Here is a 57671-nt window from a genome sequence, read left to right on the forward strand (position 1 = left end):
GTGCGGCGGCCGCGAGATGGCAGCGGGCGTTGCCGAAGCAATGACGGACATTCTGGCTTCACAGGGCCTTACCCCTGCAATGCTGAAATCGGAGGGACGATATGCCGAAGACGTTTACTGATCTCAAGCGCCACGCGCTCAATGGCGAGACCATGGGCACACGCTGGTCGGCGCTGTTTCACAAGCCAGCCGAATTCGACGTGGCCCCGGTTGCGGCCGCCATGGCGGCGGCAGTCACCGAGGTGGATCAGCAGATGTCGACATGGAAGCCCGACAGCGACCTGATGCGGTTGAACGCCGCGCCGCCTTGTGTCTGGGTCCATTGTCCCGAACATCTGATGATTGTGCTGGAGATGGCGGTGTCGATCGGCCGGGCATCTGGCGGCGCCTTTGATATTGGCGTGGGTGACGCGGTCTCGGCCTGGGGTTTTGGCGCAGCCACTGTGGATCCGGCTCGTATTCAGTCCGCGCTGTCTCAGTCCAGACGCCGGACGCATGATGTGCTCGAACTCGACATGTCCGGACGGCGTGTGCGCAAAAGCGCGCCGGTGTCGCTGGACCTGTCAGCCATTGCAAAGGGTTACGGCGTGGACCGCCTGACCGATGTCGCACGGCGCTTTCACATTTCCGACGCACTGCTCTCGATCGATGGTGAGTTGCGCGGGATCGGCCTGCAGCCCGATGGCTCGCCTTGGGCAGTTGCGATCGAGGACCCGGATTACGCGGCGCGCAAACCATTGACCATTCTGACCTTGCACGATGCCGCTGTCGCCACCTCGGGCGACTACCGGCACTGGATCGACGTCGGTCCAAAACGGTTGTCGCACACCATGGACCCGGGACGAGGCGGGCCGCTGGCGCAATCGCCCGCTTCAGTCACTGTCATTGCTGAGACCTGCATGGCAGCCGATGCCTGGGCAACGGCACTGATGGTGAAAGGCAGTTCGGAAGGCGCAAAATTGGCCCGCCAGACGGGCTTGAACGCCCTGTTTGTCGAGCGCGATGCTGACGGTCTGCGCCAAACCACCATCGGAGCACTGTTCGAGCCCGGGTCCGCGGGCGCAGCCAAGGTCTCGTACGCGCTGCCTATGGATTGAGATTTAGGCGCTGATGTCCAGTCGGACCTTACCCGACCATCCGGTGGTCGGGGAGCGGCGCCGCAGTCCATCCCGGTGCGAGGGTAACTGCGTCATTGCTACAATGAGAAATTAAATGGCCCGGTCCCAGTCATACTGGCTCGGTTTGCCAACAGGTGATCGAGTGGGCCAGGCAGCAATGCTGACGAATATGCCCAACATCATAAACAAGAAAGTCATCAGCCAGTGCTCCTAAGCTCAATCCCGGCGCATCTGCCGATCGATGATCGGCGAGTAGCCACGTGGTCTGCTTCGTCTGTTCCGGGTAAATAGTGCGCCCGTATGGTTAACAGCGCCTTAATGCGTGACTTGGCTGATATAGCGCCCAACCCTGACGGTCGTGATCACCGGTCTCCACCAGGCCCGCAGGGAGGGACACGTCTGTCGTCACCAGCGTATCTCCGCCGAAGACGACCGCCATTTCGGTTATGAGATAGCTGACCGAGCGCGGGCCGATCTTGCGGGGTTCCGGGTCGATGCTGATGGCGCTGCCAAGGGTCATCGGCAGAAGGTCATGGGCTCGTTCATGATCGTGCCGGCAAACCCGGGAAACACTGCTTGCATCCCGGGTCTAGTCGATCAGGCGTGCTTGGCCCTCGAAAACAGTCCTTTGAGCAGCACGACCACGTCATCAATCAGCGTGAACACCACAGGAATAACGAGCAGGCTGAGGAAAGTGGAGGTGATGAGGCCGCCGATCACCACGATCCCCATCGGCTGGCGAAAGCTTGGGTCGCCAGCGACAAGGCTGAACGCTGCCGGCGTCATGCCGCCAATCATGGCAACCGTCGTCATGATGATAGGTCGGGCACGTTTGTGACATGCGTCGACAAGAGCCTCGAAGCGCTCCATGCCATTCCTGCGCGCTTCAATCGCGTACTCGACAAGAAGGATCGAGTTCTTTGACACAATCCCCATCAACAGTAGCAAGCCAATGACCGCTGGCATCGAAAGGCTTGTGCCGCTCACGACCAGTGGCAACAAAGCACCGCCAAGGGCCAGGGGCAGGGCCATCAGGATGGTGACCGGCTGCAGGAATTCGTGGAACAGCAGAACCAGCACAGCATAGATGCAGAACACGCCGATCACCATGGCCAGGACAAAGCTGCCGAACAGCTCACTCTGTCGCTTGATTTCACCCTGTTCGACAAATTTCACACCTTGCGGCAGGTTCTGGTAGGCGGCGAGTTGCGAAGCCTCCTGGTTGACGTCGGAGAGCGATCTGCCATTGAGTTCGATCGTCAGTGAGACATTGCGCGACCGATCCAGCCGGTCGATTTCGCTGGGACTGGAGCCGAGCGCGATGTCGGCGATGGCGCCGAGCGACACATTGCCGTCCGTGCCCTGGACCGGGATCAGGGAAATCGCATCCAGCGACTGGCGGCTGCTCGTATCGAGCATCACCCGGATAGGGACCTGGCGCTCGGGCAGATTGAGTTGAGACAATGCAGCGTCATAGGCGCCCGCCGTCGCCACTCGTATGCTGTCAGCGATAGCCTGGGAGGTCACTCCGAGCGAAGCTGCCAAAGCCAGATCCGGCTTTACAATGATTTCGGGCGACTGCATCGAAGCGGACGACGTCACGTTTCCGATGCCCGACAGGGTGCGCAGATCCGCCTCCAGGCTTGCCGCAGCCTGCTCAAGCACATCGGAGTCGTCACCTGCCAGCGTCAGCTGGAGCTGTGTGCCATTGCCGCCAGAGCCAACCTCCACGCGAACGCCGGGAAGCTGTTGCAATTTCGAGCGCAGATCGGATTCAATTTGTGCCTGCTTGATGTCACGATCGTCAATCGGTGTGAGATTGACCACGATCGTGGCGGAAGTGACGCTTTCGGTCGCCGAGCCGCCGCCTGCGCCGCCGGTGGACGCTGAACCGGTCGCCTGAAACACCGAGGTGACATGATCAACGCCGGCAATGAGGCTGGAGGCCTGACGCGCGGCATCGTCGGTCAGCTCGATCGTCGAGCCTGGGGGCGTCGTGATGGAAACCTGGGTCTGGCTGTTGTCGGACGCCGGGAAGAATCCGGTCGAAAGGTTGCTCAACAGCAGAACTGAGAAGACCAGAAATGCGGCGGTCCCGAGCACGGGTATCCATCTATGCCTGAGCGCGCCTTTGACAAGCCAGAGATAGGTTCGCATCACGCGGCCATCCTCGATGTGCTTCCTGTCGTTTGGCTTGAGGATGTAGGCCGCCATCATCGGCGTCACCAGACGGGCAACGAGCAGTGAGGCAACGACGGCAACAGAGGCCGTGACGCCAAATTGTTTGAAGATGATCCCTGGAATTCCGCCCATGAAGGCGGTGGGCAGGAACACGGCAACAAGCGTAAAGGTTGTTGCCACCACTGCCAGTCCAATTTCATCTGCCGCTTCCATTGCGGCCTCGTACGGGCTTTTGCCCATTTTGAGGTGTCGTTCGATATTCTCGATCTCGACAATGGCATCGTCGACCAGAATCCCGACGACCAGGGACAGCGCCAGAAGCGTGATCGTATTCAGCGTGTAGCCGAGGAAATACATCGCAAGACAAGTGGGCGCAATTGACAGTGGCAAGGCGATGCCAGCCAGAAGAGTGGCCCGCCAGTCGCGCAGAAACAGCCAGACGACCACAATCGCAATCAGGGCGCCCTCGTAGACCATGTCCATCGAAGCTTCATAATTGAGCTCCGTCGGAACGATTGTGTTGTAGCCTTCCTCGATATTGACGCGGGGGTTTGCAGCAGCAAAAGCCTTCATCTCCTCACGGACGCTCTCGGTTACGGCAATGTCGGAGAAACCCTTGTTGCGTTTGATCTGCGCCGCAATCACCGGCTTGCCGTTGAGATAGGCCAGCGAGGAGAAGTCACTGTGGGTATCTGTGATGGTCGCGATTTCGTCGAGCCGGACCCAGCTCCCCTTCGGCAAGGGAATAGGCGTGCCGCGAAGTTCGTCGACGTTCTTGACCGCAGCCAGGGTACGAATGGACTGACTGTCTCCACCGATACGTCCCTTGCCGCCGGACAGATCGGACTGCACTGCTTCCAGCTGGTTGTTGACGTCAGTCGCCGAGAGACCAAGCCCATCAAGCACATTCGCATTGAGCTCAACCCGGATTTCCCTGCCGACGCCGCCGAGCCGGCCGACTTCGCCGACACCGGTGACCGACATCAAGGCTCTCGACATATCGTTGTCGATAAACCAGGACAGCTCCGCATCGTCCATTGTGTCCGAACTGACGACGTAGGTGACCAGCGGCGAACCGTTCAATGATTGCTTGGAGACTGTCGGGGTATTCATTTCCTGCGGCAGGTCGCCTTTTGCCGTGTCGACGGCGCTCTTGACCTCGTCGAGCGCAACCTGGCTGTCCTTGGATACATCGAAAGACACAGAGATGCTCACGGATCCGTCGGTGATCGTGGTGACCACGGAATCGAGCTTGGTCAGACCGGTGAGTTCATCTTCGATCTTGCGAGCGACTTCGGTTTCGAGCTGCGATGCTGCTGCACCCTCGAGCGAGGCCGAGATCGTGATCGTTGGCAGGTCCATGTCGGGAAAATTCTGAACATCCAGGCGGTTGAACGCCCAGATTCCGCTGGCCGTCAGCATGAAGAACAGCAGGATCGGGGGAACGGGATTGCGGATCGACCAGGACGAGATATTCACTTTACCTGCTCCGTCACCGCGGCGTCGATGGTTGCGGCAACACGCACGACGGAGCCGTCCGCGAGGAATGTGCCGCCCGAGATGACCACATCGTCACTCTTCTCGATACCGGAGAGAATTTCGACGCGGTCGTCCTGCCGCCTGCCGGTTTCGACCCGTTTCCGGGTGACTGTTGGCGTATCCCCCTGGTTGACGGTGAATACATAGGAAAAACCATCTCTGAGAACGACCGCTGTCGAGGCCACCGCAAGCGCTTCGGTTTGATCGAATTCGAAATATCCGCTCACCAGGATGCCGACCTTCGGTTGCGGAACGTCTTCATCAGGATGCAGGGCCACGTAAACCTTCACACGACCATTGTCGGTGGACGTCGTCGGCGAAATCAGCCGGACTTCGCCGCGAACATCCCCGAATGGCGTGGGGATAACTGCGATTGTACCGGTTCGGACATCGGCGAGCCGCTTGACCGGCAACTCGGCCTGCCATTCGATCCGGTTCTGACGGATGAGCTTGAACAATTCCTCGCCGGCAGTCACGACGTCTCCAAGCGAAGCCATGCGCTCGGAAATAACTCCGTCATCAACTGCGTAGATCTTGGTCCTGTCCAAAGTGAGTTGCGCAGATGCCAATGCCGCCTGGGCCGAGGAAAGGTCGGCTTTCGCCTTGCGTTCGGTAATCAGATATTCCGTCGTCTGTTGCTGTGACAACGCTCCCGATCCGGTCAAGCCTCGGGCGCGATCGGCATTGGCGGTTGCCTGTTCGAGCGTCGCTTCTGCCGCCTCGACTGCAGCTTGCTGCTGCTGAAGCGTCGCATTCGCGGTCTCCGGGGAGAATTGAACAAGCAGATCCCCTTTCTTCACGGTCGCGCCGACATCCGCTGTGACGTCTATGATTCTCATGCCGCCGGCTGCCGCCGCGATGACCGCCTCATGCCACGCGGCGAGCCGGCCGCTGGTCGGAATGGTAACCGGCCACATCACTGTTTCCGGTTTGGCAACACTGACGGTGAGGGAGGCTGCGGGGGAAACGCTCTCTGCGCTCTCCTGGCTGAAGGCAGCAGGGGCAAGAATAAGCGATCCCACGGCAAGCGTCGCCGCAAGTGGCATGAAAGCAAGTGTGCGCATCAGTCCTTTCCGTTGATTGAGGCCACAACGGACGGGTTTGTCACCGACCACCCGCCACCCAGTGACTTGTAGAGCGCGATCCAGTACTGGACGGCGTCGCGTCTGATTTCTATGAGCGTGATGGCAGCAGATTGCGCTGACCGACGGGCCTCTTCGCGGTCAAGGATGCTGACCCCGCCGGATTTCCAGTTTTCATCGACCGAGTTGAAATAGCTTTGATAATTGTCGGCCGCGGTCTTGGCGTCGGTGATCCGCCGTAGCGCGGTGTTGACGCGGATGAGCGCGGTCTCGACTTCGCCGACAGCATTCAAAACGCCGGATTTGTAACCGGCCACAGCGAGATCATAATCGGCGACGGCGCTTCTGACTGCCGCTCTTCGTGATCCGCCATCCAGGACCGGTATCGAGAGTGCGGGCCCGAACGACCAGGGGGCTGATGTGCCGGAGACGGAAGAGGCGCTGATCGAAATCGATCCGCTCAGGCTGAGACTGGGGTACAGATCCGCTTTTGCTGCACCAACATCTGCGATGCTCGCGGCGACTTCGGCTTCCAGGGCATTGATATCAGGTCTCTGCCTCAAGACTTCAGCGGGCACTGACGCAATGCGCAGTGCGGACGGTTGCGGAATGCGGCCTTTTCCCTGCTTGAGAAGCGATCTGACAACAGGCTCATCGCCGCCGGTCAATTGCACCAGCGATTTGATGATGATCTCGCAATTCGCGCGCTGAGCGGTGAGGTTGGACGAGGATGTTGCCGCACTTGCTCGGGCCAGCGCCAGATCAGATGTTGAAATCAATCCGGACTGGGCCGATTTTTCGGTGACATTGATTGTCTCCCGCTGCGACGCGAGCTCGTCACGGTAAAGCCGCTCGAGCTGACGGCAAGCGCGATACTGGACGTCATAGTCACCGACTTCGGCGGCGACTGAAATTCTTGCCTCATGCCACGACCAGACCTGCCCCTGCGCACGCGATGCCGCGGCTTCTGCCTGTCTCTTGTTCTTGCCGAACAAGTCGATCTCCCATCTGGAATCCAGCCCGCCACTTCGCGACGTCAGGGCCGCGACTTCGTTGGCCGAGCCTCCCATGGTGCCCGAGCGCGTGACTGACGCTGAACCATCTAGTGATGGAGACAGGCCGGCCCTCGACGAATCAAGCGTAGCTCGGGCCTTGTCTATATTTGCGACTGCCTTCTGGATTTGGGCGTTTTCGGTTTCCGCCAATTGGATCAGTTCATCAAGCGATGGATCCTTGAAGCTGGCCCACCATGACAAGAGTTCCGATGAGCGACCGCCATGCGGCAATGTAGCGTGCCAACAGGCCGCAACAACAGGCGTCGAGGTCTTGAGTTCGCCCAGGCTCATGCAGCCGCCGAGGCCGACTGCAAGAAAGACCATTGAAATTGAGGGAAGAAATTTGCCGGAAATGTAAAAGTGCTTTCAGTAGCTCCGGCAAGCCCTACGGTGCGCGCATCGACCCCTATGGATGCATAAAATGACCAATGTGCTTTTGATCGATGACGACATCGAACTCACGAGTTTGCTCAGTGAATATTTGAGCAAGGAAGGGTTTTCCGTAGAGGTGACCGCGGATGGCAGGATCGGCGTTGCCGAAGCCATGTCCGCCTCAACCGATCTCATTGTGCTTGATATCATGATGCCACGGATGAATGGCATTGAGGTGTTGCAGAAGATCCGCGAGGTCAGCGAAGTGCCCGTGCTGATGCTGACAGCCTATGGGGACGACATCGACCGCATTGCAGGGCTTAACCTTGGGGCTGATGATTATGTTTCCAAGCCCTGTTCGCCCGGTGAGTTGACGGCCCGCATCCGTGCCATTCTTCGCCGTTCTGGTAGAGCCGGGAGGGATGGTCCGCCGGAAGAATTGAGGAGCGGCGAGCTGATTCTCCATCCGTCCAGCCGGCGAGCCGAGTGGCGCGGTGCGCAACTGGAGCTGACCGGTACCGAGTTCAGCCTTCTCGAGGTGCTCGTCCAGTCAGCCGGTCAACTGGTCTCCAAGGAAGAGATCTCGCTGCGCGCTTTTGGCCGGGCGCTCACTGCATTTGACCGGCGGATAGATGTGCATATCAGCAGTATTCGCCAGAAGATTGGAGCGCGAGGCGACGGAAAACCCTGGATCCAGGCTGTGCGGGGGCGGGGTTACCAGCTTCTGGAAGGTTAGCAATGAATCGGTTGTTCAGAAAGTTCTTCGTGGTCGTTTGGTTGGCCATGACCGGTTCCATAGCACTTCTCTTTGCGCTCAGCGCGCTGTTCGGATCGCCTTTCGATGAGGAGGTTCTCAATCGGGAGTATCGCTTTGCGCTGGAGACTTCGGCGCAGGTCGTTCAGACAGATGGTCTTGAAGCAGCGACAAATCTGCTTGCGGCCATGGAACGAACCGGACGAGCCATTCCGATCAGCATAACCGCAATCGGGCCGGCTATTGATTGTTCAAACACAAACGAGAATGACCTCGTCAGAACAGCCGTCAGAGATGGCACTTGCTATCAGCTGATGATTGCCGGGTCGGCACAGAGCGTGGCTTCCAAGACCTGGCCGAGAATGGTGCCATGGCTCGCAGCCCTTCTCGCCGCCGCCGCCGCCGCTTACTGGCTGGCCCGCTATTTCATCACTCCCGTCGAGCAGCTCCGCTTCGGATTGAGATCGCTCGCCAAGGGCCAGCTCAATGTCCGGATAGCCCATACAATCGGCAGCAAGCGAGACGAGATTACGTCGCTGGCCCACGATCTGGATATCACTGCCGCGCGACTCGAAGACTTTCGGGTCGCACAGCAACAGTTGTTTCACGATGTCTCCCACGAGCTACGGTCTCCACTGTCGAGGCTTCAGGCAGCCATTGGCGTCTTGCAGCAAAACCCAATGCGCCTGTCGGCGATGATTGAGCGCATGGGACGAGAGGTTGCGCGTCTTGACGAACTGGTTGGGGAAATCCTGACGCTTGCAAGGCTCTCGGAGCGGGACAATCCAGGCTTCGACCTGCAGACGCTGGATGTGGTCGATCTGATCCGCGAAATCATTGAGGACGCGGGCTTCGAAGGGCAGGCTCGCGGCATTGAGGTTCGCTATAAGGGCGTGGATTCATTTGTGGCTTCGGTCAATGGAGAGCTGATTTACCGGGCGCTCGAAAACGTCATACGCAACGCGATCACGCATACGAAAACTGGTACATCTGTATTGGTGACATCAGAGGTCAAGAACAAGCAACTCGTGCTGGCTATAGAGGACGAGGGCCATGGGGTACCGGAAGCTGAACTGGAAGGCATTTTCCAGCCCTTCTCCCAAAGTTCGACTGGCAATGGCCGCACAGGGTTCGGTCTGGGCCTTGCCATTACGCGGCGGGCGGCTGAATGGCATGGTGGTGGGGCGACCGCTCAGAACAAGGCGTCCGGTGGTCTTCGTGTTCAAATTACCATTCCTGCAGGCAGCGCCAGCAAATAAGTCGAAGGAGATCAGCCCATTTGAAGGCAATATGGTGCCAACCGCCGTACTCATATGTCTTGCGGGATCAATGCGCCTTCTTGCCGACCGAACTGATACCGATGGCTGCCAGGATGATCAGGCCCGTTGTCAGGTCGCGATAGAAAGGATCCGCATTCAGGATGTTGAAGCCGTTGTTGATCAAGGCCAGCAGCATCACGCCCGCCACGCTGCGCCACACTGCCCCCACACCGCCATAGATGCTTGTCCCGCCGAGGATAACAGCCGCGATCGCCTGCAGTTCAAAGCCGCTGCCGGCAGAGGCCTGGCCCATAGATATGCGGGATGTGGCAAGGGCCGAGGCCAGCCCCGCCGCCATGCCCGCCAGGGCGAATGTCATGATCTTGATCCTGTCGGCGCGGATACCCGACAGGATCGCGGCATCCTGATTGCCGCCAACTGCCAGCACCTTGCGGCCAAAACTCGTGCGCGTCAGCACAAAACTCAAGATGAGCGCGAAGGCTATCATGACCCAGACCGACAGGAACACGCCTCCGACCTTGCCGCGGCCCAGCCATGTGAATTCGTCCATGCGCACCGGAATCAATCGACCGTCCGAGATAACAACCGCAATACCCTTGAAAATCAGGCTCGTGGCGATCGTGGCAAGGAACGAATGGACATTGAGCGCGGTGATCACGACCCCGTTCATGAGGCCAAGGGTCAATCCGACAACCGGTGCAAGCAGCAAGCCAAGATAGGGATCAACGTTCAAGGCGACCCACGCCGAACACACGGCACCAACTGCGAAGGTCGAGCCGACCGACAGGTCAAATCCGCCCGCAATGATCACCAGGGTCATGGCTGAGGCCATGATCGCCAGCGGCGCGTTCTGATTGAGGATGTTCAACAGGTTCGCACCGGTCAGAAAACTGTCCGACAGCAGGGTCATGGTTGCCATCAGCACGGCTATCAGGATGAGCACCGCATAGCTCTGACAAAATCTGAGAATATGGATCGGTGTCATACCAGTGCGTCCTCGTTAGCGTCGGATTGGTATTGGAAAAGCAGGCTCAACACATCCGCTTCGGTGGTGGAGCTCGTGTCGATCGATGTCATGATGCGGCCGCGATCAACCAGATAGGTACGGTGCGCAAGGCCAAGCACTTCATCGATTTCGCTCGAGATGACGAGCACGCCGACACCGCGTGCCGCGAGTGCCGCAATGGCCTCATGGATCAGCTGACGCGCGCCGACATCCACCCCTCGGCTGGGTTCATCGAGAAGCACGACCTTGGGGTTGTCCAGCAGCCATTTTCCGATCAGTACCTTTTGCTGGTTGCCGCCGGAAAATGAGGAAATGTCTCCGCCAACCAATGCCGGACGGACCTGGAAGTCCTCAATCAGCTGTCGGGTCTTGCTGCGTTCTGAGCTGGCGTTCAGCACGCCGAGCGAAGCGAAGCGCCGCAAGTGAGGCAAGGTCGTGTTCGCACTGACCGGCAGTGTCATCACCAGGCCTTGCTTGCGGCGGTCTTCAGGAACGAGAACGATGCCCTTTCGGGTCGATGCTGCGGGAGACCGGTCGGTATATGCCTCGCCATCCAGTGTGATCGTTCCCGTCGAGGCATCTGCGCCAACTATGGCGCGCGCGATTTCGGTGCGCCCGGACCCGACCAGTCCTGTCAGGCCGACAATTTCGCCAGCACCGATGGTCAGATCAACGCCATTGACGCCTGTGCTGGTGCGCAAGCCGCGAACCTCGAGCAGAGGCAAGGGGTTTGGCGAAAGCTGCTTTGGCGGAAAAGGCGTCTCTGTCTTTTCACCCCCGAGCATAGCCGATACGAGCGTCGACTTGGTTTGCTCGCCGGCATCGACCGTCTGAACCAGATTGCCGTCTCGCAAAACTGTGATGCGGTCAGCAACATCGAGAATGTCATCGAGGAAATGCGAGACATAGATCACCGTGCGGCCTGCATCTCGCAGCGCCCGCATCGTGTTGTGCAACTGCGTGATCTGGTCCTTGGCAAGCGACGAGGTTGGCTCGTCCATGACGATGACCCTTGCGTCACGCGCCAGCGCACGCAGGATCTCGATCTTCTGCCTGTCGGCAATTGACAGTTCACCCGCCGTGTCGTCGGGCCTGAGACGAAACCCGGTGGATTTCATCAGAACCTGCAGTCGCTTGGCTTCCGTATTGCGCAGAATGCCGAAGCGTTTCTCTTCAAGTCCGAGAAAGACGTTTTTTGCCACAGTCAGCGCGGGCACCAGCTGCAATTCCTGATGCATGATGGCGATGCCCTGGGCCAGAGCCTCCGGCGGCCCCCACCGTTGCACCGGCTTGCCAAAAACCGTCAGCTGACCGGCGCTTGCGCTGTAATAGCCGCCCAACACCTTGCCAAGCGTGGATTTTCCGGCCCCGTTTTCACCGACAAGGCCATGAATTTCGCCGCAGTGAATGTCGAGATCAATGTCGCGCAGGACCGAGGTTCCGGAAAACGAAACCCCGATCCCGCGTGCAGAAATCGCAACCTCTGCTGTCATGTCACGCACGGGCCTGCGAGGCGGCTTCATCGACCTCCAGGGCGTCCGTCAAGACGACGCCATAGACATCCTGTGCAGCCTTGCGGCTGACAAGGCCTCGCGTGACGTCACGGCGCACATCTTCAAAGCTGCGTGCCTTGGGGTCGCCATTGCCGCCACCGCCACCTGTCATTGTTTCAATGACAGTTCCGGCCTTCACCTCACGCGCGCGCATCTTCAGTCGTTGCTCGGTCGATCCATCGGGGAGGGTAATCTCGATCCACGGGCCAGCGCCGTCGAGCCCGCCATTGAGGCCCCAGGCAGGGGTCTTGGAACGTTCAAACCACAAGGCGCTGTAGCAGTCCTCAAGCGCCTTGTAGCGACGAATGACACCGCAGCCGCCGCGGTATTTGCCTGCGCCGCCGCTGTCCGGGCGGATGGAAAATTCTTCCAGACGGACCGGGAACTTGGTTTCATAAACCTCGGCAGGGATGTTGCGAAAGCCACCGTTCACAAGATTGATCAGGGCGCTTTCACCGTCGCTGTCGATCCGGCCGCCCCAGCCACCCGCTGTGGGCTCAAGTGCAATCCACTGACCGCGCTTCTGATCAACCGAGAAGAAGCCGGCAACCATGCTGTCGCCGTAGTGGGCCGCCGTCGACCGTTCAGGCAGGGCTTCCGACATGCACGAGATGAACAGATCGGCAAGAAGACCAAGTCCGGTGAAATACCACTCGCAAGCCGCGGGTTCGGAGGCATTGTACATGCACAGGTCCGGGATCTTGACCGTCATCGTCTCGAACGATCCACCGGTGATGGCCCGAGCCGGGTTGATCATCGTCTTGTAGGCAAGCCGCAGGAGCGATTCCGTCTGCTTTGCGCCGCAATTGATCGATCCAGGCACCGGACCGGACGAACCGGTCAGATCCACGATCAGCGCATCGCCTTCAATCGTCAGCGTCAGAACCACCTTGACCGGATCAGTGCCGACGCCGTCATCGTCGAGATAGCCGCTGCGCGACCATGTTCCATCCGGGATCGCGGCAATCGCCTCGCGATCCATGCGGCGGGATTGTTCAAAGATGTTCTGGCAGGCGTCGCGATAGACCTCCACGCCGATGCGGTCGAGCAACTGGCCCAGACGTCGCTCACCGGTGCGAATGGCGGCGACCTGCGCCCCGAGATCGCCGATGGTCGCGTCTTCCAACCGGGTGTTCAGCCGCAGATGATCATACCATTCGCGCTGCTGCTTGCCGCGGCTGATGACACGTGTCGGCCCCAGTCGCAAACCTTCCTGATAGATGTTGGTAGAGCCCATCACGGAGCCTGGATCCATCGCGCCGATATCGCCCCAATGGGCGCGCGATGCGCCAAAGCCCACCAGTTCTCCCTTGTGGAAGATCGGGCCAATGGCGGTCACGTCATGCAGGTGTGTGCCCTGCATGTAGCTGTCATTCATGATGAAGACGTCACCTTCATGGATATCGTCGCCATAGTAGTCCTTGACGTACTGGACGCAGACATCAATCGCACCGATGAACAGCGGAACGCCTGTCGACTGACCCAGCATGTTGCCATGCTCGTCCATCAACGCCACAGCGCTGTCCTTGCCTTCGTAAATGACGGAGGAATGGGCAGACCGCCAAAGCGAGGCGTTCATGTCCTGTGCGCAGGAAATCACAAAGTTTCTGACGACTTCAGTGGTAATCGGGTCTGCCTTGCTCATGCGACCGCTCCTTTGCCCGTATCAGATTTGCTCAATGCCATATGGCCGCCTTGGATGACCACTGCCTGCCAACCGGGGGGCAGGAGGGTCGTGGTGGTGCCCTCTTCGATGATGGCAGGGCCGGACACGGCCTGACCATCCGCCAGTGCATTCCGGTCGACGATCCGCGTGGGCTGCGCCGTGCCGCTGAAATAGACGTCGCGGGTGCGCTCGGGTTTGGCTGCCATCGGCAATGGCGGCGCATTTTCAGGGCGCGGGATATGTCCTACCGCTGCGAGGCGGATATTTGCCATCTCCACCCGGCCTTCAGGGCTGCAATGGCCGTATTGACGCTCGTATGCGGCGTCGAAACTGTTGCGGACCGCTGCCATGTCAATTGGACCATCCGGTATCGGGATCGTCAGCACATATTCCTGGCCGTGATAGCGGAAATCGACGCCGCGTTCGAAGCTGATATTGGCTGCGGCAACATTCTCGCCGAGCATGTAATCCTTGCCCTTCGCGGCAAGGTTCTCAAAGGCGCTTTCAAGGTTTGACTGGTCGATCAGGTCCCAGAATCCATACATGGTCTCCTTGAAATCATGGCGCATATCGGTCTGCAGCATGCCCCAGGCTGAAAACGCCCCGGGGTGGACCGGGATGATGACTTCGCGAATCTGAAGTTCTTCGGCCATAGCCGCCGCCTGAGCAGGTCCAGCTCCGCCAAAGGCCACAAGCGTGAAGTCGCGCGGATCGATCCCGCGCTGAATGGTGATCGTGCGAATGGCATCGGCCATTTTCGCATTGACGATGTCCACAATCCCCTGTGCCATTGCCTCGGCGCTCATGTCGAATTTTGCGCCCATTTTTGCCAGCGCAGCAGTCGCTGCGTCGCGGTCGAGCACCATGTCGCCGCCGCCGAAATTCGCACTGTCCAACCGGCCAAGAACAAGGTTCGCGTCAGAAACCGTTGGCTGCGTGCCGCCTCGCCCGTAGCACACCGGCCCCGGCGTAGACCCTGCAGATTGTGGACCCACACGCACGGCACCTGCCTCTTCCCAGGCCAGCGAGCCGCCACCTGCACCGATGACGTGGATATCAACCACCGACATCTGCACCGGCAAGCCTTCGAGCATGGTTTCATTGGAAGTCGACGGCAGGCCGTCAATGATCAGGCTGGCGTCGAAAGACGTGCCCCCCATATCGACACAGATCAGGTTCTGCCGACCGGTGACCTGCGCCAGCGCCTTGCCGCCAATGGCTCCGCCGACGGGCCCCGAAAGCAGGGTCTGCAAGGCATTGTTGCTGGCCGTGGTCGCACTCATCACGCCACCGTTGGACTCCATCACATGCAGCCCGTGACCGTCAGGCAGCCGGGTCTTGAGATCGCCGACCAGGGTCGCCAGATACTTGCGCACGACCGGCGCCAGATAGCTGTCCATGACTGTGGTCGAGGTCCTGTCGAACTCGCGCCATTCAGGCGACACCTGATGCGACAAGGCAATCGCCATTCCCGGCAGCCGCTCTTCGAGATAGGCCTTTGCCGCCAGTTCGTGCGCCGGATTGACATAGGAGAACAGGAAGCAGACGGCGACGGCCTCATAGGCCTCTGCCTTGGCTGCCTCAACGAACGCATCGAGATCATCCGTCGAGAGCGCATCGACTTCGGACCCGTCAGCGGCGAGACGCCCGGTGGCAACATAGGTGTGTTCGAGCGTCGCAAGCGGTTCGGGCTTGTTCCAGCGGATCGAGAAAATCTCGCCCCGATCATTGCCCTGTATCGTGTAGATGTCGCGGAAGTTCCGTGTCGTGAGCAACGCCACTTTCGCGCCGCGGCGGGTCAGAAGTGCATTCAGGCCAACTGTCGTGCCATGCACGAAAAAGTCGATCTCGGCATCTGCCGGAATGGCTGTGTTGATGCCTTCAAGCACAGCCAATGCGGGGTTTTCTGGCGTGGACAAGACTTTTGTGGCTCCACAGGCCCCGGTTGCGCTGTCCTGAAACACGATATCGGTGAATGTTCCCCCGATATCTGCCGAGACACGATAATTCCCTGCCATAACGACATCTCCTGTTAAATGATTGTCGGGGTGCCAATCGCACCCCGACCCCTTTTTGGTGTTACTGCTGCCACTCGGCGACGAAGTCGGGATTTGCATCCAGAACCGATTTGTCGATCAGCGCCTGAACCGGGCCTGCCTCATCCATGTTGATGGCGTTTGTGACCGGCTTGCCTTCAATCGCGTTTGCGATCTGCTCCATTGCCAGCGCACCCATTGTCTTGGGGAAGTAAGCCAGCGTCGCGTCCCAGCGGCCTTTGCGAATGGCATCGATCGCAACGTCTGCAGCGCCGCCGCCCATGATGTACATCTCAGGCACATTGTATCCTGCAGCATCCAGAGCGATCTCGGCGCCCGCCATCTGCTGGTCAGCATTGGAGAGAACCGCGTGCACGCCGGAATTGGCCTGAAGGATGTCCGTCATCACGTTCAAACCTGTCTCGGGCGAGTAGAAGCCTTCACCGACAGAGACGACCTTGATGTTGGCGTGCTCTGCCAGGACCTTCTGATAGGTCTCGAGACGCAGGTTGTCGAAGGGGAATATTTTCGCGCCAATCAGGATGACCACATTGCAGGGATCCTTGTCCGCGCAGAAGTCCACAACAGCCTGGGCTTGCAGCGTCGCACCCGGCACCGGGGGGGAGGCAACGGTGGCTGTCAGTCCCTCGATCTGCGGCTCAAGCGTGTTCATTTCGGGCCCGACCGGAAAGAGAACGGTTGCAATCGGCTTGCCAGCCGCAATGACCTGTTCCACAGCGCCGGCAATGCCTACATTGTCGTTTGGCGCGATGATGAAGCCATCGAAATTGCCGCTCGCCAGCACATCCTCGACCTGGGAGAACTGGACGGCTGCATCAAACTTGCCGTCAAAAACCTCTGTTTCATAACCTCTTTTGGCGGCCATTTCCTGGACGCCTTCATAAGTCGCCTGGTTGAAGCCATTTTGCGAGGCCGCCGCAAAATATGCAATTTTTCCTCCGGCGCTTGCCGACACGGTCAGAACGACAGTCGCCACGGTGGCTGCGGCAAGTGTTTTGAGCATTTTCGCCATTTCAGTTCTCCTGTTTGTGAATCTTGTTCGATCGAACCCATATTTTTATTGGACAACTCTGTCAGCATAATACAAACTTAATACAGAACGCATGTCAATTCGGGGGAGAGCATAATCGATGAAAAAAGCTGGCTCTGGCACCAACCGGAAAATGCAGCGGGGCGGTCTGGCGATCCACGAACGCATGCGCGATGACATCTTGTGGCTGCGTATCGAGCCAAACTCTGCAATTGATGAAGTGTCATTGGCTGCGCAATACGGCGTCTCTCGGACACCGGTGCGCGAGGCGGTCGCGAGGCTGGCGTCAGAAGGGCTCGTGCACCATCTGCCAAACCGCACATCCATTGTGGCTCCGCTTGTCATGCGGAAACTCAAGGCCCTTTTCGATATGTACTATTTGCTGTCGCGGGCTGTGGTCCGGGAGGCGGCAGCGAAAATATCCGAACAGCCGGCATCTGAGCTGAAGGGCGAGACAGCCGAGTTGATGAAGGCCTTGCGGGTCAGTGCCGACGAGCCTTCGCAGAAGATGGAACTGGCCTTGCGCCAGAAGATATCGACCATCTCGGACAATTTTTTCCGCGACAACGCCTATCGCGTCATCCTGGATGCAGGGATCCGCACGAAATATCTCTATCTCTTCCCAAATTGCGCACAGGCCGACCGAGACATTCTGGCCCGCAACTGGCAGGTGCTGGTTGAGGCCATCTGCGCCGGGGATGTCGAGGCCTCTGACCATGCAGTCACAGCCCAGATCCAGTTCGAAGCACAGGTCATCGAGAGAATTTTCATAGCCAAGGAAGGATATTCCATGCCCATTACGCCGCCACTCGCAGAGGCCGTATGATGTCTGATAATTACGAAACCGCACGACAGCGTTTGGCAAACATTGCCAGGGAAAACGCTCTGGCAGCCATCGCTTTCGTGCCTGGTCCAAATTTCCGCTACGTCTCCGGGCTGTCATTTCATTTGATGGAGCGCCCCACGCTCCTGTTCGTGACATCCGACAACCGGGTGGTCGGCGTCATGCCAGAGCTTGAGCGCCAGAAATGGACCGAGACCTTTCCAACCGCGGAAACATTCTACTGGTTGGATCATGAAGGCTATGCCGGCGCATTCGCAGCCGCCTCGCGTGCAATGCCGGACGGCAGGATCGGCGTCGAGGGCATGCTGATGCGCGCCTTCGAGCTTCGGGCGCTCGAAGCGGCGTTCGGAGCCGACCGGATTGCAGACGCAGAGAAGGAGCTGCGCAGCCTGAGGCTGGTCAAATCCGAGATGGAAATCGCCGCTTTGCGCAAGGCCGTGGCAATTTCGCAGATCGCCCTGCACGAAACTCTGGATCAGCTCAAATCCGGAATGACCGAAAGGCAGATCGTGGCGCTGCTCAAGAGCAGAATGCTTGCCAATGGCGCTGCCGGTTTCGCCTTCGAGCCTGTCGTATTGATCGGGGAAAATGCTGCCAACCCGCATGGCGAGCCGGGTGATCGGGCCCTTTATGCCGGTGCACCGCTGCTGATCGACTTTGGTGCCATGTGGGGCGGGCTCAACGCCGATATTACCCGGACCTTCTTTTTCGAGCATGTGAGCGATCACCACGCAGATATCTACAACACGGTGCTTGATGCCAACACCCGCGGTCGGTCTGTCGCCGGCCCCAGCCTGACAGCACATGATCTCGACACAGAGGTCACCGGCGTTCTGAAGGCGTCTGCGCATGCCCGCCTCATCGTCCACAAGACCGGTCACGGACTTGGATTGCTGGTCCACGAAGCACCGCAAGTGATGATCGGAAACCCGGAGCCGCTGGTCGAGGGAATTGTCCTCACGATCGAACCCGGCCTGTATGGCCCCGGAGACATTGGCGTACGCATCGAAGACGATGTCTTGATCACCGCAGCAGGGAATACGTCCTTGACCGATTTTCCCCGTGAATTGACAGTACTGAAAGGAACCCGGTCATGAGCAATATCGCTAAAGCATTTGCCGACAAGGATCAGCCGCTCGCGACGTTCAAAGCGGTCGAAAGGCACGTGCAGGAGACCATAGGCGCCAAATTGTTCACCATGTCGGTGTTCAACCCGTCAGACGGGTCGGCCAGCCGCATCTACACAAACATGCCTGATGCCTATCCGGTGTATGGCGAGAAGCCGATGGTCCCCAACACTTGGACCGCGAAGGTTCTGGATCGTCACGAAATATTCGTGGCCAACTCGATTGAAGAGATTGCTGAAGTGTTCCCGGATCATGAATTGATCCTGTCACTGGGATATGAGAGCTGCGTCAACATTCCCGTCGTTATCGGTGGCAACGTGATCGGGACATTGAATTGCCTGGACGTGGCAGGCCACTACACGCCACAGCGCGTGGCGGACGCTGAATTGCTCAAGCCACACGGAGCGATTGCGCTGCTTCTGCATGCGTTTCAAACCAGTTGAACTCAACCCTGCCAATCAGTTTGGCTTGAGCGACCCTGATGTTTGCCCGCAGGGTCTGGTCGACAGAAGCGTTTTCCAGAACGATACATCGGGCTCCGCCCCCGAGCGAGCGCCGCCAATGCTGAGGTGGCGCATTGCGAACATTGGTGACGCCTTTGTCGATTTTCGTGTCTCCTAGGAACCTAGGGGCCAGAAAGGTGGGGGCCAGAAACTCAAGCGATTGGCCATGCCCGAGCAGGCCATTGCAAGCTTACGCGCGCTACCCGTGTTCATACTGACAGTTGGGACCTGATCGTCGCAATCCAGCTCGTCTGGCGTGCACCTGCCTGCCTGGTTCACCAATGCTCTGGTGAACTCGATGATCGCCTGCCGGCCTGCGGTGATATCGTAGAGGTTACACATCGGCGAACGCTGCCCCTTGTACTTACAAGATTTCATTGGCACAGTTTCGTCAGGGAGCCAGCAAATGCGAATTTTTGCGAAAGCAATACTCTTGGCGTCTATGATCGCCGCAACCGGACAGAGTGCGCAAGCACAGAGCACTATCATCGCTGAACCGGTTGATTGGAGTGCCCAATTCGCGGGCCTGGATGGAGTTGCGATCACGTGCATCCGAACCATCGAGCGCAACTATGCTGAAAGAGCGTGCCAGCAATTGATGGATCATGCGGCTTCGGCGCTCAAAAAATCGGGCATCCCACACGTTGTCGCAGGCTCTTATTACAGTCGCGACCCAGCGCCGGAACCCACCAGCCTGCTCGCCAACCCGCTCAATCTGACGATCCACGTGCGCGCCACTGATCCAAATCCACTCGGTATAGATATTCGGATGAATGCGAGTGTTTCTTATACCGCTGCCGTCGAGAAACATGGAAACACAGCGCCTCGGCGCGGTGAACTCCTGATGTGGCAACATGGAACCACCGGCGCAGGCGCAGCCCAGAAGTTGGAGCCTGCCATTATTCAGGCATCAAAAAAGCGGATGGACGTGCTTCTGGGCCATATAGATGAAGGCTGGCAGCGATAGCCTATTGTTGGTGATGGCTCGGTGGAGAACGCCGCTGACCGTGCATCGGTCATCGAGCAGATAGTTCAGTACGGCCTATCGGATGGTAACCTACGCTGCTAGGTTCGTAACGAGTTTGCCTCGTATCCGCAGAAGCTGCGCACGGAGTGCAATTCCTTTCTGGACGTATTCGACAGCCTGTTTTCTGAATTGTTCGATACCAACAACTTGTTTTGTGCCTCGGCTACCGGGAACAGTTGGGCGCTCAAACTCCACGGATAGTTCGGACAATTTTCTCCACGTTCAGTGGAACCCTCCTGCGCTGGAAGGCCGTTTGCAGACGAGAGCGCCGTGCGTCCAATTGAATGCAACGGGCATTAGGCATCGGCAGAATTGATCGAAGCGTTGTCACCGATGTGAATCGCAAGTCGGCGACAAATGGAAAGGAACCATGATGGCGGAAGACTACAAGAAAAACAGCATCACCCTGCCAAGCGCAGTCGCGATGGGCACCGGGGTGATGATTGGCGCTGGCATCTTCGCCCTGACCGGACAGATTGCTGAGCTTGCAGGCCCTCTGTTTCCGCTCTCGTTCGTCGTGGGCGCGATTGTGACTGCATTCAGCGCCTACACCTACATCAAGATGTCGAACGCCTTTCCGTCCGCCGGCGGCATAGCAATGATCCTGAAGAAAGCCTACGGGCCGACAACGGTCGCATCAGGTGCTGCTCTGCTGATGGCGCTGTCGATGGTCATCAACGAAAGCCTGGTCGCGCGCACCTTCGGAACCTATACGCTGCAGGCTTTCGGCGGCGATCCCAACAGTATTCTCGTTCCGGTTATCGGCGTCGGACTGATCATCTTTGCCTATCTCGTCAACGTGTCCGGAAATCGTTCGATTGGACTTCTGTCCATCGTCATGGCGGTCCTCAAGGTTGGCGGCATCGCCCTGTTCGGCGCGGCGGGCCTGTGGGCCAGTGGCATTACGTTTGAGGCTACGGGCGGAGAAGCTGGCGCGGGAGGTTTCGTGGCCTCCGTCGCCTTGTCGATCCTTGCCTTCAAGGGCTTCACGACAATTACCAACAGCGGTGCGGAGATCACCGACCCTCATCACAATGTGGGCCGTGCCATTGTCTTGTCCATTGCAATATGCGTGGCTGTCTACCTGCTCGTCGCATTCGCTGTAGGCTCAAGTCTGTCGCTGGAACGCATTGTGGCAGCGAAGGACTATGCCCTTGCTGAGGCTGCAAAGCCTGCGCTTGGGCCAATCGGGTTTTATCTGACGGTCGCGCTGGCGCTTGTGGCCACAGCGTCAGGGCTGATTGCGAGCGTTTTCGCGGTGTCGCGGATGCTGGCAATGCTGACCAGGATGAAGATGATCCCGCACAGCCATTTCGGCATGCCAGGCACGATCAAGGACCACACGCTGGTCTACACCGTCGTGATCGCCGGTATCCTGACTGTCTTCTTTGACCTCAGTCGCATCGCCTCACTTGGTGCTTTCTTCTATCTTGTGATGGACATCATCATTCACTGGGGCGTCTTTAGAAACCTCCGCGATGAAATCGGCGCCCGGGGCTGGGTGCTCTTGACGGCAATCGTGCTCGACAGCGTGGTGCTCGCCACCTTCGCCACGATCAAGTGGCAGTCCGACCCGTCAATCGTCGTTGTAGGCTTGATCGGCATGACATTGGTTTTCGTTTTCGAGCGGATTTTTCTCGCCCGCAATCCGGTCAGTGAGGGCGCTGACGACAACGATTGACCAAGGCTCAATCTTCCTTGGTGATCGATGGCCTTAGGCCATGACATCACTAAAGAGGGTATATCGAAATTGGCAAGTTCGGGCGGGATGGGGGCTTTCGTTTCGTTGGGAACGGACGACTGAAATTGGGTCGCTTGCAGTCGGTCGGCTTCCGGCGTTCAGAATATTGATAGCGGACATTGGACGTGATCGCGCCGATACCCCAATGCGCTGCGGCAAGGCACTCTGCAGGCTTTTGGAGCGAGCGTTCATGGCTATCTGCGGAAATTGGCTTAACCGATGTTACGCTGCGGTGAGGATCGTCAATCCCGACTTTCATGCGATCTTCCGCTTTGATATCAGGTCGCTTGCGGCTACCGTCTTTCCCAACCGCTGGCCCAGCTACTGGCAAAGTCATGCGCGTTTGTGATCCAGGCTGATTTCCATGTCCCGTCTCAATATCGAACAGCTGCGCACGTTTCTCGAGGTTGTTCGCCTGGGCGGGGTGCGCAGGGCTGCACAAAGCCTGAGTATCACCCAACCCGCCGTGAGTGCCAGGATCAAGGCGCTGGAGGACTCGCTGTCGGTAGAGCTGTTTTACCGTAACGGAGGCGGCCTGACCCTGACCAAACGGGGAGAAATGCTGATCCGCTATGCCGAACAGTTCGAACACCTGTCCGAACAGGTGACAGCCAATATCATTGCCCCCGATGCGATCGAGCAGCAATTGCGACTTGGTGTGGCCGAAACCGTGGCTCAATCCTGGTTGCCTGATTTTGTCTCTGCGCTGCACCGCCGGTTTCCCAAGGTCGAGATCGAGATTGATGTTGATATCTCGACCAATCTGCGCGAACGGCTGCTTGATCGTGAGATCGACCTTGCCATCCTCATGGGCCCGGTGTCCGAGGCGACAATTACCAACATCATGCTGCCGGTGTTTGATCTCGCCTGGTATGTGGCAGCAGACGCCATCAGCACGGACGGCGATGACAGCACCCTGATCGCCACCCGCCCGGTCATCACATTCGCCCGCAACACCCGTCCTCACCGAGAGCTCAAGCGCGCCCTGTTCGAAAGGGTGGGGCCGCGGGCGCAGATTTTTTCCTCTTCGTCTCTGCTCGCCTGTTTCAGGCTGGTTGAGGCCGGACTGGGGGTTGCAGCACTGCCCGAAGTTCTTGGTCATCACCTGGTAGAGCGGGGCGTAATTCGCACCTTTGATCCCGGCTGGTTGCCTGCGCCGCTGCAGTTCACCGCCTCCTACCTTGGCGATCCGAAAAGCCATGTCGTGGAAATTGCCGGACAGCTGGCATTGGCCACTGCACGCGAGCAGAGCGATAAAAATATCTGATCACTCAAGCCAAGAATTTTCGATTTGATTTGATTGCCTTTGCCTGCGACGTTTTCCCGATAACGCCCTTGTCGGAAGATGCAGATCCTGATGTCAAAACCGCGCATTACCATTGCTGTCGATATCGGTGGTACCTTCACCGATCTTGAGTTCCGGGATACCGACACAGGTGCGGCGCACAGCCTCAAATCACCGACGACCCCGGACAATCCCGCGCGCGGACTGACCGATGCCATCGCCTTGGCAGGCGAGCGGTTTGGTTTCACCACCGCCGATATCGCGCTGATCCTGCATGGCACCACGATTGCCACCAACGCCGTTCTGACCCGCGATCTGCCCGCTGGCGCCCTGATCACGACCGAAGGCTTCGAGGATGTGCTTGAAATCGGGCGTCATGCACGATCCGATATCTATGCCCTGCGCGGACCCGACCGAAGCATTCTGGTGCCTCGCCGTCACCGCTTCGGCGCCCCCGGTCGCATTGGCGCATCAGGGGAGGTTGTGCGCGAGATCGACGTCTCGGCGCTGGATGCGATGATCGAGCGTGTCGTGGCCTCGGGCGCCAAGGCCACTGCCATCTGTTTGCTCAATGCCTACGCCAACCCGACCCAGGAAATCGCAATCCGCGACCGCTTGCTGGCCCGCTGTCCCGAGATGGCCGTGTCATGCAGCCACGAAGTCTCTCCCGAAATTCGCGAGTTCGAGCGCACGGCAACCACTGTTCTCAACGCCCTGCTTGTTCCCGTCATCGCCCGCTACGTGAGTGCCTTGCGGACGCGGTTGATGGATGCGCAGATTACGGCTCCGGTCTATCTTATCCAATCCAATGGCGGTGCAATCAGCCTTGATGCGGCTGTGCAAGCCCCCGTCAAGCTGCTGCTCTCGGGTCCTTCGGGCGGCGTTCTGGCAGCACAGAAGCTGGCCAATGCGCTCGATACATTGGACGTCGTCGGCGTCGACATGGGCGGAACCAGCTATGACGTCGCGGTTGTGGCCGGCGGCGAACGCACGGTTGTCACGCAAGGCGAGATCGACGGCCTGCCGGTCCGCGTGCCGATGGTGGAAATGAACACCATCGGGGCGGGTGGCGGCTCCATAGCCTTTGTCGACCCCTCGGGGCGGCTTCAGGTGGGTCCGCGCAGCGCCGGCGCTGTGCCGGGACCGGTGTGCTACAACCGCGGCGGCACAGAACCAACCGTGACAGATGTGAACCTGATCCTGGGGCGGCTTGATCCGGCCACATTCCTGGGTGGGCGCTTTGCCCTTGATCTCGATGGCGCGCGGGCCGCGTTGCGCGACAGGATCGAGGAGCCGCTTTCGCTCACGCCTGATCATGCAGCATCGGGTATTCTTGCCGTGGTTAACGCGAAGCTTGCCGCCTCGATCAAGTTCTCGCTTTTTGCCAAGGGACTTGATCCGAGGGATTTCGCGCTGATGAGCTTTGGCGGGGCGGGCGGCCTGCACGCCATAGAAGTGGCTGAAGAGCTCGGCATGACCCAGGTGATCTTTCCCCGCGATCCTTCGACCTTTTCCGCCCACGGCATCCTGTTTTCCGACATCCAGCATGACCTTTCACGCACCGAGATTCTGCCGTTGGCGGCTGAAAGCCTGCCCGCATTGAACGCAATGGCTGACGATCTGCGCACCCGCGGCAGCGCGTTGCTTGATCAGGACAAGATGCCTGAAGACAAGCGTATCCTCACCCTTACCGCCGATCTGCGTTATCGCGGACAGGCCTTCGAGTTGATGACCGCCGTGCCTGATGGCGCTTTGACGGCGGAAACCCTCGCCGTCTTGCGGACCCGTTTCGAGGAGCAGCATCGGCAGCGTTTCTCCTTCGATGACCCCAAGGAAGCGGTCGAACTTGTCACCCTGCGACTGACCGCGATCGGCGTGCTGGGCGAAGCGGATCTGCCCCCCGTCCCCTACGTGCCCAGTGAATCCGCAAGTGTCACGCACCGCCCGGTCCATGTTGATGGCGCCTGGTTTGACACACCGGTGCACCGTCAGCTTTCGCTTGCAGCAGGCAGCATCGTGACCGGCCCCGCAATCATTGAGCAGGAATACACCACTTTGCTGATCCCCGGCCGTTGGTTGCTGACCATGACTGCGACCGGCGACATGACCGCAAGGAAACAGCCATGATGCGTCCTGATCCCGTTCTTCTCGAAATCGTGTCTGCGGCTCTCGTGTCGGTGGCCGAGGAGATGTCGGTGACGGTCTGGCGCACCTCTCGCTCGACCACCGTGCGCGAGTTGCTCGATTACTCGACTGCCGTCTTCGATGCCAAAGGGCGCAATGTGGCTCAGGCGGCGCGCATGCCCGTGCACCTGAACTCTATGGAGCTCTGCCTTCACCACATCGCTGCCCACCATATTCCGCTGGACGAATGGCGCGACGGCGAAGTGATCGTGACCAACGATCCCTATTGCGGCGGCCAGCACCTGCCCGATTTCATCGCCTTCAAGCCGGTGTTCAAGGACGGTCAGCGCATCGCCATCACCTGCGTGCTGATCCACCATGTCGATGTCGGAGGCGGTGCCGCCGGCGGCTACAACGCCAAGGCGGTCGAGGTGTTTCAGGAAGGCTTGCGCCTGCCACCGGTGCGGATCGTGCGCGATGGCAAGATGCAGGAGGACCTGTTCGCCACCATCCTGCAAAACGTCCGCGAACCGGAAACATTCCGAGGCGATTTTCTGAGCCAGATCGCTGCACTCGACGTGGGTGCGCGGGCCATGCTCCGGCTGGCAGACCGCTATGGTGTCGACGCTTTGGACGAGATTGGTGCAGCCCTTCTTGACCACGCCGAGCATGAGATGCGCAACGCGCTCGAAGCCTTGCCAGATGGCACTTACATCGCCGAGGATTTCGTCGATGGCGATGGGATCGAAGAGGGCGCCAAGCGGATTTCAGTTGCTCTGACGATCAAGGGCAGCGACATCGCGCTCGATTTCACTGGAACTGCGGCGCAGGCCAAGGGCCCGATCAACGCGACCATGGCAACGACCACTTCGGCGGTCTATTACGCCGTGATCGCGGCCTGCGGTGTAACGGCAACGGTCAACGCCGGTTGCTACCGCCCGATCACGGTGACGGCGCCCGAGGGCTCGCTGGTCAACGCCAATTTCCCGGCACCCGTTTCGATGCGGATGTTGCCGGGGCACAAGATTGCCACCGCCGTGCTGCGCGCCTTTGCCCAAGTGCTTCCGGACCGGATTCCGGCAAGCTATTACGGCACCACATTCAACCATGCGGTCAACATTCGCCGCGCCGACGGCCGTCGTCAGGTCTATTTTGACTCTGAACTTGGCGGCTGGGGAGCGCATCCTGAACGCGACGGGCCAAATGGTTTGGCAGCCGGCTTTCACAACGGTCAGAACACGCCGATCGAAATGATCGAGGCGCTGTTTCCACTTCGTTTCACCAGCTACGGCCTTGTACCGGGTTCGGGTGGGGCAGGCCGCATGCGCGGCGGTCTCGGCATCGTCCGTGAATGGGAATTTCTGGCCGAGAGCGGGTTGTTGAACTCGGCCTTCGATGCCTTTGACTCCCTGCCTTACGGGCTCGACGGCGGCCAGCCCGGACGCGGCGGCACCCTGAGCGTCGTGCGCGATGGCGTGACCACCGCTTTGGCTGCCAAGACCATTGGTCATGCCCTGCGCCCGGGTGATATCGTCCGAATGGAAACTCCGGGCGGCGGCGGGCATGGCGACCCGGGGCTCAGGGATGCAGCGGCGGTCGCCGAGGACAAGGCAGACGGCTATGTCTAACTCTGGCGACCGGAATGTCAGACTTGGAAACGACGCCTCGAGCTGCAGCGCAGCACCCTTTTGCCTCACCGAAACATCCGGGCCGAATGAGAAGAGCCATCGCCGGCATTGTAAATCCGGTGCAACATCTGCGAAGGTCTCGAAAGGTGAGCTCCGGGGTGACCGGCTTTGTATCTTTGGGGACGGAAAATGATCGAACCGCTGCCACAACGTGTTTCGCGATGGCTGGCATGGGTGGCGGGAGCTGTGATCTTGTTTGGCTGTGCGGTGCCGATCACCATTGATGTGCTTGCGCGATATTTCCTCAACCGCGGCCTGGTCGAAAGCTTCGAGATTTCGGGATATGGGCTCGCCGCCTGCATAGGGCTCGGCCTCGCCTATACTGTCACCACCAAGGCGCATATCCGGGTGGACTTCGTGGTGGCCAAGCTGCCGTTTCCGGTGCGCGCCGCCTGCGATTTGCTGGCCGCAGGCGCACTGGCCGTTGTGGCGATGGCGCTGGCCTGGTTTGCGTGGGGTACGGTTTCTCAGTCCTGGGCAATGGGCGCGCGGTCGATGTCTCTGCTGCAAATTCCAGTTGTGATCCCTCAGGGGCTTTGGTGGATCGGGCTGTTCTGGTTTGCCTGCATGGCTGTGCTTGCCCCCGTTCAAGCCGTGCTGCGGTTGATCAAGGGCGATCGCGCCGGTTTCGAAGCGGCGATCGGGTCGGCTGATCTGAATGCTGAGATTGACGAAGCGGTGCATGCCGCGGGGGACCGGCCATGATCCTCGCTGCGTTTCTCTTACTGCTGGTCATGCTGGTGCTCAGCCTGCCCGTAGCGGCAGTTCTGGCGCTTACTGGCTATATTTTGTCTGAAAACTACGCGTTTTTTCCCATGACAGGAGCGGCCGGCGAACTGGCCTGGAATTCGTCCGAGGATTTCATCCTGATCGCAGCCCCGATGTTCATCATGATGGGTGAATTGATGCACCGCTCTGGCGTATCGGGGCGCTTGTTCAACGCGCTGACCCCATGGTTTGCTAGGCTTCCCGGCCGGCTCATGCACACCAACATAGCTGCAAGTGCAGTCTTTGCGGCCACTTCAGGATCGTCGATCGCCACTGCCGCAACGATCGGCACCGTGGCGATCCCGAACATGGACAAGGGCGGCTACAATCGTCCGCTGTTTCTGGGCTCCATCGCCGCCGGCGGCACGCTGGGCATTCTCATTCCGCCGTCGATCAACATGATCATCTACGCAGTACTGACCGACACTTCGGTCGCCGATCTGTACGCTGCCGGATTTATCCCCGGGTTCCTGCTGGCCACGCTGTTTTCCGGCATTGTTCTGGCGCTGGTGCTGTGGCGGCCACATTGGGGTGGGCCCAAGGTGGTTGAAGGATCGCTGTGGCCTCAGCGGATCAGGGGCCTGCCGCACCTTCTGCCGCCTTTGGGCCTGTTCACTATCGTCGTGGGCAGCATCTATGCCGGCCTCGCCACCCCGACGGAAGCTGCGGCTCTGGGCCTGATCGCCACGGTGATCCTCGTAGCGCTGAACGGCAAGCTTACGCTTCCGGTGTTGCTCACCGCCTTTGAAGGTACGGTCAGAACCACATGCATGATCATGCTGATTGTGATCGCGGCATTTTTCCTGAACTTTGTCATGGTCTCCATTGGCCTGGTCGGCGCGATCACCGACGCGGTGTTGTCACTGGGCTGGCCGCCCTTGGGCATGTTGCTGGCGATTGTCGTTTTCTACCTATTGCTCGGCTGCTTCATGGAAACGCTTTCGATGATGATCGCCACCACCCCGATCATCGTGCCCGTAGTTGTTGGCTTGGGTTACTCGCCGGTCTGGTGGGGGGTTGTTTTCGTGATCCTGATCGAAGCCGCGCTGATTACCCCGCCGGTCGGCATGAACCTCTATGTCGTGCAGGCCGTGCGCAAGGGCGGCGGCGCGTTTACCGACCTCTTCAAGGGTGCAGCACCTTTCCTCGTCGCCATGCTGATCATGATCAGCCTGTTGATTGCCTTCCCGCAGCTGGCCCTCTGGCTGCCCACAATCGTCAATCCGAAAACCGGCGGATAAAACCGTTTCAACCCGAAGGAGACTACGATGAAACTTCTTGTAACAACAACGCTCGCGACACTTCTGGCCCTGCCAGCGATAGCTCAGGACATGCCTGCAACAGAGTTCAACGTGGTTGGATCCATCGGCAGCCTGTCGATGTACACCGACAAGGAACTGCCATTCTGGTCTGAAACAGTACCTGCCGAAACCGGCGGCAAGATCACCGCGAATGTGAAACCCTTCACCGAACTTGGCTTCAAGGGTGGCGAAATTTTCCGGCTGGTCAGCAACGGCACCTTGCAGATCGCAACCACAGTTCTGGCCTACAACTCCGGCGAAGTGCCGCGAAACGAGGCGACAGACCTGGTCGGCGTGCTTTCAAGCGTCGAGCAGCTGGCCGAAGTGGCCGATGCCTGGCGGCCGTCCTATGCCGAATTCCTGGAGAAAGAACACAACATCAAGCTTCTTGGCTTTGGTACCTATCAGGCTCAGGTGATCTATTGCCGCGATGAGTTCAAATCGCTCGCCGATCTGGCAGGCCGAAAGGTGCGCGCATCCGGGGCTTCGCAGCAGGCGTTTGTCAGCCATCTGGGCGGCTCGCCCCTGTCCATCGCATTTGCCGAAGTGCAGCCTTCGCTGGCCAGCGGCGTGGTCGATTGCGCCATCACCGGCGCTCTGTCAGGCTACAAGGCCAAATGGTATGAAAGCGCCAAGTTCATTTCTCCGATGCCCGTCAACTTTGGCCTTGCGGCGCAGCTTGCCAATCTCGACTGGTGGAATGGTCTTGATGCTTCGGTGCAGACCTATCTGACATCGGGACTTCGCGGGCTTGAAACCTCGATTTTTGAGCTGGCGGCAACGGAAACCGAAACAGGTCTCGCCTGTAACACAACCGGTCCCTGCGATCAGGGCGAGCCGGGCGGAATGACCCTGGTTCCGTTCACCGAAGCCGACGATGCCCTGCGCGCCGAGGCTGTGACGGCTGCAATCCTGCCCGCATTTGCCGAACGCTGTGGCGCCGAATGTGTCTCTGCATGGAATGCAACCATCGGCGAAAAGCTGGGCATTGCCATCCAGTAAGATATCTGGGGCGGCGGATCTTCTTGCCGCCCCACTCCAAGTTTCGCAAGCCTCCTCGCAAGCGCACCCGGGCGGGCCTTGGTCTAAAACGCGCTAAACTTCGACAATTCCGGCAAGATCAGCAGTTTGAGCCTGAAGAAAAGCCTTCGTTCCATCAGCGAAATAGGCCTGCGCGATGCCTGGCCCGAGGCTCTCGAGGTGGAAGAAATGGCGCTCGCCGTTCCTGAACTTCTCGTAGCGCGTCCAATAAGCATCTCCCTCAAATCCGTAAACGCCGACGTCAGCATCGCCAGCTGAAAACTGGAAAGCACAGCGGCCACCCGGCTCGTAGTCGACGACCGCGACAAGGCTGCGCGTCTCCGGCTCAAACACGAAAATCTTTTGCCCTTCCAAAAACCGTCTGACATCGTCGGCCTGCATCATTATCCACCTCAATTCGGTACGTCATATTCCTGTTTCAGGATCCGGCGAGACGATCTCCAAGTCAACGAAACCGCGCAGTGAAAATGATGCTCTGTTGCCTGACAGTCAAACCTGTTCTGCAGGTTCGTGTCCGCGCGCACTCTTGATGCCCTGTTTGGCCCCTCGAAAAATCGCGTCACACTGACAGCAAAAGTCGGCTTTTTGCCCATATCCACAAGCCCGGCCCGCAAGACAGACATCTCAAACTTTCAAAACCTCAACCCTTGCTGCTGCGGGGCGGCGGTGTCTGGTTTCCGGGAAATGTAAAGCTGTCCTCAATGACCGATTTGAGGGCGCGGAGCAGCCAGGTTCATTCTCGTGAGAGGATTAAGGAAAATGTCCGACGAGCATTAGACTGTCCAAAAGCGAGCTCGATCATTGCAATCTCAAGCTTAGCCAAGTGCCCGGGGTTGGAACTTCAGGCCGCTGCCTTCCGCCGCCGCCAGAAATCTGAAGACAAAACAAAGCAATTGTTGCTTTGGATCATGCTGCAATTAGACTGAACATGCAGGTTGTCGTATCATGGCCTGTGAGGGGCCGTGTGTGGAAAATGACCGATCAGACCAAAACACTCCATAGCGATTTTATTGCCTCCGAGTTGGAGCGTGAGATAATTGCCCACATGTGGCCGGCAGGCTCAAAGCTGGATGAGAATGCGCTGGCCCAGAGGTTCGGCGTCTCGCGAACCCCCGTCCGCGAAGCCCTGCATGTGGTGGTTTCCCGGTCTCTTGCCAAGCGCGAGCCCTATCGCGGTGTGGTGGTTGCCGATGTCAGCCGAGACCGCATTGACCAGATGTTCGAGGCGATGAGCGAGATCGAGGCAATATGCGGCCGGTTTGCCGCAGCCCGCATGACCATGACCGAGCGAACCGAGCTTGAGGCCGTCCACAACAGAATGCAGAACGTGGCGCAGCAGCGCGATTTTCCCAGCTACGACCGGATCAACACCGAATTCCATTCGCTCATCTTCGCCGGTACCCACAATGAAGACCTGGTGGAAACAGCCAATGCCATGCGTCTCAAGCTCGCGCCATTTCGCAGCTCACAGCTTCAACAGGCCGAGCGGGTAGCAAAGTCCAATGAGGAACATACCCAGATTGTCATGGCCATCCTGGACCGCAACAGCAAGGATGCGGAAAGGGCCCTTCGGCGCCACCTGCAAAGCGCCGCCAAGGCCGTGCTGCAGGCTCGTTCAGCCAAACGTTGAGTAGAGCATTCGCAATGCGGTGATACCCAGGAATACGGCGAAAGCCCTTTTCACCCATTTTGGATCGAGACTGTGGGCGAGTTTCGCACCGACGGGTGCGAAGAAGGTGGTGAAGGGAAAGATGATCGCCACCGCGATAAGATTGACGTAGCCCAACGACAAGGGTGGACGATCCGGCACACTCCATCCTGAAAAAATGAATCCGATGACAGCAGGTATCGCGATCATGAAACCGAAGGCCGCTGCCGTTCCCACCGCACGATGGATCGGATAGGAAAACGCAGAAAGTGTGGGAACCGACAATGTCCCGCCGCCAATCCCCATAAGTGACGATAACAGGCCTATCACATAGGCAATCGCGGACTGGACTGCATTGCTCTCGGGTAGCTCTGATGCGACCACAAGCGTCTTCGGGATCGCCATATTCAGTGCGACCGCCAGCGCGACGAACCCGAAAATGGCTTTTAGTCCTGCCGGATCAATGTATTTGGCAAGCAGGCCGCCAGACAGTGCTCCCAGAGCGATGGCAGGCGACCAGCGCTTGAGAAGGGCCACATCCACCGCGCCGCGCTTGTGGTGCGCACGCACCGAGGACATGGAGGTGGCAATGATCGTTGCCAGTGATGTGGCGACCGCCATGTGCATTGACAGCTCCGGCTGAAATTCGATCAGCGTGAACAGCCAGAACAGGATCGGCACGATGACGATTCCACCGCCCACACCAAGCAGCCCGGCAATCAATCCGGCGAAAATCGAGGCCAGACCGAGACTGACCGCAAGGCCGATCATCTCGGAAGTCGAGAGTGCAGTGTCCAAGATATGTGTCCCTTCGCTATTCTGCGTCAGTAGGAAAGTGCTGCGCCATCAGATCGCGGATCACTCGCCGCTTCCATAAGACCTGAGGTATGAAGAACGACAGCGCCCGCATGGCCAGCAAGATCGGAGAACTCCGGGATCATTTCGACCTCGTGACCTGCCGCCTTGAGCGCTTCAACAAGCCTTGGGTCAAAGCGGGCTTCAAGCTTGAGAGATGTGGTCGCGTCCCCCCAGGTCTTCCCCAGAAGCCAGCGCGGCAGGGTAATCGCCTGCTGCAGATCGCCGCCGAAGCTTGCATAGCGCGTGAAAACAGCCGCCTGTGTCTGAGGTTGGCCTTCGCCGCCCATGGTGCCGTAGGCAAACACGCGACCGTCGGTGAGTTCCGCCAGCGCCGGGTTCAAGGTGTGAAATGGACGCTTGCCCGGAGCAAGCTGGTTGGGGCCTTCGCCAAGACTGAATCCCGCGCCGCGGTTCTGGAAAAAAACACCTGTGTCCAGACAGGTCAGCCCCGAACCGAATTCCCAGAAAACGCTCTGGATAAAGCTTACGACGGTGCCTTCGCTGTCGATGGCGCCCATCCAGATAGTGTCGCCCTCCTTGGACTCATGGGGCCAGAAGAGGGCGGTCTTCCTGTCGATCCTGCTTGCCAGCTGATCGAGCACTTCCGGCTGCAGCCAGTCACTCGCGGGCTTGCGCATGGTATCGGGATCACCAAGTTCCGCATTGCGGATGATGAAGGCCTGCTTGGTCGCTTCAATCAGCCCGTGGATATGCTCAAAACCTTCTGCCTGGCTCACTCCCAGCCGGTCGAACAGCGCAAGTATCATCAGAGATGACAAGCCTTGCGTGGGCGGTGTCATGTTATAGAGCTCGCCATCGGAGACGGAAACAGCAAGCGGCTCAACCCGGTCTGCCTTGAAGTCCTGAAAATCCTCGAACCGCAGCGGGCTTCCTTGTGCTTCCAGAAAGGCTGCATGTGTTTTCGCGATGTCACCGGTGTAGAAGCTATCGATTCCATCGCGGCCGATGGTTTCCAGCGTCTCACCCAAGGCAAGCTGACGCATCCGGTGCCCCTGTTCCGGAGGTCTTCCGTCAACAAGAAACGTCTCTTCAAAACCCGGAACGCCACTGAGTGTCGAGAGCTTGTCACGCGTGCAGGCAGCCTGGTTGCCGGTGACCGCTATCCCGTCCCTCGCATAGTTGAACGCCGGTGACACCAGTTTCGACAGCGGCATGCGGCGCGCCTGATCGACCTGGTCCAGCGCCATTTCCCAGCCTCGCAACGTGCCTGGTACTGTGAGCGCGGCAAGTCCGCCCCGGGCGGGGATGGTGTCGGCGTGACCTCTTTCCCGGTACCATTCCGGGGTGGCCAGTCGCGCCGCGCGTCCGCAGGCTGATATACCGATCGGGGCCTGGCCCTTCTTCTTGATCAACCAGAAACCGTCACCGCCGATGCCGTTCATATGCGGATAGACCACGGCAATGGTCGCGGCTGCCGCAACCATTGCCTCGATTGCGGTTCCGCCTGCTTCAAGGACGTCGCGGCCCGCCAGCGCTGCCACCCGATGCGGCGCTGTGAAGGCGCCTTTGTAACCCAATGCACTGTAAAGCATCACCAACCTATTGTTTCAGGCAGCCAGAGAGCGAGCTGCGGAAAAGTGTAGACCAGACCCAACCCGATCAGCTGAAGGCCGATAAAGGGAATGACCCCGCGATAGATGTCAATTGTTCTCACTTCTGGTGGCGCTACCCCCTTGAGGAAGAACAGTGCCCAGCCGAAAGGCGGGGTCAGAAACGAGGTCTGGAGATTGACGGCCACCAGGATGGCAATCCACGCCATGTCCGCGCCAGCCTGCATGAAGATCGGCAGGAAGAGCGGCAGCGCGATGTAGGAGATCTCGATCCATTCGAGGAAAAAGCCCAGGACGAAAATCAACAGCATCAGGAACAGGATCTGTCCGTCAAGCCCGCCGGGAACCATCGAAAAGGCGTCCTGCACAAGCCGTTCGCCGCCAAGTCCTCGGAACGCCAAACCGAAGGGCTGGGAGAAGATCAGGATCAAGAACACCATCGCGCTGGTGACAAAGCTGGACCGCACCACCTCGCGCATCATGGAAAAATTCAGCCGGCCGGAAAACAGCGCAAGCAGGATGGCCCCGAATGCACCCATCGAAGCAGCCTCCGTCGGGGCTGCCACACCGCCAATAATTGATCCCAGAACGAGGAAGATCAGGGCAATCGGCGGCAGAACCACACGCAGCAGCTTGCCTGCCAGTTCCCTGCGGGAGGTGAGATCCCGTTCGGCCTGCGGAATGGCGGGAACACTGGCCGGATAGAGGATGCCGAGCAGAAGAACATAGCCCACAAACAGCAGGGACAGGATGAGGCCGGGAATGAGGGCTGCGGCAAACAGGGTGCCCACCGATTCACCCATGATATCAGCCAGCAGGATGAGCACCAGGCTGGGTGGAATGATCTGGCCCAGCGTTCCCGAAGCGCAGATAACGCCGCTTGCCACACCCTTGTCATAGCCGCGGTTGACGATCGGGCCGAGCGCGATCAGGCCAAGCGTCACCACCGTTGCGCCAACCACGCCGGAGGCCGCCCCCATCAACACCCCGACAAGGATGATCGCCAGCGCCATGCCGCCCCGCAGGCCGCCCATGGCAAGTCCAATGACCTCAAGCAGGTCTTCGGCAATTTTTGATTTTTCGAGCATGATGCCCATGAAGATGAACAGCGGCAAAGCCAGCAGCGTGTAATTGGTCACCACCCCGAACACGCGCGCGGGCAGCAGTGCAAACAGCGAGGTGCCAAAGCCGAGATAGCCAAAAAAGAATCCGGTGACGCCAAGGCATATAGCCACCGGAATCCCTCCCAGCAGCATGAGAAAGAATGCGCCGATCATGCAAAGCGATAAAATTTCCGTATAGGGCATTGGATCAATCCGATCCGGCTGCTTCGGGCTTGCCAACAAGATGTACCAGGTGGGCACAAAGCATCGACAGCGCCTGGAGAGCGAGCAGGAAAAATGCAATCGGCAGGGCCGATTTGAGGAGATAGCGATAGGCCAGACCACCGGGATCGGGTGAGCCTTCGTTGATCGAGTAGCTCTGTTCCAGATATCCGATGGACAGCCATGCAAGGGCTAGTGCGCACAGCATCAGCAGGGCTGATGAGATTGTATCTACAATCCTTTTCGTCTTCACGGAGAACCGGTCGTAAAACACATCGACCCTCACTTCACCGCCGGCATTCAACCCGTAGGACATGCCGAACAATGCGCCCAGCGCCATGAGGTGCCATTCCGCCTCCTGCATGGCCACGCTGCCCAGTCCGAAAAGGTAGCGACCAAGCACATTTCCAGCCACCACCAAGACCAAGGCAAGTCCGAGCCAGGCGGTCACCTGGCCCACCGTGCGGACGACGCTTGCAGCGCCGTCCGCAATCATTTCAAGCCTGTGAGCCATGTGGATGTCAGGCCTTCAGGTTCGCAAAGGGACGCTCCGAGACGGCTGCCCAGCTGTCATGCTCCGCCTTGAATGCCATGAAGGCGTCATGGACCTTCTTGGTAGCAGGATCGGCATTGGCGATTTCTTCAAGCGTCGCGGCTGTAGCCGTACGAAGCGCTTCGACAACGCTCTCGGGCAGCACATTTGCTTGGACGCCGAAATTTTCAACCAGATCCTTCAGCGCCGCAGCATTGTTGGCTTCGCACCATGTGTGGCTTTCCAGGTTGCAGGCCATGGCCGCTGTCTGGACGATGGCCTTGAGGTCTGCGGGCAGCGAATCCCAGGCTGTCTGGTTCATCAGCAGTTCGGTGACGTTGCACGGCTCGTGCCAGCCAGTGGTGTAGTAGTACTTGGCTGCATTCTGCAGGCCAAGGCGACGATCCTGGTAGGGGCCGACAAACTCGGCGGCATCGATCACGCCACGCTCCAGTGCGGGGAAGATTTCGCCACCCGGCAACAGCTTCACGTCTACGCCAAGCGACGCATAGACCTTGCCGGCGAGACCTGGAATTCGCATCTTCAGGCCATTGAAGTCTTCAACGCTTTCGATCGGCTTGCGGAACCAGCCGGTCATCTGCACACCGGTGTTGCCAAGCGGCAGCGCCTTGAGGCCGAGCGGCTGATAAAGCTCGTCCCAGAGCTCCATGCCACCGCCATGGTAAAGCCACGCGTTCTGTCCCTGAAAGTTCATGCCAAAGGGAACGGTGGTGAAATATTGTGCGGCAGGCAGGCGGCCTGCCCAGAAATAGGAGTTGGCCGAGTTCATCTCCACCGTTCCGTTGCGCACGGCATCAAAGCCTTCAAGCGCAGGGATCAATTCGCCAGCAGCAAAATGCTGGATCTTGAGGCGGCCGTCGCTCATGGCCTCGACTTTCTTGCAGAAGTCTGTGGGGCTGCCTGGACCTTCAACATAGAACGGCGACCCCGGGCCATAGGCATTGGTCATCTTCCAATTGAAGGTGGTCTGAGCCTTGGCTATGGACGGCGCTGCCAGGGGGGCGGATACGGCGGCTGCGGCTACCGTGAGAAAATTGCGACGTTTCACGAGCTGTCTCCATGGTTTGTGTCGAGGACCAATGTCTCCCGAAAAATTCTGCGATTTGGCGGGCAATTTGTGCGCTGCCGAAATGAGCTAAGCAATCACTGTGCCAAAATCACAAGCCATTGAAAAATATTGATGATATCAAAAATCCAAACCCGTTTTGTATACAATATAGAGCTATAATGCGCAAAAAATATGCAATAGAACTAACAGAAGGCACATGTGAGCATCCCCGGTTTCCTGCGCGATTTGACTGCGAACTGTCTCAATGGCTTCAGAGCTAGCGCGTTGACCGCGGGCCTTAAGAGCAATCGGTTTCATAAATGTCGCTGTTGAAATCTGCAGCCAATGTCAGCCCGCCGTCCTGTCTGACTTGGATTGATCCACAAGACGAATGGTTCCAACTCCTGAAACATTTGACCCTGGTACCATTGTTGGCAGTCTCAGCTTTCGGAAAAGGGAGAGCCGCCCTTAATAGCCGCTATGCGTGCCCTTTATGGATATTCAGGCCCGAATTGCCTTTTCCTCAAACAGGGGCAGGAAAGCTGGCGCTTTTGGTGGATGCGAAAGAGTGCGCGCAGCTTTTTGAAGCGGACAGTTCGCGACTGAACTGGATAATTGTCCCGCCGACGATCGGAGTCCCACACTCGCAACATGATAGCCGCTTTGCCTGCGGGCGGGCGTCGGCATCCAGACTCCGTCAGGATGTCGATGCACGCCTAGAGGGGCTTAAATGCGCCACCAGCCTGACAACAATGTAGATATGAGTGAGCAGCAGGATGGGCGCGTAGATGACCAGGAGGAACCACATCGCGCCGATATCGGCCTCAAACACACCGGCATTAGAGGCGGTCGGCCCAACGGTAAGCAGGTCCCCGATTCCTGCGACTGAGAACAGGATCACCAGCGGCACCGCAAGCCTGGAACCCAGGGAAATGGCAATGACCGCGATCAGGGCGCAGATACCGGAGGCGTAATCGCCCCAGGCCATGATTGCCAGCGCGTCTCGGGAAACCGTTGCATCGACCTGTCCGTTCACTACCAGAGACAGCCCAAGATAACGGAAGGCATGCAGCACGAGCAGCGGCAGCGTTGCCGCCTCAAAGGTCTGCGCCCGGAACCACGGCTGCAGATAGATCCGGAAGATCACAAGATAGAGGGCGATTGCCGTGGTGAACTGGATCGCAAGATAGGCAAGGTTGTTCATGGCTTCATCCCCTCTGGTCAACTCGCAGAGATAGCCGGCCAGGGGCAGGATGCTTGCTCTTCATGCGAAAGCGATGCTGTCGTTGAGCGGCAGCGTTCTGATGCGTTGGCCGGTCAGGCGCGCTTCTCGATCTGGTCTTGGTCGCAACCCCATGGCATTCAGGGACAGAGCTTGAAGGACCCCGCATATGGAAAGTTCCGAAACCTATTCCCTGTTCATGGCGACCGACGTGGCTTGCCGGATCCTCGGTATCGATCCGCAGGTGATGCTCGAGACGGCAGGTCTTGCCGAGCTCGCGCGCGGTCGGACCGAATTGCGGGTGACTGCGGATCAGTATTTCGATGCCTGGAATACAATGGGAGTGCTCTCGCCGCGCGCCGATTACGTGCCTTACCTCGGGGTCGCGATTTCCCGCGGACCAGTGATCCCGGTCTTTTTCACACTGTCGTGTGCGCCTGATCTGGAAACCGGGCTGATGCGTCTGGCGCAGTTCAAGTCGTTGCTGGGTCCGGCCCGGATGCGCGTTTTCAGGGATGGCCCGCTCCTGCGCGTGGAGTATGACAGTGTCGACAATCGGTGTCCCATGCCACCAAGCCTTGGCGCACTGCAGCTCATCTGCATGGTAGAGAACATACGCGGAGCCGCCGTACATCTCGTCTGCCCGGTTTCGGCAGGATTTGATGGCTCAGAGGCAGACAGGCGGCAGATTGCCGGGCATCTGGGGATCATGCCCGAACATTCAGATGTCGCCTTCGTCGCCTTTTCGCCAGAGGATGCGAAACGCAGGTTCATTTCCGAAAATCCAACCCTTTGGGCTGATATCGAGGCGGACCTGAAGCTTCAACTGGCAGCCCAGAATGATCGCCTGCCAATAGCCGCTCGGGTTCGAGGCGCGTTGGTCGATCTGATGCCAGCGGGGCGCACAGGCGCAGAAGACGTGGCCGCCGCCCTTGGGCTTAGCCGCAGCACGCTGCAGCGACGATTGCGCGATGAAGAAACAAGTTATCAAGCGGTACTGGATGGGACCCGGCGGGACATGGCGATCCGATATCTTACCAAGACCACCCTGCGCGCCGAAGGGATCGCGAATGTCTTGGCTTACCGCGATGCCAACAGCTTTTCGCGAAGCTTTCGCAGGTGGACAGGCCTTGCGCCACTAGCATTCCGGCAAGAGGCGGCGAGCCGATCGACAGTGTCGAGCTCATCTGAATAAGACCACCCTCAGGATGGCCTATTTGGTATCCACAGGATCTGCCCGGTTCTTAGCGTAAGCGGAGGCGGCGCGCCTGCTAAAGCCGAACGTCTGCCTAGCCCGCTTCATTTCCGCAAGCTGCCTGACAGACTACCGTCCCCAAACGAGCCGGCCAGGCATGCGCCCCCAATCCGGCCGTTCATGTGTCCAGATAGGCTTCCCTAAACCGGACGTTTGCGGCATTTCGCTGAGGCGCACAAGCTGCATTTCGTTGCGCTCCCAAGCGCTGGAAAGGGGGGCAGCCCTTTGCCGTTATCCTCACAGCACGCCGTTTCCAACATGCTTACGCGTCGGATTGTTGAACACCTCGATTTATTGGCACGCGCCCCTCCTGGCTTCTTTGCCTGTCCTATAGATAGGTACTGCGTCTTATCCGTTCTCGCGTGACGAGGTTGAAAAACTCTCTGCGACAACATTGTTTCAGGGTCAGGCCGCACATAGGGTTCGGCAAGTGAAGCAGTTGAACTCGCCGCGGCGCCGAGAGCGATTGGAAGACGCTAAGCGATCCTTGTGGCCAGATGAAGTGAAAACAAGGCACGCACTGCGTGATACTGCTGGCGAGTTTAGTTACGAATTCCTGCCGGTACGTGGAATGAAATTGCGGTTATCGCCTCTACAATGAGGAACGGCTCACCGTGCGCAAACGTGGTGGCAGGAAGCGTGCCATTGGAACCAAAGCGCCGATGGGAATCCCACAAAGGCCAAATCAGTGTTGGAGTCTGGACTTCGCATCAGACAGCCTGTCGTGTGGTCGTTGGATCCGTATCCTGAGCGTGATTGAGGACTTCAATCGGGAATGCCTGGAAGCTGTTGTCGATACATCCCTGTCGCACGCGAACTGGACCAAATCTCTGGGATACGGGGCTATCCCTGCATGGTGGTTAGCGACTACGGCACCGAGCTGAGGTGGAACGCGATCCTGAAATGGCAGGAGGACAGCAAAGTCGAGTGGCACTACCTCGCGCCAGGCAAGCCGATGCAAAACGGGTTCGTTGAATCCTTCAATGGCCTAAACGTTGCCCGGTTCCTCGGCCAGGTTCAGCAATCCAGTTTGTGTTTGATAATCTTGTCGGTAGTATTCAACATTCTGGTGTCTCCGTTCTGATGGTTGGTGAGCACCACCATCAGAACGGACAACCATCATCTCTTGCAAAAGGTGCGCCGTCCTCATTCCAGCCCGCTGGAATGAGGACGGTTTCAGATCACATTGGGACTAATTCACGTAGATTGAGCCGGAGATTGCATTCTTCCAAGGCCCAAAATGTCTCAAATCTTCGACGTTGGACCATACCTTGCGCGAAATCAAACTAACGACCGCTGTGCCACTCTCAAGAGTTTTGCTCCGATACGGCCGTTTGAGATGTTAGCTCGCCATCAATGCGAACATTCAGCTCACCATTCGCGGAACGATCTACGCGAATATCCCGGCGCCTTCCTTCAACTTCAATATGCGCGGTGAAACCGTTCCAGTGGGCGGGAATAGCCGGTCGGACCAAGAGTTCTCCGCTGCGCACTTCAATCCCCAATATTGCCTCCACCGCCGTGCGGTAAAGCCAGCCAGCGGAACCGGTATACCAGGTCCACCCGCCGCGCCCGGTCTTGTCGCCTTCGCCATAGACATCCGCGGCAACAACGTAGGGCTCAACACGATACCTGTCAGCGGCGGTCTCGGTGAGCGCATGATTGACTGGATTGAGCATCGAGAATGCGCGCCAAGCGTCGTCGTTTCGGCCCATTTTCGCCAATGCATAGGCAACCCAGGTCGCCGCATGTGTGTACTGTCCGCCGTTTTCACGAACGCCGGGCGGATAGCCCTTGATGTATCCGGGATCCTTCGGCGTGTTTTCGAACGGCGGGGTAAACAAGCGGATGAGCCCGTCATCATCGTCCATCAGATTGTCGGTAACACTGTCCATCGCCAAGGCCGAACGCGCCGCGTCACCATTCCCGGACAGTACACTCCAAGATTGCGCAATCGAATCGATCCGACATTCTTCTGATTGGGACGACCCGAGCGGTGAGCCGTCATCGTAATAGCCGCGGCGATACCATTGGCCATCCCAGCCGGCCCCTTCCAGAGCCGCCTTCAGTTTCTCCGCGTGATCACGCCATTTCGCTGCGTGAGCCGCTTCGTTCCGTCTCTCGGCGATCGGGATGAACTGATCCAGTGCATGCAGCAGGAACCAGGCGAGCCATACGCTTTCGCCACGGCCTTCCTCCCCGACACGGTTCATGCCGTCGTTCCAGTCACCGCCAAGGATAAGAGGCAACCCGTGCGAACCGGTACGGTCAATGGCCAGCATCAGGGCTCTGGCACAATGGTCGTAAACACTGACCTTTTCACGGGAATGCGAGGGCTGGAAAAACGCATCATGCTCGTCTTCGGCAAGGGTTTTCCCCTTGAGGAAGGCCACTTTCTCTTCGAGAATTGTTATGTCACCGGTAACTGTCACATACTGCGTAACAGCATAGGCCAGCCATACAACATCATCTGAAATCATGGTGCGTACCCCGGCCCCCGTATCTGGAAGCCACCAATGCTGGACATCGCCTTCCTTGAACTGCCGTGATGCAGCCTTGAGGATTTGACGGCGCGCAAGTCCGGAATCGTGTAGCAAAAGTGCCAGCGTGTCTTGCAACTGGTCACGGAAGCCAAAAGCTCCTGACGCCTGGTAGAATGCGCTGCGGGCGTTAATGCGACAGGCAAGATTTTGGTATGGAAGCCAGGTGTTGACCATTTTGTTGAACGCATCATCCGGAGTTTCGACCTGAAGGGTTCCGAGAAATTGCCCCCATTCGGCTGCCGTTTGCTGTTGAAAATAATGGAACCCGCGATCACGCAATCGTTTCAGTATTGGCGCCACATCGCTGGATTTATCTGCATCACCCAACATGAAGACGACACTGCGTGTTTCACCCGGCGGTATCTCGATCTCGCAAGCAATCACACCGCAAGGGTCGCCACGGGTTTCGGTGCCATTGGCCGGGGCAGCCCCGCTCATCACGATGCCCGGACGCTTTATCGTCCCGCCAATTCCAAAGAAATCCCCGCGCGACGCTGTGAAGGCGACAACCGACGTGTCGGCGGCAAGGAACGCAGTGCGTTCTGGGAACGCCAATGAGTACGGGTTGGTCGCTGTCATCGCCTGGCTGACAGGATCGAAGCTGCATTTGACAAAGGGGACTGTCTTGGAGCGATCATTGCCCAGCACCAATTCGACATAGGCATAAACCCGAAGGCGGCGGGAGGTTTTCCCGAAATTGGAAATTTCAATACGGGATAGCTTTGCCGGCTCTTCGCCCGCGATGATCGTCGTGAGTTTTGACGTCAGCCCGTCACATGTCATCGACATCGCAGTGCGGCCAGGGCCAAAGCGGGTTTCATATCGGGCGGCCGCGTCCACGGCCAAAGCCGCAAGCGGCGCATACAGCCTTCCATTGTCCACGTCGCGAATATAGAAGGCCTCGCCTGGACGGTTGGTGACCGGATCGTTGGTCCACGGCGTGAGTTGATAGTCACGGGAGTTGCGGCTCCAGGAGAAGGCGGCTCCTTCCGCCGAAACGTGGAAACCGAATTTTTCGTTGGAGATCACGTTGATCCACGGTTGCGGCGTTGAACGCCCCGCAGCGAGACGGATCACATAATCATTGCTGGCAGAATCGAAACCGCCATAACCATTCCAGAACAGCAGATCATCGCCGGTGACATCTTCGCCTTGATCGGGACTGCGTGACACTTTTCCGGGAAGCTGCACCATCTGGGATTTGCCGCGAAGCGGCTCCTCTTCCGTATCAGCAGCCTCCGCAATCACTTTTTCGATGCGTTCCAGCTGTTCCGACAGTTTGCCGTTTCGGGTGTGCAATACCACGCGGGCTGTGGAGAGAAGCGCCGAGTATAATTTTGGTGTCACCAGGTCCTGGCGGACCGAGAAAATATGCTGGCCCGGTCCAGATGCAAGTCCGCGCCTGGCGGCGTTCACGCAATAGGCGTCAATGGCATGCTGCACGTCCTGTGCGTAGGAGGATGCGCGTTCGTTAACGATCACCAGATCGGAAATCAGGCCGCGAGACCGAAAATACTCCTGCATGCGGAAGGCTTTGCGCACAATCGGCAAGTCAGCCTCATTGTCGAGCCGCAACAAAAAGATGGGAAAATCCCCGGAGATGCCCATGGGCCACAAGGCGGATTGCTGATGCTCACCATCGGCTGCCGCGATGCCTTCCGATGCCAGCGACAGATCTGGATACACCAGATAACCGGCAAATTTCTGGAACAGAGCCGCCTCTTGTGGCGTGATATCTGTGTGGCGCATCTGCACCTGGGACCGTGTCCAGGCGAGATGAAGCTCCTGGGAAAAGCTTTCGGCATGATGGAAATGGGTAACCGCTGCTTCAATGTCCTGGCGGCGCGGTGCCGCGATCGTCCAGAATATCACCTCCACTTCCTTGCCCGGGGGAATGCGTACGACGCGACGCAGTGCCATGCAGGGATCCAGGGTGTAGCCATCGCTTCCGCTCAGCTTGCTGCCCGGTTCGAAGGCCGCGGCGTCAGCCAGGCTGTGCCCACGCCCGATAAACCGTCTGCGATCCGTTTCCGCCTGCGTGGCGCGGCCACCTTTTACGTCAGAAACGAGATGCGCAACGCACATGTCCGGGTCGGTTGGCGAGCGCCTGTTCCGCTCGGCGTAAATGACATCGCCATTCGGGCCGATATGGGTCCGGACAAACATTTTGGAAAACGCGGGATGTGCTGTGTCGGAGGCATCCGCAGCCAACACAGGTTCGCAATAGGACGTCAGTTCGATGGTGCGTTCACGCTCCCCCTTGTTGGTGAGGACAACCCGACGGCCCTCCGCATCAAAATTCGATGCTACAAGGCACTCAAGTCGAGAGCTTAGCGTTCCACGGGTCTTGAAGAATTCTGCCTTTTCGTCCGAGAAAATTGTTCTCGCAGTATCCTCCGGCGAGGAAATCGGCCCTGGTGTAGCCGACCACCAATCACCATCATCAAGATCGCGCAAGAAGATGAAGTTACCCCAGTCATCGAAAGTCGGGTCAGGGCGCCATCGGGTGACAGAGAGACCGTTCCAACGCGCATATCCCGAGCCGCTGGCCGTCAGCATGACGGAATAGTGGCCGTTGGAAAGAAGAAGAATTTCGCGACGGTTGCGTTCAGGGTCGTTGATTTCGCGGAATTCGCGGTTCTGCAATTGCGACAGCCCGTCGGTCGTTTCCGTGGATGGTTCCGCACGCCGCAGCGGCACAAGTTCACGCGGCGGCTTCTCCTGCAGCAGCAATTCAGCAGCTTCGATCACAGGATCGGCGTGAAAACGATCCCGCATGCGTCCATCATGAACAGCGTTGGCAATCGCCACGATGCTCATGCCTTGATGGTGAGCCATATAGTTGCGGACGACGGCGCAACTTTTGCCTTCTGGCAGACGCGATGGCGTAAAATCGATCGCATCGTAAAAGCCATACGAACCAAGTGCGTCATATTTCTTCAAATGGTCAAAATTCGCCAATGCCTGCGCGGGCACATACTGGCTTGCCAATGCCGTTGCGTACGGAGCGATGACGAGATCGTTGACCAGATTGCGCTTGAGGCCGAGCGAGGGGACGCCGAAATTTCGATACTGGTAATTCAGTTCCAGATCACGCGCATTGAATGCGGATTCTGAAATTCCCCACGGAACATCATGCGCCTGACCGTAGCTCACGTGACGCGCAATCGCCAGGCGATTGGTCTGGCTCAAAAGCCCGCCGCGTCGCTCATGCATGACCAGTGGTGGCATCAGATACTCGAACATCGAGCCTGACCACGAGGCCAGTGCGCCCTGCCAGTTCACATCTACGATGGGGCGGCCGAGACGAAACCAGTGGGTACTCGGAAGATCGCCCTTGGCGATTGCGAACAGACTGGTCAAGCGAGCTTCGGACGCGAGAAGGTCGTAACAGGAGGAATCGAGTTCGCCGTCCTCGGGCCTAAAGCCGATCGACAGGAAGCCCCGCATCTCGTCAAGAAGGAAAGAGAAGTCCATGTCGAAGGCTATTTTCCGGGCCCTTTCCGACGTGACCTGCAAATGCCGTTGCAGCGGCTTAAGCTGGCTGCGATCGAAAGTCGCATCGGCAAAGTGAGCCTCGCAAGCATCATGCAGGCTGCGCGCCCATGCGATGACATTGGCGCTTTCAACGGACTTGACCTCACTGTCCAGATCGACTGCCAAGGCCGTCAGCTCAGTCGCGATAAGCGACAGGTTAATGGCTCGGACCGGAGCGATCGCCGGTTCCTGCATGTGCCGCTCAAAGGTCTGCAAGAATCCCGACAGGCGTTCCTCGAGCCTGCGTCGCAAGGGCCTTGTCGTTCGCCGGTCATCGGCGACTTCGCCCAACGCTTGCTCAAGGATGTAGGCGGCGTCGCCTATACCCCTTATGTCGCCAAGCAGATGCACTGCTGGCGCTTCCGACCAGGATCTCAGAGCCGAACTGACGGCGATCAAATGTCCCGCCAGGTTGCCGCTGTCCACACTCGAGACATAGCTGGGGGGCAGTACCTCCAGAGTGCGCGTGTTGTACCAGTTGAACAGATGGCCGCGGTGCCGGGGAAGTTTTTCAATTGTGTCGAGCGTCTTGTCGATGCGGCCAATTGTTTCGGACAGGGTGATCCAGCCAAAATCTCTCGCTGCCACGGTCGACAGGAGGTACATGCCGATATTTGTTGGCGACGTACGCTCAGCCACCACCGGTTCCGGATCTTCCTGGAAATTGTCGGGCGGCAGATAATGGCTGTCTTCCGTCACAAAACGCTCGAAATACCGCCATGTGCGTCGAGCAATAAGACGCAGCTGTACTTCGACCTTGATGTCGATATGGAGCGAATCCTCGGTCAGCGCTGGCTTGCTGACAAACCAGGCTATCGCCGGAGCGGCTATCCACAGGGCACAGAAACCAGCGGCTATAACCGCCGTCTGCGGCTCGAATGTCAGAGCCAGAACCAGGCCCGAGAGTCCGATGACCGGAGATGGCCACATATAGGCATAATAGGAAACCGCACTCTTGCGCGCTGTCGCATCAACCTGCTCGGCTGTCCTCCATTCGAGCAGATGCCGGCGGCTGACAAAAACCCGGTATAATGACCGGACGATGGCATCGCCCATAATCCACGCCGTATGAGCGATGAAAACAATACGCAGCGCGCTCTGCGCCGTCGCGTTGACAATTTCGGACATCAATATTCGGAAATGGCCGCCAATTGAGACCTTTTCACCGTTGGGAAAGAGGGCGGCAAACAGAGACAATGTTGGTGCAATAAACAGGCTGATAATAAGGATTATCTGCCACATCACCGCAGTTTCCAGTGAAAGCACCGACCAGGACAGGATGCCACCGGTTATCCAGGCAATAGGCGTCAATGACCGCCGCAAGTTGTCGAGCATCCTGTACCGTCCGAGGCCATTCAGGCCGCTCGTACGTGAAAAAATCATAGGCAAGAGCTGCCAGTCGCCACGCACCCATCTGTGTTGACGAGACGCGTCGACATCATAGCGGACCGGAAAATCCTCGATGAATTCTATGTCGGTCGCAAGCGCTGCGCGCGAAATGGCCCCTTCGAGCAGATCATGGCTCAGAACCGAGTTTTCCGGCACCTTGCCGTTCATGCTCGCTTCAAACGCATCTATGTCGTAGAGGCCTTTTCCTGTGAAAGTGCCTTCACCGCACATATCCTGATACATGTCCGAGACAGAGAACACATAAGGGTCAAGTCCACGGTTGACCGAGAAAGTTCGCTGGAACGCGGACGCTTCAGAGCCTGTGGTCAGCGAGGCCGTCACCCGTGGCTGCAGGATTGAATATCCAGCGGTGACCTTTCCCTTTTCCGCATCCCACCTTGGCGCATTGAGGGGATGAGCGAGTTTTCCGACCAATGCCCGGACCCGATCGCGGGGCAGGCGAGTGTCGGAGTCCAGCGTCAGGATATATTTCACACCTTGCGGCACACCGTGGCCGGGTTTAAGGAACGTTGTGTCCTTGTCGCCGCGCAGCAACAGGTTCAGTTCGTGCAGCTTTCCACGCTTGCGCTCCCACCCCATCCACCTGCCTTCAGCTTCGTTCCAGAGACGACTGCGGTGAAACAGGAAAAAGCGGCGGCTTCCGGTGCCGATATATTTCTCGGACAGCAGATCCGTCTGTTGCTCGGCATAGGCCAGGATCTCGTCGTCGCGGTCGGACCGCTCTCGTTCGCTGTCAGTCCAATCGGAGGCCAGAGCAAAAAACAGTTCCTTGTCTGTATTGGCCAGGTAATGCACTTCCAAATTGCGCAGCAGTTCGTCGACGCTATCAAGGTCATTGATCAGGCATGGAATGACCACCAGCGTGCGTGCATCGGTCGGTACTCCGGCTTCGAACGCATATCCCGGAAGATGCGCCGGCCGGAAAAACGCGGCGGCAAGATACTGGAACAATCCGGAAGCAGCATCCCATGCCGGCAGTACGAAGAACACGGCAAGCGTCGTCAGCACGGTCAGGCTAACGCCTTTCGCAGCCAGCATATTTGAGGCAAGCAATACAAACAGGAGTGTCAACAGAGCGATCGGAGTGGCGATGCCTGCTACACCAAGCCTGCGATAGAAACGGCCGATTTTTTCCGCAAATGCAGGGCGATAGCCCATCTGCTGCTGCAGCTCAAGCACGCCCTCGGCCAGAAAATAGTACCCGATATCCCTGTCGCGCGAATCGTAAGGTGCCGAACTCTCTCGTGTTTTTTTCGCCAAAGCCAGGGCAGCGAGCGCAACTTCCTGCTCGCTGCCGTTCGACCGCCTTGCGACGCGTTCGATCACATCGCGATAGCTGTTTCTGGTGCGTGCGTCGACGAGCGCGAAGTTGCTTCCGGCGCGCAGCACGCAATCGACGCGGGAGGCGGATTCGAACCATTTGGTCCAATCCGTTTCATCAATTCGCCTGAGACTGCGAATGATGTTCCCAGCCGTGAGATTGCCCATCGAGAGCCGGGCATGCTCGGAAATGATCACTTCCTCCGCATGCGTTTCTCTTTGTTCCAGCAGGGTCTCGAGCCAGGAAAGGGCGTCGGACGAACCCAGGGAGCCATCGCGAAGTCGATAGAGCAATTGTGCTGCGTATGTGTCATCGTTCGTGGCATCGACGCCCGAAGCCATGAGTCTGGCATCGATCGTGTCGCTGCTTGCCAAGGCAACCTGGTCGGCGAAACGGTTGGCCCGGGCGCGCATTTCACGCGCCATCTCCACCCTGTCGGAGATTCGTCTCAGGTTTTCCAGGAGGACCATCCGCAAGATGGCTGGTATCGACCATATCTCGCCGATGGTCAAAACCTGATGCTTCTGAAAACCAGCGATCAGGCTGGACAACCCTTGAGGATCAAAGCTGGAATTGGTGTGCGCGACATAGAGCCAGGAGATGGCCAATGTACGGGGAATTTCGTCGCCGGCCGTGACCCGAAGCGTCGGCAATTTGCCATAAAACTTTCGCGGCAAATCGCGGGCAACCTGCCGGGCGTTCTCGTCAACAAGATGGTGATTGTCGAGCAGCCATTCGGCCGCGGGAGTGATCAGCAAGCGCTCTTCGGCGGCTTTCGCAATCGAGCTGTAATTGGCCAGCAGCGAGGATGCATTGTCCTTGATGCGGGCAGGGAAGGCGAACCCATCCCACTCTGGCAGCTCCCAGCGTGACTCGTGACCAAGTCTCTCTCCAAGAACCTCCAATTCTTCAGCCGCCAGAAAGTCCGCTCTTATTGCTTGAATAAGTCCACCGTCCGCTCCTTTTGGATCAAACTTGTTGACGTCACTGGGAGTGCTTCCAAGTCTCAAGCGGGAGAGTAGGGTCATGAAATCCATTTCGATTATGGCGATGCACATAAACGCGGCAGCAGACCATACGTTCCACGCTTCGGAGGGGGGACGGATGGATTGGCCACAGGATGCTGTAAAGAAGGCTTTGCAATGATGCACACATTGTCACAATGGTGTCGGTGCGTGGGTCAGCAAATGTGCTGCATATGGTCTTTGATGGGCCTGCTTATTTGATTGCTCCCGTCGAGGCTGGGCAACGAACAGATTTCGGGCGTCAACAGGCAAGCATTCGTTTCAAAATGGTGAGGCCGATCAAAGTTTGTTGCACCGCCGGGACAAAGTTCCGGAGCGGAGAAAGGCTGTCGCTTAACGAGACGGGATGATCCAGCTATCCCCATCCCGATACTTCAAAACCTCGCCAGAGATCATTCGCCTGGGGGTGATGATGCATAAGCGGCTCCCTCTGTGTCTCCACAATGTCGGGGGCCTACTGCATCAGAGCGGCATCGACGTCAGCGACGAGACCATACGGTTCTGGTCGAACAGCTTGGGCGGCTCAACGGATATCCGTCTTCCCATCGAGTTAGATGTAGTGGATTTCAAAGACGACGGAAGCCGCATCCGTTCCAACAAGGCAAAGGAAGAGTTTTTGGCGTGCGGTCAGGCGTTAATAAATTCGCTTCAATAAGCAGGATTCGCTCGCCATCAAATGAACTAGTTAGGGATGAGGTTAGGGACGCAAAATAGTTAAAAAGAATAGTCGTATAAATACCAATAAAGATAGAACGTGACGATGGCGGAGAGAGAGGGATTCGAACCCTCGAGACGGTTCCCCGCCTACACACTTTCCAGGCGTGCGCCTTCGACCACTCGGCCACCTCTCCGCATATCCGTCTGACGGGCAAGTACCCGGACATGCCGGCCGCTGTCAAGGCGGTCGCCCTGCCGAAAACATTGGTGACGAAGCACCAAAAATCCCCGGTCCGGATCGGGCGGCACTATAGCCAAGACGCCTTGCTTGGCAACCGCTATTTGGGGCTTGTGCCGACATTATTCCTTTGAGGCGCAGCCGTCGCCGCCAACTTGTCATTGCATGATGGTTTTGGGGCCTCTATGTCACAGGTTGGGGCTGTGATGCCGGCGTGTGATACCATGCCGGCCAAGGTGTCTGACCGGAGGACTAGATGCGATTTGTCGCGCGCGTGCTGAGCTTGATTTTTCTGGTGTTTGCGGTGCTGACCGGACTTGTGGATGCCATTCAGTCCGTCGCCGCTGGTCACCTGGTGCTGTTGCCTCTGATTGAAACATGGACCGAGAACAGTCCCGATACGCTGGCGTTCCTGCAGGACCTGTCCAATCAGTATCTGCCGGCCGTGGTCTGGGATACCGGTGTAAGCTGGGTTCTCGCGCAGCCATCCTGCGCCGTGTTTCTGGCGTTTTCGCTGCTGTTCTATCTTGCAGGCTATCGTCGCGCAAAACCCGCCGGTCGCTTTGCGGTCTGACTGCGGGGTGAAAGCCTGATTGCTGATGCCAGGCGCAGGACAGTTGCTGCCTCACGCGCTGGCGGTGCATACTCCTGCTCGGTGGGAATGAGCCTTGCCATTGTATCGCAGTGAGGTGGATCCGTTAGAAAAGCGTGGGTTGCAGGAGGAAGAGCGATGTTTCTGGTCGAGATGTTTCAGCGCAAGACCACGATGCCAACCGCTGCGGAAGCGCTGGCCGGACGCAACGAGCCAATCGAGACCGCTGTGGACCATGTCGTCAATGGCCGACCGTTGAAGCCGCCATTTGCCGAGGGGCTGGAGATTGCCTATTTCGCCATGGGGCGGTTTGCCAGTGCCGAGGTGCTGTTCTGGGGATTGTCCGGCGTGCACGTGACCGCCGTGGGTTACGCGGGCGGGCTGACCCCCAACCCCACCTATCAGGAAGTCCTGTCCAGCCTGACCGGCCATGCCGAGACGGTCATGGTGGTGTTTGATCCGCTTAAGATCAGCTATGATGCGCTGTTGAAAGTGTTTTTTGAAAGTCATGATCCGACCCAGTCCATGCGTCAGGGCAATGACATAGGCACTTTCTTCCGGTCCGCGATCTTCACGACGAGCGATGTTCAGACCTCGCAGGCAGAGCAGGCCAAGGACGCCTATCAGGCCGCCCTCAAGCAGGCCGGTCATACCGGCAAGATTGTGACCGCGATCGCGCCGATGAAGGCGTTCTACTATGCAGAAGCCAGCCACCAGCAACATGCGGCTCGAAATCCCGGGGCCCGGTCAGGCTTGAAGGGCACCGGCGTGCGGTTCCCCGCAACAGGCTGAAGCTCATCGGCAGTTTGGACTGCGAAGCTGACGCAAGGACAGTCTGGGTTATCTGCAAGTGACGCAAATCGGCGTTGGATTTTTCTCAAAAGCCATGCAAGGATGTGGCCTTCCGGCCTCCCACGGTCGGCAAATTCCGCAGGTCTGCCCAATCGGGCATGCGGGAGGAACAATAAAGATCAACAAATAACCTACAGGGCTGCACATCATGAAACGCACGCTTTTGAGCTTCCTCGCCATGGCCGCAATGTCTGCGACCGCCATGGCCGCCGACATCAAGCCGGCAATCATCTATGACCTTGGCGGCAAGTTCGACAAATCCTTCAATGAGGCTGCCTATGGTGGCGCCGAAAAGTTCAAGACCGAAACCGGTATTGACTACCGCGATTTCGAAATTGCCAATGATGCCCAGCGCGAGCAGGCGCTTCGCCGCTTCGCCAAGGATGGCAATAACCCGATCGTCATGGCCGGATTCTCCTGGGGTTCTGCGCTTGAAAAGGTTGCCGACGAATACCCGGATACCAATTTCGCCATCATCGACATGGTTGTCGACAAGCCCAACGTCCGTTCGGTTGTCTACAAGGAACAGGAAGGCTCGTTCCTGGTTGGCGTGATGGCTGCCAAGGCGTCTGAGACCGGCACCGTCAGCTTTGTCGGCGGCATGGACATCCCGCTGATCCGCAAGTTTGCCTGCGGCTACAAGGGCGGCGTTATCGCCACCAATGCTGACGCCAAGGTTCTTGAAGCCATGACCGGCACCACGCCGGACGCCTGGAACGATCCGGTCAAGGGCGGTGAAATCACCAAGTCGCAGATCGATCAGGGCTCTGACGTGATCTATGCGGCTGCTGGCGGAACCGGCATCGGTGTACTTCAGACCGCTGCTGACGCCGGCAAGCTCGGCATCGGCGTCGATTCGAACCAGAACGGCCTGCAGCCAGGCCATGTTCTCACCTCGATGATGAAGCGCGTCGATGTGGCCGTTTACAACGCATTCATGGACGCCAAGAACGATCAGTTCAGCTACGGCTTCAACGTGCTTGGTCTCGCAGAAGGCGGTGTTGACTACGCCATGGACGACAACAATGCGCCATTGGTCACTGATGAGATGAAGGCTGCAGTGGAAGCTGCCAAGGCCGACATCATTGCAGGCAAGATCACCGTTCACGACTACATGTCGGACAATGCCTGCCCTTACTGAGGCAAGCATCCGGCGTTTTCGCTGACGTGAGAACCTATTCGGCCGGGCTTTTGCCCGGCCGTTTTGTTGCGCGCTTGCCCGCCCCCGGGCTATAGGCTGCGCAAGATCAAACAGGGATCAATCAACCATGGCCGAAATCCGTACCCACAAGGGCGACCTTTCAGAAAAGGCAATGGCGCGTTACACGGGCGACATCGCCATTGATACGGAGACCCTGGGTCTGGTGCCGCGCCGCGACCGGCTGTGTGTGGTGCAGCTGTCCCCGGGGGATGGCTCCGCCGATGTGATCCAGATCGCGGCAGGACAGAACAGCGCGCCCAATCTGGTTGCCCTGCTTGAGGACAAAACCAAGCGCAAGCTGTTCCATTACGGCCGCTTCGACATTGCCGTGCTCTACAATACCTTTGGCGTGACCGCCACGCCGGTATTCTGCACCAAGATAGCCTCGCGACTGACCCGGACTTACACGGACAGGCACGGTCTGAAGGACGTGACCAAGGAGCTTCTCGAGATCGATCTGTCCAAGCAGCAGCAATCCTCCGATTGGGCCGCTGACACGCTGACGCAAGCCCAGCTCGACTATGCAGCGTCGGATGTGCTGCATCTGCATGCGCTGACCGAGAAACTGACCGCACGGCTTGTGCGCGAGGGGCGCGAGGACCATGCCAAGGCCTGTTTCGAATTCCTGCCGACACGGGCCAAGCTTGATCTCCTGGGCTGGCAGGAAACCGATATCTTTGCCCATAGCTAGGGGAGTGGATCGGCATGCCGGACTCCTGTGTTGCGCTCTTGCGGGGCATCAATGTCGGCGGCAAGAACAGGCTGCCGATGAAGCAACTGCTTGATATTGCAGAACAGCGCCTGGGGCTTGAGGATTGCCAGACCTATGTTCAGTCCGGCAATCTCGTCTTCAGGGCAGGGCTTGAACAGCGCGACGGACTGGAGCGGCGGCTGGAAGCCGAAATAGAAGCGGACTGCGGTTTCAAATGCGCGGTTCTGGTTCGCTCCGCCGCCGAGTGGGATGCCATTGTTGGCGACTGTCCCTTTGTCACGGAAGCCACTGCGGACCCAAAGCATGTTCATGTCTTCGTTCTTACAGCAGAGCCGTCGCCGGATGCTCTCGCCGATCTGGCATCGCGCGAGTTCGGCGACGATCGCTGGCATCTGGGCCTGCACGGGCTCTATCTGCGCACGCCGAATGGGACAGGACGTTCAAAGCTCGCCGGGTCTGTCGAGCGCATTCTCAAGGTGCCGATGACAGCGCGGAACTGGTCAAGCGTTCTGGCGTTGCAGGCCATGCTGCGTCCTGCCGGCGGCTAAAATATCCGTTTTCGCCAAGCGAACACGCTCCCGCGCGGGCGACCGCCGGGGTGTGAACCGAGACTGGCATTCCGGAGGGCCGCACGCAGGCTTTGCCTCTGGAGTTTTGGTAGTAGTTGGGTGGCGCAGCACGCGCACGGCCCGAGTGTCGCCGGATGATGTCCGCATCCGACAGGCGGCGCCTTGCACCCGCGGGAGTCTATCCCCGCCCGGATTGCTCCGGCAGCAGCCTGGACCGGCCGCTGGAGTGGGTTTCGAGGTTCCGGCACGGACCCTGACCGGTCGCAGTGGACCTGTCATGTCCGCCACAGACCCGGACCGGTGTCGGCGCTTCTTGCCCGCCTTGCGGCTGGCATGAAACGAAAACCCGGCCCGGTGGCTGGCTTTGCACGATCCTCGACAAAGGACCGCCCGCCAGCGGAACCCCGATGGCCTCCGCCTCCTTCCGCGACCTGCCGCACGTTACGACAGATCCCGAAAGGCCTTCCTCCCGCGTGGACCGACACGTTCGCGGGCCCATCCGGCAGCAGGAGTGCAGACATGATGGCAGGGGGCGGTATTGTGTGGATGAAATCGCCAGTCCTTTTACCAAGATGGTGCGGCGTGCACCCTCTCCCTCTTGGTGGGGGAGAGAAGCAAAATCAACGGCTTGGCCGCAGGCCAAACGTTAGATTTTGCAAGAGAGGGGGTAGGTTTAAGCGTGGGAAACGTCCCCCTCATCTAGCCTTGGCGCTAGGCGTATAGCTTTATTTCGGAATAGTCGTGCTGCTGGAGAGCAAGCGCCGCGTCATAATGCGCCTGCAGGCTAAGCCACGTATCGACCCCCATCCCGAAAAGCCTATCGAGGCGATGTGCCGTATCGGCTGTCACAGAGCGGTTTCCAGCCACTATTTCAGATATCCGATTGGCGGGCACACCAATCATGGTCGCGACTTTACGAGCAGACAGACCATATGGCTTCATAAACTCTTCAAGGAGCATTTCGCCGGGATGTGTCGGCAGCCGGTTTGCAGGTAAGCGCATTGCCATAACCTCCTAGTGGTAGTCTACTATCTCGACCAGCGAGGCCAATCCGTTTTCAAATCGAAAACATATCCTGTACTGATCATTTATCCATATGGCCCATTGGCCTAAGCGGTCTTTTGTCAGCGGGTGCAGCTTATTGCCGGGCGGGCTTCTAAGCTGTTCCACCGAACAACGCTGTTAATCTGATCGAGTTTGCGCCTCGCTGTTCTACAGATACCGGGCTGCAAGCCTTTGACAGGATTGCCATTGAATACAGCCTCTGTTTCTGCATTGGCAAATGACACAATCATACGTGATACGTATCACGTACAATAGGCCTTGTCAATCACGGCGACCAGGCACCGGACCGCGAAACTCTGTGAGAGTCGACTTGATCTTTGCGCTTCGCCTGCCAATCTCGAAATTGTAAAACCCTATCCGGCTTGGACACCTCTCCGACCTCCCCTCAATGGGGAGCCGCAAGTCTCAAGCCATCAAAAAACCCGCCGGATCGCTCCGGCGGGTTTCGTATTTTCAGACGTCAGATCCGAGAAGGATCAGTCGTCGCTGTTCTGCTTCTTCAGGGCTGCGCCCAGAATGTCGCCGAGCGATGCGCCCGAGTCGGACGAACCGAACTGTGCAACTGCCTGCTTCTCTTCGGCGATTTCCAGCGCCTTGATCGACAGACCGACCTTGCGGTCCTTCTTGGAGAAGCTGGTGACGCGGGCATCGACCGTCTGGCCGACCGAGAAACGCTCGGGGCGCTGCTCGTCACGGTCACGCGACAGGTCCGAACGGCGGATGAACGAAGACAGGTCTTCGTGATCAACCAGGACCACTTCGAGACCACCGTCGGTGATTGCAGTCACCTTGGCCGAAACAACAGCGTTCTTGCGCAGTTCGCCGGAGGCGGCTGCATCGCCGATGGAATCCTTGCCAAGCTGCTTGATGCCCAGCGAGATGCGTTCCTTGTCGACATCAACGTCGAGCACAACGGCCTTGACCATGTCGCCCTTGTTGAACTCCTCGATGACCTGTTCGCCTGGACGGTTCCAGTCGAGGTCGGAGAGGTGAACCATGCCGTCGACATCGCCTTCGAGGCCGATGAACAGGCCGAACTCGGTCTTGTTCTTGACTTCGCCTTCGACTTCGGTGCCGGCAGGGTGGCTCTGTGCGAACACTTCCCAAGGATTCTCGAGCGTCTGCTTGAGGCCGAGCGAAATGCGGCGCTTGTTCGGGTCGACTTCCAGAACGACGACGTCAACTTCCTGTGTTGTCGACAGGATCTTGCCGGGGTGCACGTTCTTCTTGGTCCAGGACATTTCCGACACGTGGATCAGGCCTTCGATGCCCGGCTCCAGCTCGACGAATGCGCCGTAGTCTGTGATGTTGGTCACGGTACCGGTGATGCGCTTGCCGGCAGGGTACTTGACGCCGATGCCATCCCACGGATCGCTTTCCAGCTGCTTCATGCCAAGCGAGATGCGGTGTGTGTCCTGGTTGATGCGGATGATCTGGACCTTGACGGTCTGGCCGATCGACAGGATTTCCGACGGGTGGTTGACGCGGCGCCATGCCATGTCGGTCACGTGCAGCAGGCCATCGATGCCGCCAAGATCAACGAACGCACCGTAATCGGTGATGTTCTTGACCATGCCTTCAACGGTCTGGCCTTCTTCGAGGTTCTGCACGATTTCCGAACGCTGTTCGGCGCGGCTCTCTTCGAGAACGGTACGGCGCGAAACCACGATGTTGCCGCGACGCTTGTCCATTTTCAGGATTTCAAACGGCTGCGGGATGTGCATCAGCGGGGAAACGTCGCGGATCGGACGGATGTCCACCTGGCTGCGCGGCAGGAAGGCCACGGCGCCATCCAGATCGACGGTGAAGCCGCCCTTGACCTGGTTGAAGATGACACCTTCGACGCGCTCCTGCGCGTTGAACTTCTCTTCCAGACGAACCCAGCTTTCCTCGCGGCGAGCCTTCTCGCGCGACAGCATGGCTTCGCCCAGCGCGTTTTCGATACGCTCGACATAGACTTCGACTTCGTCGCCGACCTTCAGTCCGCCGTCCTTGGACTTGGCGCCGAATTCCTTCAGCGGCACGCGGCCTTCAACCTTGAGACCGACGTCGATGATGGCGACGTCCTTCTCGATGGCGATCACGATGCCCTTTGCGACATAACCTTCAGCAAGGTCCTGCGTGGCAAGGGATTCGGCAAACAGGGAAGCGAATTCCTCTGTCATGGATTCAGTGTTAGGCATGAATTCTCCTGGCGACCGCGTAATCATGGTGCGGTCGAATGCGCCTGGTTGGTGTTGGTCGGACCGGCGATGCCTGTCTGTCCTGAACCTCTCGGAGGCAGGACAAGTACGGCGCGGGACAGGCTCGCTGGTGTCAGTTCAGCG

General features: G+C 58.5%; 42 protein-coding genes, 1 tRNA gene and 2 pseudogenes (2 of these 45 only partly in view). 23 read left to right on the top strand and 22 right to left on the bottom strand.

Features of this window, described 5'->3' with window-relative positions; all coding sequences use genetic code 11:
- A protein-coding gene (locus tag WNZ14_RS04790) for a PepSY domain-containing protein (RefSeq protein WP_342867452.1) crosses the window boundary here: on the top strand, positions 1 to 121 show its end. 2090 nt of this gene lie to the left of the window's left edge; only the last 121 of its 2211 coding nucleotides appear in the window; the start codon falls outside the window, past its left edge; it ends in the stop codon at positions 119 to 121.
- Entirely contained in the window at positions 102 to 1097 is a 996-nt protein-coding gene (locus WNZ14_RS04795) for an FAD:protein FMN transferase (RefSeq protein WP_342867453.1), read from the top strand. Before WNZ14_RS04790 ends, WNZ14_RS04795 begins: the two co-directional genes overlap by 20 nt.
- Before the next feature lie 325 nt (positions 1098 to 1422).
- Here WNZ14_RS04795 and WNZ14_RS04800 read toward each other — a convergent pair whose 3' ends face one another.
- The 4 genes from WNZ14_RS04800 to WNZ14_RS04815 all read right to left on the bottom strand — a co-directional run bounded on the left by WNZ14_RS04800 (position 1423) and on the right by WNZ14_RS04815 (position 7299).
- Positions 1423 to 1638 carry a hypothetical protein gene (locus WNZ14_RS04800; protein ID WP_342867454.1) on the bottom strand — a complete coding sequence of 72 codons (216 nt, stop codon included), beginning with the start codon at positions 1636 to 1638 and terminating at the stop codon, positions 1423 to 1425.
- A 77-nt stretch (positions 1639 to 1715) separates the two neighbouring features.
- The gene (locus WNZ14_RS04805) at positions 1716 to 4778 is read right to left on the bottom strand and encodes an efflux RND transporter permease subunit (RefSeq protein ID WP_342867455.1); all 3063 of its coding nucleotides are present in this window, start codon (positions 4776 to 4778) and stop codon (positions 1716 to 1718) included.
- Entirely contained in the window at positions 4775 to 5902 is a 1128-nt protein-coding gene (locus WNZ14_RS04810; protein ID WP_342867456.1) for an efflux RND transporter periplasmic adaptor subunit, read from the bottom strand. The genes WNZ14_RS04805 and WNZ14_RS04810 overlap by 4 nt, the downstream gene beginning before the upstream one ends.
- On the bottom strand, positions 5902 to 7299 hold the full coding sequence (locus tag WNZ14_RS04815) for an efflux transporter outer membrane subunit (RefSeq protein WP_342867457.1): 1398 nt from the start codon (positions 7297 to 7299) through the stop codon (positions 5902 to 5904). Before WNZ14_RS04815 ends, WNZ14_RS04810 begins: the two co-directional genes overlap by 1 nt.
- A 97-nt stretch (positions 7300 to 7396) precedes the next feature.
- On the opposite strand from WNZ14_RS04815, the gene WNZ14_RS04820 reads away from it, so the two are divergent.
- Positions 7397 to 8083: a response regulator transcription factor gene (locus WNZ14_RS04820; protein ID WP_342867458.1), complete on the top strand. Its 687-nt coding sequence runs from the start codon at positions 7397 to 7399 to the stop codon at positions 8081 to 8083.
- A gap of 2 nt (positions 8084 to 8085) precedes the next feature.
- Positions 8086 to 9360, top strand: coding sequence for a HAMP domain-containing sensor histidine kinase (locus WNZ14_RS04825; RefSeq protein ID WP_342867459.1), 1275 nt, complete (start codon positions 8086 to 8088; stop codon positions 9358 to 9360).
- 67 nt (positions 9361 to 9427) lie between these two features.
- Here WNZ14_RS04825 and WNZ14_RS04830 read toward each other — a convergent pair whose 3' ends face one another.
- From WNZ14_RS04830 to WNZ14_RS04850, 5 genes are all read right to left on the bottom strand, one after another.
- Positions 9428 to 10366 carry an ABC transporter permease gene (locus WNZ14_RS04830; protein ID WP_342867460.1) on the bottom strand — a complete coding sequence of 313 codons (939 nt, stop codon included), beginning with the start codon at positions 10364 to 10366 and terminating at the stop codon, positions 9428 to 9430.
- A complete protein-coding gene (locus tag WNZ14_RS04835; protein WP_342867461.1) occupies positions 10363 to 11880 on the bottom strand; it encodes a sugar ABC transporter ATP-binding protein in 1518 nt (505 codons plus the stop codon). The genes WNZ14_RS04830 and WNZ14_RS04835 overlap by 4 nt, the downstream gene beginning before the upstream one ends.
- A 1-nt stretch (position 11881) precedes the next feature.
- Positions 11882 to 13585, bottom strand: a complete 1704-nt coding sequence (locus WNZ14_RS04840; RefSeq protein WP_342867462.1) for a hydantoinase B/oxoprolinase family protein — start codon at positions 13583 to 13585, stop codon at positions 11882 to 11884.
- A complete protein-coding gene (locus WNZ14_RS04845; protein WP_342867463.1) occupies positions 13582 to 15624 on the bottom strand; it encodes a hydantoinase/oxoprolinase family protein in 2043 nt (680 codons plus the stop codon). Before WNZ14_RS04845 ends, WNZ14_RS04840 begins: the two co-directional genes overlap by 4 nt.
- A 61-nt stretch (positions 15625 to 15685) precedes the next feature.
- Complete coding sequence (locus tag WNZ14_RS04850) at positions 15686 to 16675, bottom strand: sugar ABC transporter substrate-binding protein (RefSeq protein WP_342867464.1); 990 nt, start codon at positions 16673 to 16675, stop codon at positions 15686 to 15688.
- 118 nt (positions 16676 to 16793) lie between these two features.
- Between WNZ14_RS04850 and WNZ14_RS04855 the strand changes: the two genes are divergently transcribed.
- The 11 genes from WNZ14_RS04855 (at position 16794) to WNZ14_RS04905 (ending at position 30103) form a co-directional block, all read left to right on the top strand.
- A complete protein-coding gene (locus WNZ14_RS04855; RefSeq protein WP_342867465.1) occupies positions 16794 to 17519 on the top strand; it encodes a GntR family transcriptional regulator in 726 nt (241 codons plus the stop codon).
- Complete coding sequence (locus WNZ14_RS04860; protein ID WP_342867466.1) at positions 17519 to 18634, top strand: Xaa-Pro peptidase family protein; 1116 nt, start codon at positions 17519 to 17521, stop codon at positions 18632 to 18634. The genes WNZ14_RS04855 and WNZ14_RS04860 overlap by 1 nt, the downstream gene beginning before the upstream one ends.
- Positions 18631 to 19107: a GAF domain-containing protein gene (locus WNZ14_RS04865; RefSeq protein ID WP_342867467.1), complete on the top strand. Its 477-nt coding sequence runs from the start codon at positions 18631 to 18633 to the stop codon at positions 19105 to 19107. Before WNZ14_RS04860 ends, WNZ14_RS04865 begins: the two co-directional genes overlap by 4 nt.
- A 466-nt stretch (positions 19108 to 19573) precedes the next feature.
- A complete protein-coding gene (locus WNZ14_RS04870; RefSeq protein ID WP_342867468.1) occupies positions 19574 to 20134 on the top strand; it encodes a hypothetical protein in 561 nt (186 codons plus the stop codon).
- Positions 20135 to 20567: 433 nt separating this feature from the next.
- On the top strand, positions 20568 to 21875 hold the full coding sequence (locus tag WNZ14_RS04875) for an APC family permease (protein WP_342868513.1): 1308 nt from the start codon (positions 20568 to 20570) through the stop codon (positions 21873 to 21875).
- A 424-nt stretch (positions 21876 to 22299) separates the two neighbouring features.
- Positions 22300 to 23202 (top strand): LysR family transcriptional regulator, encoded by a 903-nt coding sequence (locus WNZ14_RS04880; RefSeq protein ID WP_342867469.1) that lies wholly within the window; start codon positions 22300 to 22302, stop codon positions 23200 to 23202.
- Positions 23203 to 23292: 90 nt separating this feature from the next.
- Entirely contained in the window at positions 23293 to 25347 is a 2055-nt protein-coding gene (locus tag WNZ14_RS04885) for a hydantoinase/oxoprolinase family protein (RefSeq protein ID WP_342867470.1), read from the top strand.
- Positions 25344 to 26972 carry a hydantoinase B/oxoprolinase family protein gene (locus WNZ14_RS04890; protein WP_342867471.1) on the top strand — a complete coding sequence of 543 codons (1629 nt, stop codon included), beginning with the start codon at positions 25344 to 25346 and terminating at the stop codon, positions 26970 to 26972. Before WNZ14_RS04885 ends, WNZ14_RS04890 begins: the two co-directional genes overlap by 4 nt.
- Positions 26973 to 27161: 189 nt before the next feature.
- The gene (locus WNZ14_RS04895; RefSeq protein ID WP_342867472.1) at positions 27162 to 27737 is read left to right on the top strand and encodes a TRAP transporter small permease; all 576 of its coding nucleotides are present in this window, start codon (positions 27162 to 27164) and stop codon (positions 27735 to 27737) included.
- The gene (locus WNZ14_RS04900; protein ID WP_342867473.1) at positions 27734 to 29041 is read left to right on the top strand and encodes a TRAP transporter large permease; all 1308 of its coding nucleotides are present in this window, start codon (positions 27734 to 27736) and stop codon (positions 29039 to 29041) included. Before WNZ14_RS04895 ends, WNZ14_RS04900 begins: the two co-directional genes overlap by 4 nt.
- A 27-nt stretch (positions 29042 to 29068) precedes the next feature.
- Positions 29069 to 30103, top strand: a complete 1035-nt coding sequence (locus WNZ14_RS04905) for a TRAP transporter substrate-binding protein (RefSeq protein WP_342867474.1) — start codon at positions 29069 to 29071, stop codon at positions 30101 to 30103.
- Positions 30104 to 30196: 93 nt separating this feature from the next.
- On the opposite strand, the gene WNZ14_RS04910 is transcribed toward WNZ14_RS04905, so the two are convergent.
- Entirely contained in the window at positions 30197 to 30526 is a 330-nt protein-coding gene (locus WNZ14_RS04910; protein WP_342867475.1) for a hypothetical protein, read from the bottom strand.
- Between the two features lie 589 nt (positions 30527 to 31115).
- On the opposite strand from WNZ14_RS04910, the gene WNZ14_RS04915 reads away from it, so the two are divergent.
- The gene (locus WNZ14_RS04915; RefSeq protein WP_342867476.1) at positions 31116 to 31772 is read left to right on the top strand and encodes a GntR family transcriptional regulator; all 657 of its coding nucleotides are present in this window, start codon (positions 31116 to 31118) and stop codon (positions 31770 to 31772) included.
- Here the strand turns inward: WNZ14_RS04915 and WNZ14_RS04920 are convergent.
- From WNZ14_RS04920 to WNZ14_RS04945, 6 genes are all read right to left on the bottom strand, one after another.
- Positions 31758 to 32588: a sulfite exporter TauE/SafE family protein gene (locus WNZ14_RS04920; protein WP_342867477.1), complete on the bottom strand. Its 831-nt coding sequence runs from the start codon at positions 32586 to 32588 to the stop codon at positions 31758 to 31760. The two genes, WNZ14_RS04915 and WNZ14_RS04920, sit on opposite strands and share 15 nt — an antisense overlap.
- A gap of 26 nt (positions 32589 to 32614) precedes the next feature.
- Entirely contained in the window at positions 32615 to 34201 is a 1587-nt protein-coding gene (locus tag WNZ14_RS04925; protein WP_342868514.1) for a gamma-glutamyltransferase family protein, read from the bottom strand.
- The gene (locus WNZ14_RS04930) at positions 34201 to 35526 is read right to left on the bottom strand and encodes a TRAP transporter large permease subunit (protein ID WP_342867478.1); all 1326 of its coding nucleotides are present in this window, start codon (positions 35524 to 35526) and stop codon (positions 34201 to 34203) included. The genes WNZ14_RS04925 and WNZ14_RS04930 overlap by 1 nt, the downstream gene beginning before the upstream one ends.
- Before the next feature lie 4 nt (positions 35527 to 35530).
- Positions 35531 to 36058, bottom strand: coding sequence for a TRAP transporter small permease subunit (locus WNZ14_RS04935; protein WP_342867479.1), 528 nt, complete (start codon positions 36056 to 36058; stop codon positions 35531 to 35533).
- A gap of 7 nt (positions 36059 to 36065) precedes the next feature.
- A complete protein-coding gene (locus WNZ14_RS04940; RefSeq protein WP_342867480.1) occupies positions 36066 to 37145 on the bottom strand; it encodes a TRAP transporter substrate-binding protein in 1080 nt (359 codons plus the stop codon).
- Between the two features lie 697 nt (positions 37146 to 37842).
- Positions 37843 to 38349, bottom strand: a complete 507-nt coding sequence (locus tag WNZ14_RS04945; protein ID WP_342867481.1) for a hypothetical protein — start codon at positions 38347 to 38349, stop codon at positions 37843 to 37845.
- 187 nt (positions 38350 to 38536) lie between these two features.
- Here WNZ14_RS04945 and WNZ14_RS04950 point away from each other — a divergent pair, with 187 nt between their 5' ends.
- Together WNZ14_RS04950 and WNZ14_RS04955 are read left to right on the top strand one after the other, a co-directional pair.
- Positions 38537 to 39562 (top strand): AraC family transcriptional regulator, encoded by a 1026-nt coding sequence (locus WNZ14_RS04950; protein WP_342867482.1) that lies wholly within the window; start codon positions 38537 to 38539, stop codon positions 39560 to 39562.
- A 644-nt stretch (positions 39563 to 40206) separates the two neighbouring features.
- A pseudogene (locus WNZ14_RS04955) lies at positions 40207 to 40610 on the top strand (DDE-type integrase/transposase/recombinase); the annotation flags it as partial.
- A 319-nt stretch (positions 40611 to 40929) separates the two neighbouring features.
- Here WNZ14_RS04955 and WNZ14_RS04960 read toward each other — a convergent pair.
- Both WNZ14_RS04960 and WNZ14_RS04965 read right to left on the bottom strand, forming a co-directional pair.
- On the bottom strand, positions 40930 to 49338 hold the full coding sequence (locus WNZ14_RS04960; RefSeq protein ID WP_342867483.1) for a glucoamylase family protein: 8409 nt from the start codon (positions 49336 to 49338) through the stop codon (positions 40930 to 40932).
- Positions 49339 to 50219: 881 nt separating this feature from the next.
- Positions 50220 to 50309 (bottom strand) — tRNA-Ser (locus WNZ14_RS04965).
- A 300-nt stretch (positions 50310 to 50609) separates the two neighbouring features.
- On the opposite strand from WNZ14_RS04965, the gene WNZ14_RS04970 reads away from it, so the two are divergent.
- The 5 genes from WNZ14_RS04970 (at position 50610) to WNZ14_RS04990 (ending at position 54258) form a co-directional block, all read left to right on the top strand.
- On the top strand, positions 50610 to 50927 hold the full coding sequence (locus tag WNZ14_RS04970) for a hypothetical protein (RefSeq protein ID WP_342867484.1): 318 nt from the start codon (positions 50610 to 50612) through the stop codon (positions 50925 to 50927).
- 156 nt (positions 50928 to 51083) lie between these two features.
- Positions 51084 to 51737, top strand: a complete 654-nt coding sequence (gene msrA / locus WNZ14_RS04975) for a peptide-methionine (S)-S-oxide reductase MsrA (RefSeq protein WP_342867485.1) — start codon at positions 51084 to 51086, stop codon at positions 51735 to 51737.
- A gap of 208 nt (positions 51738 to 51945) precedes the next feature.
- Positions 51946 to 52938 carry a BMP family ABC transporter substrate-binding protein gene (locus tag WNZ14_RS04980; RefSeq protein ID WP_342867486.1) on the top strand — a complete coding sequence of 331 codons (993 nt, stop codon included), beginning with the start codon at positions 51946 to 51948 and terminating at the stop codon, positions 52936 to 52938.
- Positions 52939 to 53065: 127 nt separating this feature from the next.
- A complete protein-coding gene (locus tag WNZ14_RS04985; protein ID WP_342867487.1) occupies positions 53066 to 53689 on the top strand; it encodes a ribonuclease D in 624 nt (207 codons plus the stop codon).
- A 14-nt stretch (positions 53690 to 53703) separates the two neighbouring features.
- Positions 53704 to 54258 carry a DUF1697 domain-containing protein gene (locus WNZ14_RS04990; protein ID WP_342867488.1) on the top strand — a complete coding sequence of 185 codons (555 nt, stop codon included), beginning with the start codon at positions 53704 to 53706 and terminating at the stop codon, positions 54256 to 54258.
- A 732-nt stretch (positions 54259 to 54990) separates the two neighbouring features.
- On the opposite strand, the gene WNZ14_RS04995 is transcribed toward WNZ14_RS04990, so the two are convergent.
- The 4 genes and pseudogenes from WNZ14_RS04995 to cmk form a co-directional block, all read right to left on the bottom strand.
- Positions 54991 to 55281 carry a HigA family addiction module antitoxin gene (locus tag WNZ14_RS04995; RefSeq protein WP_342867489.1) on the bottom strand — a complete coding sequence of 97 codons (291 nt, stop codon included), beginning with the start codon at positions 55279 to 55281 and terminating at the stop codon, positions 54991 to 54993.
- A gap of 12 nt (positions 55282 to 55293) precedes the next feature.
- Positions 55294 to 55574 (bottom strand): annotated as a pseudogene (locus tag WNZ14_RS05000) (type II toxin-antitoxin system RelE/ParE family toxin).
- A 246-nt stretch (positions 55575 to 55820) separates the two neighbouring features.
- Complete coding sequence (rpsA, locus tag WNZ14_RS05005) at positions 55821 to 57527, bottom strand: 30S ribosomal protein S1 (protein ID WP_342867490.1); 1707 nt, start codon at positions 57525 to 57527, stop codon at positions 55821 to 55823.
- 138 nt (positions 57528 to 57665) lie between these two features.
- Positions 57666 to 57671, bottom strand: partial view of a (d)CMP kinase gene (cmk, locus tag WNZ14_RS05010; protein WP_342867491.1) — the end only. It continues 642 nt past the right edge of the window; 6 of the gene's 648 nt are visible here — the last part of the coding sequence; its start codon lies beyond the right edge, outside the window; the stop codon is at positions 57666 to 57668.

It is taken from the genome of Hoeflea sp. AS60 (genome assembly GCF_038900115.1).
In the GTDB taxonomy this organism is placed as follows: Bacteria; Pseudomonadota; Alphaproteobacteria; order Rhizobiales; family Rhizobiaceae; genus Hoeflea.

Bases quoted from the DNA above. Each gene is read 5' to 3' on its own strand.
- WNZ14_RS04795 (WP_342867453.1), top strand. From the start codon at position 102: ATGCCGAAGACGTTTACTGATCTCAAGCGCCACGCGCTCAATGGCGAG.
- WNZ14_RS04800 (WP_342867454.1), bottom strand. From the start codon at position 1,638: ATGACCCTTGGCAGCGCCATCAGCATCGACCCGGAACCCCGCAAGATC.
- WNZ14_RS04810 (WP_342867456.1), bottom strand. From the start codon at position 5,902: ATGCGCACACTTGCTTTCATGCCACTTGCGGCGACGCTTGCCGTGGGA.
- WNZ14_RS04815 (WP_342867457.1), bottom strand. From the start codon at position 7,299: ATGGTCTTTCTTGCAGTCGGCCTCGGCGGCTGCATGAGCCTGGGCGAA.
- WNZ14_RS04820 (WP_342867458.1), top strand. From the start codon at position 7,397: ATGACCAATGTGCTTTTGATCGATGACGACATCGAACTCACGAGTTTG.
- WNZ14_RS04825 (WP_342867459.1), top strand. From the start codon at position 8,086: ATGAATCGGTTGTTCAGAAAGTTCTTCGTGGTCGTTTGGTTGGCCATG.
- WNZ14_RS04830 (WP_342867460.1), bottom strand. From the start codon at position 10,366: ATGACACCGATCCATATTCTCAGATTTTGTCAGAGCTATGCGGTGCTC.
- WNZ14_RS04835 (WP_342867461.1), bottom strand. From the start codon at position 11,880: ATGACAGCAGAGGTTGCGATTTCTGCACGCGGGATCGGGGTTTCGTTT.
- WNZ14_RS04840 (WP_342867462.1), bottom strand. From the start codon at position 13,585: ATGAGCAAGGCAGACCCGATTACCACTGAAGTCGTCAGAAACTTTGTG.
- WNZ14_RS04845 (WP_342867463.1), bottom strand. From the start codon at position 15,624: ATGGCAGGGAATTATCGTGTCTCGGCAGATATCGGGGGAACATTCACC.
- WNZ14_RS04850 (WP_342867464.1), bottom strand. From the start codon at position 16,675: ATGGCGAAAATGCTCAAAACACTTGCCGCAGCCACCGTGGCGACTGTC.
- WNZ14_RS04855 (WP_342867465.1), top strand. From the start codon at position 16,794: ATGAAAAAAGCTGGCTCTGGCACCAACCGGAAAATGCAGCGGGGCGGT.
- WNZ14_RS04860 (WP_342867466.1), top strand. From the start codon at position 17,519: ATGTCTGATAATTACGAAACCGCACGACAGCGTTTGGCAAACATTGCC.
- WNZ14_RS04865 (WP_342867467.1), top strand. From the start codon at position 18,631: ATGAGCAATATCGCTAAAGCATTTGCCGACAAGGATCAGCCGCTCGCG.
- WNZ14_RS04870 (WP_342867468.1), top strand. From the start codon at position 19,574: ATGCGAATTTTTGCGAAAGCAATACTCTTGGCGTCTATGATCGCCGCA.
- WNZ14_RS04875 (WP_342868513.1), top strand. From the start codon at position 20,568: ATGGCGGAAGACTACAAGAAAAACAGCATCACCCTGCCAAGCGCAGTC.
- WNZ14_RS04880 (WP_342867469.1), top strand. From the start codon at position 22,300: ATGTCCCGTCTCAATATCGAACAGCTGCGCACGTTTCTCGAGGTTGTT.
- WNZ14_RS04885 (WP_342867470.1), top strand. From the start codon at position 23,293: ATGTCAAAACCGCGCATTACCATTGCTGTCGATATCGGTGGTACCTTC.
- WNZ14_RS04890 (WP_342867471.1), top strand. From the start codon at position 25,344: ATGATGCGTCCTGATCCCGTTCTTCTCGAAATCGTGTCTGCGGCTCTC.
- WNZ14_RS04895 (WP_342867472.1), top strand. From the start codon at position 27,162: ATGATCGAACCGCTGCCACAACGTGTTTCGCGATGGCTGGCATGGGTG.
- WNZ14_RS04900 (WP_342867473.1), top strand. From the start codon at position 27,734: ATGATCCTCGCTGCGTTTCTCTTACTGCTGGTCATGCTGGTGCTCAGC.
- WNZ14_RS04905 (WP_342867474.1), top strand. From the start codon at position 29,069: ATGAAACTTCTTGTAACAACAACGCTCGCGACACTTCTGGCCCTGCCA.
- WNZ14_RS04910 (WP_342867475.1), bottom strand. From the start codon at position 30,526: ATGATGCAGGCCGACGATGTCAGACGGTTTTTGGAAGGGCAAAAGATT.
- WNZ14_RS04915 (WP_342867476.1), top strand. From the start codon at position 31,116: ATGACCGATCAGACCAAAACACTCCATAGCGATTTTATTGCCTCCGAG.
- WNZ14_RS04925 (WP_342868514.1), bottom strand. From the start codon at position 34,201: ATGCTTTACAGTGCATTGGGTTACAAAGGCGCCTTCACAGCGCCGCAT.
- WNZ14_RS04930 (WP_342867478.1), bottom strand. From the start codon at position 35,526: ATGCCCTATACGGAAATTTTATCGCTTTGCATGATCGGCGCATTCTTT.
- WNZ14_RS04935 (WP_342867479.1), bottom strand. From the start codon at position 36,058: ATGGCTCACAGGCTTGAAATGATTGCGGACGGCGCTGCAAGCGTCGTC.
- WNZ14_RS04945 (WP_342867481.1), bottom strand. From the start codon at position 38,349: ATGAACAACCTTGCCTATCTTGCGATCCAGTTCACCACGGCAATCGCC.
- WNZ14_RS04950 (WP_342867482.1), top strand. From the start codon at position 38,537: ATGGAAAGTTCCGAAACCTATTCCCTGTTCATGGCGACCGACGTGGCT.
- WNZ14_RS04970 (WP_342867484.1), top strand. From the start codon at position 50,610: ATGCGATTTGTCGCGCGCGTGCTGAGCTTGATTTTTCTGGTGTTTGCG.
- msrA (WP_342867485.1), top strand. From the start codon at position 51,084: ATGTTTCTGGTCGAGATGTTTCAGCGCAAGACCACGATGCCAACCGCT.
- WNZ14_RS04980 (WP_342867486.1), top strand. From the start codon at position 51,946: ATGAAACGCACGCTTTTGAGCTTCCTCGCCATGGCCGCAATGTCTGCG.
- WNZ14_RS04985 (WP_342867487.1), top strand. From the start codon at position 53,066: ATGGCCGAAATCCGTACCCACAAGGGCGACCTTTCAGAAAAGGCAATG.
- WNZ14_RS04990 (WP_342867488.1), top strand. From the start codon at position 53,704: ATGCCGGACTCCTGTGTTGCGCTCTTGCGGGGCATCAATGTCGGCGGC.
- WNZ14_RS04995 (WP_342867489.1), bottom strand. From the start codon at position 55,281: ATGCGCTTACCTGCAAACCGGCTGCCGACACATCCCGGCGAAATGCTC.
- rpsA (WP_342867490.1), bottom strand. From the start codon at position 57,527: ATGCCTAACACTGAATCCATGACAGAGGAATTCGCTTCCCTGTTTGCC.